This is a genomic window from Streptomyces sp. HUAS MS02 (assembly GCF_055702265.1).
Map to the genome: position 1 here is coordinate 8,890,767 of NZ_CM146747.1, position 56,090 is coordinate 8,946,856.

At 70.3% G+C, this 56,090-nt stretch carries 55 protein-coding genes and 2 pseudogenes (2 of these 57 cut by a window edge); 38 read left to right on the plus strand and 19 right to left on the minus strand.

Annotation, left to right across the window (positions count from 1 at the left end; translation table 11 throughout):
• The 7 genes from ACZ9QC_RS38380 to ACZ9QC_RS38410 form a co-directional block, all read left to right on the plus strand.
• On the plus strand, positions 1-393 hold the 3' end of the coding sequence (locus ACZ9QC_RS38380) for an aldehyde dehydrogenase (protein WP_472917310.1). 1,071 nt of this gene lie to the left of the window's left edge; only the last 393 of its 1,464 coding nucleotides appear in the window; the start codon falls outside the window, past its left edge; it ends in the stop codon at positions 391-393.
• On the plus strand, positions 386-1,321 hold the full coding sequence (locus ACZ9QC_RS38385; protein WP_472917311.1) for a 3,4-dihydroxyphenylacetate 2,3-dioxygenase: 936 nt from the start codon (positions 386-388) through the stop codon (positions 1,319-1,321). The genes ACZ9QC_RS38380 and ACZ9QC_RS38385 overlap by 8 nt, the downstream gene beginning before the upstream one ends.
• An 11-nt stretch (positions 1,322-1,332) precedes the next feature.
• The gene (locus ACZ9QC_RS38390) at positions 1,333-2,178 is read left to right on the plus strand and encodes a fumarylacetoacetate hydrolase family protein (RefSeq protein WP_472917312.1); all 846 of its coding nucleotides are present in this window, start codon (positions 1,333-1,335) and stop codon (positions 2,176-2,178) included.
• An 80-nt stretch (positions 2,179-2,258) separates the two neighbouring features.
• Positions 2,259-2,894 carry a TetR/AcrR family transcriptional regulator gene (locus ACZ9QC_RS38395; protein ID WP_472917313.1) on the plus strand — a complete coding sequence of 212 codons (636 nt, stop codon included), beginning with the start codon at positions 2,259-2,261 and terminating at the stop codon, positions 2,892-2,894.
• Between the two features lie 208 nt (positions 2,895-3,102).
• A complete protein-coding gene (locus tag ACZ9QC_RS38400) occupies positions 3,103-4,284 on the plus strand; it encodes a cytochrome P450 (protein ID WP_472917314.1) in 1,182 nt (393 codons plus the stop codon).
• 55 nt (positions 4,285-4,339) lie between these two features.
• Positions 4,340-4,552 carry a ferredoxin gene (locus ACZ9QC_RS38405; protein ID WP_472917315.1) on the plus strand — a complete coding sequence of 71 codons (213 nt, stop codon included), beginning with the start codon at positions 4,340-4,342 and terminating at the stop codon, positions 4,550-4,552.
• A 193-nt stretch (positions 4,553-4,745) separates the two neighbouring features.
• Entirely contained in the window at positions 4,746-6,203 is a 1,458-nt protein-coding gene (locus ACZ9QC_RS38410) for an APC family permease (RefSeq protein WP_472917316.1), read from the plus strand.
• Positions 6,204-6,589: 386 nt separating this feature from the next.
• Here ACZ9QC_RS38410 and ACZ9QC_RS38415 read toward each other — a convergent pair whose 3' ends face one another.
• A complete protein-coding gene (locus ACZ9QC_RS38415) occupies positions 6,590-7,300 on the minus strand; it encodes a type 1 glutamine amidotransferase (protein ID WP_472917317.1) in 711 nt (236 codons plus the stop codon).
• Between the two features lie 111 nt (positions 7,301-7,411).
• Between ACZ9QC_RS38415 and ACZ9QC_RS38420 the strand changes: the two genes are divergently transcribed.
• On the plus strand, positions 7,412-8,902 hold the full coding sequence (locus ACZ9QC_RS38420; RefSeq protein WP_472917318.1) for an aldehyde dehydrogenase: 1,491 nt from the start codon (positions 7,412-7,414) through the stop codon (positions 8,900-8,902).
• Positions 8,899-9,624, plus strand: a complete 726-nt coding sequence (locus ACZ9QC_RS38425) for a gamma-glutamyl-gamma-aminobutyrate hydrolase family protein (RefSeq protein WP_472917319.1) — start codon at positions 8,899-8,901, stop codon at positions 9,622-9,624. Before ACZ9QC_RS38420 ends, ACZ9QC_RS38425 begins: the two co-directional genes overlap by 4 nt.
• 329 nt (positions 9,625-9,953) lie before the next feature.
• On the opposite strand, the gene ACZ9QC_RS38430 is transcribed toward ACZ9QC_RS38425, so the two are convergent.
• The 3 genes from ACZ9QC_RS38430 to ACZ9QC_RS38440 are packed head-to-tail and all read right to left on the minus strand — an operon-like array spanning position 9,954 to position 12,815.
• The gene (locus ACZ9QC_RS38430) at positions 9,954-10,808 is read right to left on the minus strand and encodes a bifunctional methylenetetrahydrofolate dehydrogenase/methenyltetrahydrofolate cyclohydrolase (protein ID WP_472917320.1); all 855 of its coding nucleotides are present in this window, start codon (positions 10,806-10,808) and stop codon (positions 9,954-9,956) included.
• Positions 10,809-10,828: 20 nt separating this feature from the next.
• Positions 10,829-11,674: a formyltetrahydrofolate deformylase gene (gene purU, locus ACZ9QC_RS38435; protein ID WP_472917321.1), complete on the minus strand. Its 846-nt coding sequence runs from the start codon at positions 11,672-11,674 to the stop codon at positions 10,829-10,831.
• A 19-nt stretch (positions 11,675-11,693) separates the two neighbouring features.
• Entirely contained in the window at positions 11,694-12,815 is a 1,122-nt protein-coding gene (locus ACZ9QC_RS38440) for an aminomethyl transferase family protein (RefSeq protein ID WP_472917322.1), read from the minus strand.
• Between the two features lie 422 nt (positions 12,816-13,237).
• On the opposite strand from ACZ9QC_RS38440, the gene ACZ9QC_RS38445 reads away from it, so the two are divergent.
• Together ACZ9QC_RS38445 and ACZ9QC_RS38450 are read left to right on the plus strand one after the other, a co-directional pair.
• Entirely contained in the window at positions 13,238-13,459 is a 222-nt protein-coding gene (locus ACZ9QC_RS38445) for a hypothetical protein (protein ID WP_472917323.1), read from the plus strand.
• Between the two features lie 5 nt (positions 13,460-13,464).
• Positions 13,465-13,677 carry a hypothetical protein gene (locus tag ACZ9QC_RS38450; RefSeq protein WP_472917324.1) on the plus strand — a complete coding sequence of 71 codons (213 nt, stop codon included), beginning with the start codon at positions 13,465-13,467 and terminating at the stop codon, positions 13,675-13,677.
• 240 nt (positions 13,678-13,917) lie between these two features.
• Here the strand turns inward: ACZ9QC_RS38450 and ACZ9QC_RS38455 are convergent, their stop codons facing one another.
• From ACZ9QC_RS38455 to ACZ9QC_RS38485, 7 genes are all read right to left on the minus strand, one after another.
• A complete protein-coding gene (locus ACZ9QC_RS38455) occupies positions 13,918-14,418 on the minus strand; it encodes a hypothetical protein (protein ID WP_472917325.1) in 501 nt (166 codons plus the stop codon).
• 106 nt (positions 14,419-14,524) lie between these two features.
• Complete coding sequence (locus ACZ9QC_RS38460) at positions 14,525-14,767, minus strand: transposase family protein (protein WP_472917326.1); 243 nt, start codon at positions 14,765-14,767, stop codon at positions 14,525-14,527.
• On the minus strand, positions 14,764-15,072 hold the full coding sequence (locus ACZ9QC_RS38465; protein ID WP_472917327.1) for a helix-turn-helix domain-containing protein: 309 nt from the start codon (positions 15,070-15,072) through the stop codon (positions 14,764-14,766). Before ACZ9QC_RS38465 ends, ACZ9QC_RS38460 begins: the two co-directional genes overlap by 4 nt.
• Before the next feature lie 135 nt (positions 15,073-15,207).
• Complete coding sequence (locus ACZ9QC_RS38470; protein ID WP_472917328.1) at positions 15,208-15,987, minus strand: SDR family NAD(P)-dependent oxidoreductase; 780 nt, start codon at positions 15,985-15,987, stop codon at positions 15,208-15,210.
• Positions 15,984-17,291 (minus strand): histidinol dehydrogenase, encoded by a 1,308-nt coding sequence (gene hisD / locus ACZ9QC_RS38475; protein WP_472917329.1) that lies wholly within the window; start codon positions 17,289-17,291, stop codon positions 15,984-15,986. The genes ACZ9QC_RS38470 and hisD overlap by 4 nt, the downstream gene beginning before the upstream one ends.
• A 76-nt stretch (positions 17,292-17,367) precedes the next feature.
• Complete coding sequence (locus ACZ9QC_RS38480) at positions 17,368-18,321, minus strand: VOC family protein (RefSeq protein ID WP_472917330.1); 954 nt, start codon at positions 18,319-18,321, stop codon at positions 17,368-17,370.
• Entirely contained in the window at positions 18,318-19,295 is a 978-nt protein-coding gene (locus ACZ9QC_RS38485; protein ID WP_472917331.1) for a fumarylacetoacetate hydrolase family protein, read from the minus strand. Before ACZ9QC_RS38485 ends, ACZ9QC_RS38480 begins: the two co-directional genes overlap by 4 nt.
• 330 nt (positions 19,296-19,625) lie before the next feature.
• On the opposite strand from ACZ9QC_RS38485, the gene ACZ9QC_RS38490 reads away from it, so the two are divergent.
• From ACZ9QC_RS38490 to ACZ9QC_RS38540, 11 genes and pseudogenes are all read left to right on the plus strand, one after another.
• Positions 19,626-19,931 (plus strand): antibiotic biosynthesis monooxygenase family protein, encoded by a 306-nt coding sequence (locus tag ACZ9QC_RS38490; protein WP_472917332.1) that lies wholly within the window; start codon positions 19,626-19,628, stop codon positions 19,929-19,931.
• 60 nt (positions 19,932-19,991) lie between these two features.
• Positions 19,992-21,116 carry an FAD-dependent monooxygenase gene (locus tag ACZ9QC_RS38495; protein ID WP_472917333.1) on the plus strand — a complete coding sequence of 375 codons (1,125 nt, stop codon included), beginning with the start codon at positions 19,992-19,994 and terminating at the stop codon, positions 21,114-21,116.
• Complete coding sequence (locus ACZ9QC_RS38500) at positions 21,113-22,135, plus strand: amidohydrolase family protein (RefSeq protein ID WP_472917334.1); 1,023 nt, start codon at positions 21,113-21,115, stop codon at positions 22,133-22,135. The genes ACZ9QC_RS38495 and ACZ9QC_RS38500 overlap by 4 nt, the downstream gene beginning before the upstream one ends.
• Before the next feature lie 18 nt (positions 22,136-22,153).
• Positions 22,154-23,110: a fumarylacetoacetate hydrolase family protein gene (locus ACZ9QC_RS38505; protein WP_472917335.1), complete on the plus strand. Its 957-nt coding sequence runs from the start codon at positions 22,154-22,156 to the stop codon at positions 23,108-23,110.
• Between the two features lie 224 nt (positions 23,111-23,334).
• A complete protein-coding gene (locus ACZ9QC_RS38510) occupies positions 23,335-24,363 on the plus strand; it encodes a LysR family transcriptional regulator (protein ID WP_472917336.1) in 1,029 nt (342 codons plus the stop codon).
• Between the two features lie 66 nt (positions 24,364-24,429).
• Positions 24,430-25,212 (plus strand): annotated as a pseudogene (locus tag ACZ9QC_RS38515) (SDR family NAD(P)-dependent oxidoreductase).
• Between the two features lie 118 nt (positions 25,213-25,330).
• Positions 25,331-25,846, plus strand: a complete 516-nt coding sequence (locus ACZ9QC_RS38520; protein WP_472917337.1) for a cupin domain-containing protein — start codon at positions 25,331-25,333, stop codon at positions 25,844-25,846.
• Positions 25,847-26,013: 167 nt separating this feature from the next.
• The gene (locus tag ACZ9QC_RS38525; RefSeq protein ID WP_472917338.1) at positions 26,014-27,177 is read left to right on the plus strand and encodes a sugar ABC transporter substrate-binding protein; all 1,164 of its coding nucleotides are present in this window, start codon (positions 26,014-26,016) and stop codon (positions 27,175-27,177) included.
• A complete protein-coding gene (locus ACZ9QC_RS38530) occupies positions 27,177-28,718 on the plus strand; it encodes a sugar ABC transporter ATP-binding protein (RefSeq protein WP_472917339.1) in 1,542 nt (513 codons plus the stop codon). Before ACZ9QC_RS38525 ends, ACZ9QC_RS38530 begins: the two co-directional genes overlap by 1 nt.
• A 2-nt stretch (positions 28,719-28,720) precedes the next feature.
• Positions 28,721-29,794 carry an ABC transporter permease gene (locus ACZ9QC_RS38535; protein ID WP_472917340.1) on the plus strand — a complete coding sequence of 358 codons (1,074 nt, stop codon included), beginning with the start codon at positions 28,721-28,723 and terminating at the stop codon, positions 29,792-29,794.
• Positions 29,795-29,950: 156 nt separating this feature from the next.
• Positions 29,951-30,148, plus strand: a pseudogene (locus ACZ9QC_RS38540) (transposase); the annotation flags it as partial.
• 76 nt (positions 30,149-30,224) lie between these two features.
• Here the strand turns inward: ACZ9QC_RS38540 and ACZ9QC_RS38545 are convergent.
• Both ACZ9QC_RS38545 and ACZ9QC_RS38550 read right to left on the minus strand, forming a co-directional pair.
• Positions 30,225-31,805, minus strand: a complete 1,581-nt coding sequence (locus tag ACZ9QC_RS38545; protein ID WP_472917341.1) for an FAD-binding oxidoreductase — start codon at positions 31,803-31,805, stop codon at positions 30,225-30,227.
• 45 nt (positions 31,806-31,850) lie between these two features.
• The gene (locus ACZ9QC_RS38550) at positions 31,851-32,969 is read right to left on the minus strand and encodes an NAD(P)-dependent alcohol dehydrogenase (RefSeq protein ID WP_472917342.1); all 1,119 of its coding nucleotides are present in this window, start codon (positions 32,967-32,969) and stop codon (positions 31,851-31,853) included.
• Positions 32,970-33,238: 269 nt separating this feature from the next.
• Here ACZ9QC_RS38550 and ACZ9QC_RS38555 point away from each other — a divergent pair, with 269 nt between their 5' ends.
• Together ACZ9QC_RS38555 and ACZ9QC_RS38560 are read left to right on the plus strand one after the other, a co-directional pair.
• Positions 33,239-35,590 carry an ATP-binding protein gene (locus tag ACZ9QC_RS38555; RefSeq protein ID WP_472917343.1) on the plus strand — a complete coding sequence of 784 codons (2,352 nt, stop codon included), beginning with the start codon at positions 33,239-33,241 and terminating at the stop codon, positions 35,588-35,590.
• A gap of 136 nt (positions 35,591-35,726) precedes the next feature.
• Entirely contained in the window at positions 35,727-36,908 is a 1,182-nt protein-coding gene (locus ACZ9QC_RS38560) for a cytochrome P450 (protein ID WP_472917344.1), read from the plus strand.
• A gap of 221 nt (positions 36,909-37,129) precedes the next feature.
• On the opposite strand, the gene ACZ9QC_RS38565 is transcribed toward ACZ9QC_RS38560, so the two are convergent.
• From ACZ9QC_RS38565 to ACZ9QC_RS38580, 4 genes are all read right to left on the minus strand, one after another.
• Complete coding sequence (locus tag ACZ9QC_RS38565) at positions 37,130-38,587, minus strand: aldehyde dehydrogenase family protein (RefSeq protein ID WP_472917345.1); 1,458 nt, start codon at positions 38,585-38,587, stop codon at positions 37,130-37,132.
• Positions 38,588-38,857: 270 nt separating this feature from the next.
• On the minus strand, positions 38,858-39,769 hold the full coding sequence (locus ACZ9QC_RS38570) for an SDR family NAD(P)-dependent oxidoreductase (RefSeq protein WP_472917346.1): 912 nt from the start codon (positions 39,767-39,769) through the stop codon (positions 38,858-38,860).
• Between the two features lie 192 nt (positions 39,770-39,961).
• Positions 39,962-40,603: a response regulator gene (locus ACZ9QC_RS38575; protein WP_472917347.1), complete on the minus strand. Its 642-nt coding sequence runs from the start codon at positions 40,601-40,603 to the stop codon at positions 39,962-39,964.
• Positions 40,597-42,246, minus strand: a complete 1,650-nt coding sequence (locus tag ACZ9QC_RS38580; RefSeq protein ID WP_472917348.1) for a GAF domain-containing sensor histidine kinase — start codon at positions 42,244-42,246, stop codon at positions 40,597-40,599. Before ACZ9QC_RS38580 ends, ACZ9QC_RS38575 begins: the two co-directional genes overlap by 7 nt.
• Before the next feature lie 298 nt (positions 42,247-42,544).
• On the opposite strand from ACZ9QC_RS38580, the gene ACZ9QC_RS38585 reads away from it, so the two are divergent.
• Both ACZ9QC_RS38585 and ACZ9QC_RS38590 read left to right on the plus strand, forming a co-directional pair.
• On the plus strand, positions 42,545-44,170 hold the full coding sequence (locus ACZ9QC_RS38585; protein ID WP_472921924.1) for an AMP-binding protein: 1,626 nt from the start codon (positions 42,545-42,547) through the stop codon (positions 44,168-44,170).
• A gap of 70 nt (positions 44,171-44,240) precedes the next feature.
• A complete protein-coding gene (locus ACZ9QC_RS38590; protein ID WP_472917349.1) occupies positions 44,241-44,600 on the plus strand; it encodes a hypothetical protein in 360 nt (119 codons plus the stop codon).
• Positions 44,601-44,950: 350 nt separating this feature from the next.
• Here ACZ9QC_RS38590 and ACZ9QC_RS38595 read toward each other — a convergent pair whose 3' ends face one another.
• Complete coding sequence (locus tag ACZ9QC_RS38595) at positions 44,951-45,634, minus strand: 4-carboxy-4-hydroxy-2-oxoadipate aldolase/oxaloacetate decarboxylase (RefSeq protein ID WP_472917350.1); 684 nt, start codon at positions 45,632-45,634, stop codon at positions 44,951-44,953.
• A gap of 362 nt (positions 45,635-45,996) precedes the next feature.
• Between ACZ9QC_RS38595 and ACZ9QC_RS38600 the strand changes: the two genes are divergently transcribed.
• From ACZ9QC_RS38600 to ACZ9QC_RS38655, 12 genes are all read left to right on the plus strand, one after another.
• Complete coding sequence (locus ACZ9QC_RS38600; RefSeq protein WP_472917351.1) at positions 45,997-46,746, plus strand: PIG-L deacetylase family protein; 750 nt, start codon at positions 45,997-45,999, stop codon at positions 46,744-46,746.
• Positions 46,743-47,036, plus strand: coding sequence for a hypothetical protein (locus tag ACZ9QC_RS38605; RefSeq protein WP_472917352.1), 294 nt, complete (start codon positions 46,743-46,745; stop codon positions 47,034-47,036). Before ACZ9QC_RS38600 ends, ACZ9QC_RS38605 begins: the two co-directional genes overlap by 4 nt.
• A 122-nt stretch (positions 47,037-47,158) precedes the next feature.
• Entirely contained in the window at positions 47,159-48,190 is a 1,032-nt protein-coding gene (locus ACZ9QC_RS38610) for a PDR/VanB family oxidoreductase (RefSeq protein ID WP_472917353.1), read from the plus strand.
• 57 nt (positions 48,191-48,247) lie between these two features.
• Positions 48,248-49,276, plus strand: coding sequence for a Rieske 2Fe-2S domain-containing protein (locus tag ACZ9QC_RS38615; protein WP_472917354.1), 1,029 nt, complete (start codon positions 48,248-48,250; stop codon positions 49,274-49,276).
• Entirely contained in the window at positions 49,273-49,974 is a 702-nt protein-coding gene (locus tag ACZ9QC_RS38620; protein WP_472917355.1) for an alpha/beta fold hydrolase, read from the plus strand. Before ACZ9QC_RS38615 ends, ACZ9QC_RS38620 begins: the two co-directional genes overlap by 4 nt.
• A 25-nt stretch (positions 49,975-49,999) precedes the next feature.
• Complete coding sequence (locus ACZ9QC_RS38625) at positions 50,000-50,281, plus strand: muconolactone Delta-isomerase family protein (RefSeq protein WP_055539197.1); 282 nt, start codon at positions 50,000-50,002, stop codon at positions 50,279-50,281.
• Positions 50,278-51,024 (plus strand): SDR family NAD(P)-dependent oxidoreductase, encoded by a 747-nt coding sequence (locus tag ACZ9QC_RS38630; RefSeq protein ID WP_472917356.1) that lies wholly within the window; start codon positions 50,278-50,280, stop codon positions 51,022-51,024. The genes ACZ9QC_RS38625 and ACZ9QC_RS38630 overlap by 4 nt, the downstream gene beginning before the upstream one ends.
• A 47-nt stretch (positions 51,025-51,071) precedes the next feature.
• Positions 51,072-51,428, plus strand: a complete 357-nt coding sequence (locus ACZ9QC_RS38635; RefSeq protein WP_472917357.1) for a protocatechuate 3,4-dioxygenase — start codon at positions 51,072-51,074, stop codon at positions 51,426-51,428.
• Position 51,429: 1 nt separating this feature from the next.
• Positions 51,430-52,269, plus strand: a complete 840-nt coding sequence (locus tag ACZ9QC_RS38640) for a class III extradiol dioxygenase subunit beta (protein ID WP_472921925.1) — start codon at positions 51,430-51,432, stop codon at positions 52,267-52,269.
• Between the two features lie 240 nt (positions 52,270-52,509).
• Positions 52,510-54,228 carry an MFS transporter gene (locus ACZ9QC_RS38645; protein ID WP_472917358.1) on the plus strand — a complete coding sequence of 573 codons (1,719 nt, stop codon included), beginning with the start codon at positions 52,510-52,512 and terminating at the stop codon, positions 54,226-54,228.
• Positions 54,229-54,258: 30 nt separating this feature from the next.
• Positions 54,259-54,780: a hypothetical protein gene (locus tag ACZ9QC_RS38650; protein WP_472917359.1), complete on the plus strand. Its 522-nt coding sequence runs from the start codon at positions 54,259-54,261 to the stop codon at positions 54,778-54,780.
• Positions 54,781-54,910: 130 nt separating this feature from the next.
• Positions 54,911-55,108, plus strand: a complete 198-nt coding sequence (locus tag ACZ9QC_RS38655) for a hypothetical protein (protein ID WP_472917360.1) — start codon at positions 54,911-54,913, stop codon at positions 55,106-55,108.
• Positions 55,109-55,220: 112 nt separating this feature from the next.
• On the opposite strand, the gene ACZ9QC_RS38660 is transcribed toward ACZ9QC_RS38655, so the two are convergent.
• On the minus strand, positions 55,221-56,090 hold the 3' portion of the coding sequence (locus ACZ9QC_RS38660; protein ID WP_472917361.1) for a DUF2252 domain-containing protein. 546 nt of this gene lie beyond the right edge of the window; 870 of the gene's 1,416 nt are visible here — the last part of the coding sequence; the start codon falls outside the window, past its right edge; its stop codon occupies positions 55,221-55,223.

The following is a 56,090-nucleotide window of genomic DNA, read 5'->3' on the forward strand; positions in this document are numbered from 1 at the left end:
GGCCACCGCAAGGACGGTCAGTACTACGCGCCGACCCTCCTCACCGACGTCGCCCAGGACTCGGAGATCGTGCAGGAGGAGGTCTTCGGACCGGTCCTGACCCTGCAGACCTTCACAGACGAGGACGAGGCCGTCCGCCTGGCCAACGACACCCGCTTCGGGCTGGCCGCCACGCTCGCCACCGGTGACCCGGAGCGCGCCGAACGCGTCACCGCCCAGCTGGTCGCGGGCACGGTCTGGACCAACTGCTTCTTCGTCCGCGACCTCCAGGCGCCCTTCGGCGGCTCCCGCCACTCCGGCGTCGGCCGCGAGGGCGGCACCTGGAGCTTCGACTTCTACTGCGACGTGAAGAACACCGTAACCGCGCCGCACGGCTGGAGGAACCATGGGTGAGATCGTCGGGGCGGGCCTGCTCGCCCACGTCCCCACCATCGTGCTTCCTGAGGAGACCCGGCTGGAGCTCAACGAGGGCAAGGAGATCACCCTCGTCACCGGCCTGCACCAGCTCCGCAAGGACGTCTTCGAGCGCGATGCCGCCGACGACTACGACACCGTCGTCGTCCTGGACTCCCACTGGGCCACGACGGTCGAGTTCGTCGTCACCGCGCAAGCGCGCAGGGCCGGCCTGTTCACCTCCGAGGAACTGCCGCGCGGCATGTGCCGGATGCCGTACGACTTCCCCGGTGACCCCGAACTCGCCCACAACATCGAGAAGTTCGCCGACAGGCACGGCACCTGGATCACCGCGATCGAGGACGAGTACCTGCCGATCTACTACGCCACCATCAACCTCTGGAAGTTCCTCGGCGAGGGGCTGCCCGACAAGCGGTGGGTGACCATCGGGGTGTGCCAGACCGGCGACATGGAGGACCATTTGCGCCTCGGCCGGGCGCTGGCCGACGGCATCGCCGCCACCCCGGGCCGCCGGGTCCTGCTCATCGCCTCCGGTGCGCTGTCACACACCTTCTGGCCGCTGCGCGAACTGCGCGACCACGAGTCGAGCGACCCCGTGCACATCTTCACGCCGGAAGCGCGCGAGGCCGACTACGAGCGGATCGCCTGGTTCAAGGAGGGCCGCCACGACAAGGTCCTCGACACCATGCCGGAGTTCTCGAAGTACAAGCCCGAGGCGAAGTTCTTCCACTACCTGATGATGGCCGGCGCCCTCGGCGAGCAGGCCTGCGTCGCCAAGGCCCGCCAGTACGGGGAGTACGAGAACTCGATCGGCACCGGTCAGGTGCACCTCTGGTTCGACCGCCCGGCCGACGGCTGGACCGGCGCCGGCCTGCCCTCCCCGCACAACCCTCACAGCCGTATCTAGAAAGGCCCGTCATGCCCGAATACCGCCGCATCCTGCTGGACGGCGCCGCCGTCCAGGTCACCGTCGACGGGGACGAGCTCGTCGCCGGTGACGGCCGCCGCGTCAAGATCGAGGACGCGCAGCACCTGCCGCCGGTCGTGCCGTCCAAAGTGATCGCCGTCCACCTCAACCACCGCAGCCGCGTCGACGAGTTCCAGATCGACCTCCCTGACACCCCCACCTACTTCCACAAGCCGACTTCCTCCCTCAACTCCCACCAGGGCGCCATCGTCCGCCCCGAGGGCTGCAAGTGGCTCAACTACGAGGGCGAGGTGGCCATCGTCATCGGGAAGACCGCGCGGAACATCTCCCCGGCCGAGGCAGGGGAGTACATCGCCGGCTATACCATCGCCAACGACTACGGCCTGCACGACTTCCGTGACACCGACGCCGGGTCCATGCTCCGCGTGAAGGGCTCCGACACCCTGTGCCCGCTCGGGCCCGGTCTCGTCACCGACTGGGACTTCCACGGCAAGAGCCTGCGCACCTACGTCAACGGCGAGGTGGTGCAGGACGGTTCCACGGACGAGATGAAGTGGGACATGCACTACCTCGTCGCCGACATCGCCCGCACCATCACCCTCTACCCCGGTGACGTGCTGCTCTCCGGCACCCCCGCCAACTCCCGGCCCGTCCAGCCGGGGGACGTGGTGGAGGTGGAGGTGGAGGGGCTCGGCCGACTGACGAACCGCATCGTGACAGGCCCGACCCCCGTCCGTACCGACGTCGGCGCCCAGCCCACCGAGTCGGAGGAGGTGCTGTCCACGGCGCTCGGCGGCGACTGGGAGTTCCGCGGCATCCGCCCGCCCAGGCGCTGACAACGCCCATGAGACGGCGCCGCACCGGGCCTGCCGACCGAGGCGTCCGGTGCGGCGCCCGCCCAGGTAGTGTCGCCCCCATGACCGAGTCCACCGACGTCCCCAAGAGCCGGCCCTCACGCAAGCGCCTGCAGTACGGCGAGGGCCGCGAAGCCCTGCTGAACGCCGCCGTGCGTGTGGTGGCGCGGGGCGGCCTGCGCAGGCTCACCTACCGGGCCGTCGCGCAGGAGGCCGGGGTCACGCACGGCCTCGTGGTGCACCACTTCGGTTCGCGCGATGCCCTGATCGAGGAGACCCTCGCTCACACCATACGCACCTCGCTGAGCACCAGTGCGCTCGAACCGGGCACCGGCAGGGCCGCGGACTTCTCGGCGGGGCTGTCGGAGATGGTCACGGCGGATCCGGACCTCCAGGCGTTCCAGTACGAGCTGCTGCTGGAATCGCGTCGCCGCCCGGAGCTGCTGCCCCAGATCCGCGCACTGTACGACGAGTACTTCGAGGCCACCCGGCGCGAACTGACCCGCATGCTGCCCGCCGGCGCGGACCAGGCACTGACCCGGCTGGTCTTCGCCGCGCTCGACGGCCTCGTACTGCACCAGCTCGTCCTCGGCGAGCCCGAGGTCACGGATGCCGCACTGGAAGAGCTGCGCTCCTTGCTGCGGTTGCTCGACGCAGATGGTGAAGCTGCCGGCGACCGTACCGCCGAGGACGGCTGACAAACCCCTCTGACCTGCTTGTTCCAAGGCTCCGGACGTTCCGCGTCCGGAGCCTTCCGCTGTCCGGCGCCATGATCTCGTTTGATTCCGCACGAGTAAAGAGTTGGTTACGGCCGCCGGAAGCGTTGACGCAGCTTTCCATATGGATAATTCTCGCGTGCATGGCAGGGACCGTCCGCGGCCGCCACTGCACCCCTAGGAGATCCCCATGACCATCGAGGCTCCCGCAGCCGAGCTGCTCCCGTTCCGCGACCCCGGCTACCGCGCGAACCCCGCTCCGTACTACGCCCGGCTCCGTGCGGAGGCGCCCGTCCACCGGCATCCGATCGGTGTGTACGTGGTGTCCCGCTACGAGGACGTCGCGAAGCTGATCCGCAACCCCACCCTCAGTGTCCGCAAGCTCGATTTCGGTGTGGTCGATCCGCTGCACGACACGGTGCTCGGCCAGGACGCCCCCGAGCACACCCGGCTGCGCCGCATCACCAACCGCTGGTTCACGCCCAAGGCGGTCGGGGAGTGGTCCAAGGTGATGCAGGCGTCCGTGGACGCCGTGCTCGACAAGGCGGTCGAGGCCGGCGGCACCCTCGACGCGGTGGACGACCTCGCCCTGCGCGCCACGTTCGAAACCATCTGTCACATCTTCGGTGTCGAGCCCACGAAGATGCTGGAGATCCAGAAGGCCACCTACGACATCGGCGTCAGCCTCGGGCCGGGGTCTGACGAGGACGACTGGCGGGTCACTGGTGAAGCCTTCGAGTGGTTCGAGCAGCACATCCGCGCCCTGATCGCCCTCAAGCGCGCCCACCCCGGCAGCGGACTGATCGACCACTTCCTCGCCGAGCAGGACGCCGGGAACATGAGCGAGAACGAGGTCGTCTTCTCGATCCTGCTCTTCTTCGCCGTCGGTCACCTGGACATCAAGCACCTCATCGTGCAAGGCATCCGGCACATGGCCGAACACCCCGAGTACATCGGGATCTACCGCGACCAGCCCGACATCCGGCCCGGCTTCATCAACGAGGTGCTGCGCATCGAGACCCCCGAGCAGATGGTCTCGCGCCTCACCACCCAGGAAACGGTCATAGGCGACACGACCGTGCCCGCCGGCGAGGTCCTCGTCCTGCTCATCGGCTCCGCCAACCGTGACCCGGAAGCCTTCCCCGACCCGGACCGTTTCGACCACAACCGTCCGGCCGCCGCGAGCCAGCACCTGGCCTTCGGCTCAGGCCAGCACGGCTGCGCGGGGCAGGTGCTCGCCCGCGCACAGGCCGACGTCGTCTTCACCACGCTGGTCAACCGCTTCAGTGTGATCGAACTCGCCGGTGAGCCCACCTTCACCCACACCGAGTTCCTGCGCAGCATCGCCCACCTGCCGATCCGGCTGCGCTGACCGCGCACCGGCCGTTCCCCCAGCACACAGCACAGCACCACACCCAGGAGTCATCATGCGCGTCGAAGTCGACCTCAAGAAGTGCCAGGACCACGGCCAGTGCGTCTACGCCGCCCCCGAACTCTTCGCTCTGGACGAGCGGGGGCGCCTGTCCCTGCGGAACGAGGCCACCGAGCTGTACACGGCGGAGCTGGACGCGGCGAACGTCGAGGAGGTGCAGGAAGCCGCGGACGTGTGTCCGCTGCAGGCCATCGCGGTCCACGAGTAGCCGGGCATCGCTGCCGCCCAGGCGCCGCGGCAGCGGCGCCTGGGCCTGTGGGGATGCCCTCCCGGGCGGGAGCGCTGGCGGAAAAACATTGCCCCAACCCCTTGTCATGTGGATAGTTCCGCCTCATTATGAGGCAACTCGTTTGGCTCCAAAATAAACCTCTGTCGCTCCGCTCCCCTGGCAGGTGATCCCCGTGGACAGTCAAACGGTCCAGAAAAACCCGACCGTGCAGGACGAGCCCACCGCTGGTCGACTCAAGCCCAACTCCCTCGGTGTCCTCGGCATCCTCTTCTTCGTCCTCTCCGCACAGGCCCCCCTGACCGGCATCGCCGGGGCTGTACCCATAGCCGTCGCCATCGGCAACGGCGCGGGTACGCCCGCCGCCTATGCCGGGGCCGGCATTGTCATCCTGCTGTTCTCCGTGGGCTTCGTCGCCATGGGACGCCATGTCGTGGATGCCGGCGCCTTCTACACGTACATCGGCAAAGGGCTCGGCCGTCCGACCGGCTCCGGCAGCGCGGGTGTCGCGCTGTTCGCCTACTGTGCGGTCCAGGCGGCCATGTACGGGCTGTACGGATCGATCGTCAGCGCCCTGGTGGAGCAGTACACCGGTCTGAATGCCCCGTGGTGGGTCTGGGCCCTGGTCACCATGGCGATCGTCCAGGTCCTTGGCGCGGCCGGCATCGAGATGGGTGCCAAGGTGCTGGCTGTGTTCGTCCTGGCGGAGTTCAGCATCCTGCTCGTCTTCGCCCTGGTCACCCTTTTCAAGGGCGGCGGCCCTGAGGGGCTGGGTTTCGTCGACAGCTTCTCGCCGCACGCTGCGCTCCAGGGTGCTCCCGGTGTGGCCCTGATGTTCGCCGTCGCGTCGATGTTCGGCTTCGAGGCCACCGCCATCTACGGCGAGGAGGCGCGCGAGCCCCGAAGGACTGTGCCTCGGGCCACGTACCTCTCCGTCGCCGTGATCACCGGCTTCTTCGCCTTCACCTCGTGGATGCTGGTCTCCGCCCACGGCGCCTCCCGTGCCACCGCCGAGGCCGGCAAGGCGCTGGCGAACGGTGACGCCACGGCATGGGTCTTCGCACCGATCACCGCGCAGTTCGGCGCATGGGTGGGCGACGTCCTGCCGATCCTCCTGGCGACCTCCCTCTTCGCCGGCATCCTGGCCTTCCACAACTCCGCCAACCGCTACCTCTTCTCCCTCGGCCGCGACGGCCTGCTGCCCCACGGGTTGACCGCGACAAACCGGCGTCACTCCCCGTGGGTGGCGGGCACCGTGCAGACCGTGCTCTCCCTGCTGCTCGTCATGCCCTTCGCGCTGCTGGGCAAGGATCCGGTGCTGACCCTCTTCTCGTGGTTCAGTGGGGTCGCCGTGCTGGGGATCATGCTCCTGTACTTGCTGACCTCCGTGTCCGTGGTGGTGTTCTTCCGGCGCGAGCGGCTGGACGCCCGCCCCTGGAACACGCTGATCGCCCCCATCCTGGGCGCGCTCGGTATTGCCGGTGCGATCTGGCTGATCCTGGCCAACTTCACGACCCTCATCGGCGGCGACTCGACCACGGCGACCTGGCTCGAACTCGCCGTCCCGGCGGTCCTGGTCCTCGGCGTCGTCGCCGCCCGCGTGACGCGTGACCGGGCGCCGGACCAGGTCTGAGGACGCTGCTTCTCCAGGTGTGGCCGGTCCGTTTCCCGCTCTGCCTCAAGCGGATCGGCCACCATGTGGCCCACGCCGACACCAAGCGGCGGCTGCACGAGCTCGTCGCCGTGGCCGGCCCTGATCGACCATCCGGAACGAGCCCGATGTCCCAGGCCGTAGCCGAGGTCTGCGACGGTAGGGGTGGCCATCGTGTGGGAGGGCGGCCGCACCCCTTCTCTGCGCTGTTCTGCGGGCACGCCGTCATCGAGAGCCTGGCCGGAGTGAAGGGTGCTGGACGGCGCGTTGTTCCCGGTGGTCGGCGGGATGACGGCACACGACCTCGCGCCGCACCAGAAGGCGCTGGTCGACGAGGTCGCCGCGCTGGTGCTGCCCGCATGACACGGTCAGTCGGCCGAGCCCGCCACCCGGTCGAGGAACCCGTCGACCAGGCGGCGGGCGTTCGCGCGGGCCGTCGCCTCCAGGTCCCTTGTCCGGATGAGCAGCTCCCCGGGGTCAACGCCGTGCCGCAGGCACTGCTCGGCGCCGCCGAGCTCCATGTACCGGCGCACGGTGGTGGGCGTGATCTCCGGATGGAACTGCACCCCCAGGCTCCGCCCGAGCCGGAACGCCTGGGTGCACACGGAGTTGCGGGCCACCTCCTCGGCTCCGGGCGGCAGGAGGCAGCGGTCGTAGTGCCACTGGAACCACGGGCCCGGGACGATCAGTTCGGGATCGTCGGTGTCGACCCCGACCCAGCCGATCTCCGGGCGCGGCGACGCCGAGACCGAACCCCCGAGCGCGGTGGTCAGCGCCTGCGCGCCGAAACAGACCCCGAGCACCGGGACACCGAGGTGGTGGGCCTTGCGCAACAGCGCCAGCTCTCCGCCGATCCAGGAACCCACGCCCGTCTCGTCGTACACCGACCAGGGCGCGCCGAGCGACACGATCAGGTCCCAGCCGTCGGCCGCCGGGAAGTCGAAGGCCACGTCCGGCACGTGGTGGCGGTGTTCGGGTACGACGGTCACGACGCTCAGGTCGTATCCGCGCTGTACGAGCCGGGCCCCGACCGGGCCTGGGTCGGTTACGTGGTCGTGCTGGATGACGAGTGCGCGCACTGTGGGCTCCCTCCCCGGATTCACGGATCCCTCGGATCGACCGTGAACTCTTGTGACTGCCGAGCCCACACCATATCGTTTGGACTCAAATAAGGTATCCGGAGGTTCCGCATGGTGGACATCACCCACGAGGAATGGCTGCGCCGGGCCAAGGCACTGGACTTGGCTGGCGCGCATCACATCGACGGTGTCGACGAGGGCGGGGGAGGGGCGACCTTCGCCGCCGTCTCGCCCCGCGACGGTCAGGTGCTGACCCAGGTCGCCGACGGGGGCACGGAAGAGGTGGACGCGGCCGTGGCCGCCGCCCGCCGGGCCTTCGACCGCGGCCCCTGGCCCCGCCTCGCACCGGCCGACCGCGGCCGGATCCTGCTGCGCATCGCCGACCTGCTCGAAGAGCACCGCGAGGAACTGGCGTTGACCATCAGCCTGGAGATGGGCAAGCCGATCACGGACGCGTACAAGATCGAGCTGCGCGCCGTCATCAACACGTTCCGCTGGTACGGGCAGCTGGCCGACAAACTCACCGACGAGTCGCCCCACACCGCCTCCGATGCCCTGGCGCTGGTCACCCGGGAACCGGCCGGTGTCGTGGGCGCCGTGGTGCCGTGGAACTTTCCCCTGACACTGGCCGGTTGGAAGGTGGCTCCCGCACTCGCGGCGGGCTGCACCGTCGTACTGAAGCCGTCGGAGAACTCCCCGCTCTCCGCCCTGCTGCTCGGCCGGCTCGCCACCGAGGCCGGCCTGCCGCCGGGTGCGCTCAACGTGGTGGGCGGCAAGGGCCCTGTCGCCGGGCGCGCTCTCGGTCTCCACCCCGACGTCGACGTCCTGGCCTTCACCGGCTCGACCGCCGTGGGCCGTCACTTCCTGCACTACGCGGCCGACTCCAACCTCAAGCGGGTCTGGCTCGAACTCGGCGGCAAGTCCCCCAACATCATCTTCCCGGATGCGCCCGACCTGAAGAAGGCGGCGGCGACCGCAGCCTGGGGCATCTTCTTCAACCAGGGCGAGATGTGCACCGCCCCCTCCCGGCTGCTGGTGCACTCCTCCATCGCCGAACAGGTCACCGACGCGATCGTGGCGCGGGCCCGGGAACTGGTCGTCGGGGACCCGCTCGACCCGGCGACCGAGATGGGCCCGATGGCCGGCGAGAGCCACCTCGAACGGGTCCTCGGCCACATCGGGACCGGCCTCGAGGCAGGCGCCCGCCTGCGCGTCGGCGGCGGCCGCACCCTGACCGAGACCGGCGGCAGTTTCATGCGCCCCACCGTCTTCGACCAGGTGCGCCCCGGCATGCAACTGGCCCGCGAGGAGATCTTCGGCCCCGTCCTGTCCGTCCTCACCTTCGAGGACCTCGACGAGGCGGTCCAGCTGGCCAACGACACCGAGTACGGCCTCGCCGCGGGCCTGTGGACCTCCGACCTGTCCACCGCCCACCAGGTCTCCCGCGCGCTCAGGGCCGGAACCGTCTGGGTCAACTGCTACGAGGAGGGCGACCTGACCGTCCCCTTCGGCGGCATGAAGCAGTCCGGCAACGGCCGCGACAAGTCCGCCCACGCCATCGACAAGTACACCGAACTGAAGACCACCTGGATCCAGCTGTGACCCGTACGCACCCGCGACCCCTGATCGCGATCCCCGCCCGCTTCTCCGCGACGACCTCCGCGCTGCGCTACGCCGCCGAGGTCAACGCCCGCACGCTGATCGAGGCGGTGTGGCGGGCGGGCGGCGAACCGGCGAGCATCCACCCCGCCTCCGAAGACGTGGCCGGGCGTCTCGCTCGCTTCGACGGTGTCCTGCTCCCCGGCGGCGGAGACCTCGCCCCGCACCGCTACGGCGCAGCGGACTTGCACGAGAGCGTCTACGACGTGGACGACCTCCAGGACGAATTCGACATCGAGGTAGCCCGCCAGGCCATCGACGCGGGCCTGCCGCTGCTGGCGGTCTGCCGAGGACTCCAGGTCGTCAATGTCGCCCTCGGCGGCACCCTGGAGCAGGACATGGGCGGCCCGGAACGCGAGCACCGGCATGTCGTCCACCCCGTGGCGATCCAGCGCGACACCTTGCTGGAGCAGGCCACCGGCGCGCAGAAGGTCGAGGCGTCCTGCTACCACCACCAGCGCGTCCACCGCGCCGGCGTGGGACTCGCGGTCAGCGCACGCGCGGCCGACGGCACCGTGGAGGGGCTCGAATTCCCAGGTGTGCACGGATGGTTCACCGCCGTCCAGTGGCACCCGGAGGACACCGCCCACGAGGACCCCGCCCAGCAGGGACTGTTCGATGCCCTGGTCCGAGCCGCCCACGACAGCCGCTCACATCGCAGGTGACATTTCTTCGGCAGCGCGAAGCGGCCAAAGCCCCGGCCGGCCCAGGAACTCGATGATGCGGCCCTGGGCCGGGCGCTCAGGGGTATCGCCTCTCTGCGGGGCCCGGGCCCGCAGGACCTCGCCATCGCCCGGATCGAGCAGCTCCCGCGGGACACCGGGCCCGACTGCGACCGCCGTTGCCACCGGATCTCCGTGCTCGCCTGTGGGCTGGGGCGGACGGCGAGCATGCGCGCGTACTGCCTGCCCGGCCCCGCCGCCTCCGGTGCCCGGCTGACGCGCACACGGCTGTGGGGCCGAGCCCGAACAGGCTCGGCCCCACAGCTTTCCCGTCAGGGTCGGCCGCGCTCGGCGGCTTCGACGATGTTGGTCAGCAGCATGGCCCGGGTCATCGGCCCCACTCCGCCGACCGGCGGTGCGAGGGAGCCGGCGACCTGGTCGACGTCCGGGTGGACGTCTCCGAGGATGCCCTCGACGGTCCGGGTGATGCCCACGGACAGGACGGTGGCGCCCGGCTTGATCCAGTCGGGCCCGACGAGGTGGGCCACGCCGGCCGCGGCCACCACCACGTCGGCGACGCGGGCGTGGGCGCCGGTGTCCTGGGTGGCCTCGTGGCACAGGGTCACCGTGGCGTGCTCGGTGCTGCGGGTCAGCATCAGGCCGAGCGGGCGGCCCACCGTGATGCCGCAGCCGATCACGCAGAACTGTCGGCCGGTGATGGACACCTGGTTGCGGCGGAGCAGGTCGATGATGCCGCGGGGCGTGCAGGGCAGCGGCCCGGGAATGCCGAGCACGAGGCGCCCGAGGTTCGCCGGGTGGAGCCCGTCGGCGTCCTTGGCCGGGTCGATGAGCTCCAGTACGGCGTGGGTGTCGATGTGGGCCGGCAGCGGCAGTTGGACGATGAAGCCGGTGCAGGCCGGGTCCGCGTTGAGCCGGAGCACGGCGGCCTCGACGTCGGCCTGGGAGGCGGTGGCGGGCAGCTCCACCCGGATCGACGCGATGCCGACCTGGGCGCAGTCGCGGTGCTTGCCGCCGACGTAGGAATGGCTGGCCGGGTCGTCGCCGACCAGGATGGTCCCCAGGCCCGGGGTGATGCCCCGTGCCTTCAACGCCTCGACCCGGACGGCGAGTTCGGCTTTGATCTCGGCTGCCGCGGCCTTGCCGTCGAGCAGCGTCGCGGTGGTCATGGTTGTACGAACCTCTCGGGTCAGGAGAACACGACGGTGCGGGAGCCGGTCAGCACGACCCGGTCCTCGGCGTGCAGGCGCACCGCCCGCGCCAGGACGATGCGTTCGACGTCCCGGCCGATGGCGACCAGCTCCGACGCGGTGTGCCGGTGTCCGACGCGCACGACGTCCTGCTCGATGATCGGGCCCTCGTCCAGGTCGGCGGTGACGAAGTGGGCGGTGGCGCCGATGAGTTTGACGCCTCGGTCGTGGGCCTGGTGGTAGGGCTTGGCGCCCTTGAAGCCCGGCAGGAACGAGTGGTGGATGTTGATGACCCGCCCCGACAGCTTGCGGCACAGGTCGTCGGAGAGGACCTGCATGTAGCGGGCGAGCACCACGAAGTCGACCTGGTGCTCGGCCACCAGCCGCACCAGCTCGGCCTCCGCCTCCGGCTTGGTGTCACGGGTGACAGGGAGGTGGACGAACGGGATGCCGTAGCTCTGCGCGACGGGCGCCAGGTCGGGGTGGTTGGAGACGATGAGCGGGATGTCGACGGGTAGTTCGCCCAGACGCCAGCGGTAGAGGAGATCGACCAGGCAGTGGTCGAACTTCGACACCATCAGCAGAACCCGGCGCCGCTGCTGCTCCGACCGCAGGGACAGCACGGGGTCGAAGCGCGCCAGGCGCAGGGACAGCTCGTCCCGCAGGCTCTCGACGTCGGCCTGCGGGGTCTCCAGGAGCACCCGGATGGTGAACGTGCCGGTGCAGGGATCGGAGAACTGGGCGCTCTCCACAATGTTGCCCTTGGCCTCGGTGATGCCACCGGACAGGGCGTGCACGATGCCCGGCTGGTCGGGGCAGCTGACGGTCAGGATGTAGCGCTGCATGGCTGCGGTGCCTTCCGGCTCAGGCCCGGACGCGGGCGCGCTCGGGGTCGTACACGGGGGTGGGCTTCACCGTGGCGTCGGCCTTGGAACCGTCGGCGGCGACCGCGGTCAGCGCGGTCCCCGACTTCACCGCGTCGCGGTGCACACGGGCGAGCCCCAGGGTGGCGCCGTCGAGTACCGGCGAGGGCACGGCCATCGTCACGTAGCCGACGTCCCGTCCGTCCAGCTCCAGCCGCGCGCCCTCGGCCGCCTCGGGGGCGGCGTCCACGACGACGCTGACCACACGCCCCGGCGCGGTGCCCTTCTTGGCGAGCAGCGCGTCGCGGCCCTGGAAGGGGCCCTTGTCGAAGTCGATCGCCCAGCCCATCCGGCACTCGAACGGGGTGACGGTGTGGTCGTACTCCAACTCGCCCATGATCATCCCGGCCTCGGTGCGGCACGTCAGCAGGGCGAGCGCGCCGGCGGCCTTCACCCCGAGGCCGGCCCCCGCGTCGAGGACCGCGTCCCACAGGTCCAGCGCATGCTCGCGCGGCACCTGGATCTCGTAACCGAGTTCGGCGGTGAACCCGATCCGGCTGACCTGCGCACCGATACCCGCGACCAGGACGTCTCGGACGAACGTGTAATAGGGGAAGGCGGAGTTGGACACGTCGACGTGCGTGAGCCGCTGGAGAACCTCGCGGCTGCGCGGTCCCTGCAGGGTCAGCACGGCGAACTCGTCGCGCCGCTCGATGACCGTGGTGCCGTCGGGGGCGTGCGCGGTCAGCGACTGCTGGGTGGCGGGGTTGCCGCCGGTGACGACCACGTGGCCGGGCGCGAGGACGGCCACGGTCACGTCGTCGATCATGAACCCGTCCGCGTCGGCGACCACGCCGTAGGCGATGCGGCCCTCGCCGAGCCCGCGGACGCTCCGCGAGAAGACGGCGTCGACAGTGGCGAGCGCGTCCTCGCCCTCGACGTGCCACTTGTAGAGCATCGAGTAGTCCAGCGCACCGGCGGCGGTGCGGAATGCCTCGTACTCCTCGGCCGGGTCCGTGATGAACAGGGGCACGGCATGGCCGTAGACGTCGATCCACTCCTCGACGCGGTCGTCGTACCGCGGGGAGAACGGGGTGCTGCGCAGTCCTTCGGGCAGGGCCATGGGAACTCCAGTGAGGCGGAGGAAGTGAGGGCATCGCCGAGAATCTATCCATTCGGATAACTTGTCAATAGGATAGATTTGCTTGTCAGGGTGTGCAGGGGGAGAGAAAAAGGGGGTGCATGACCGAGACGGTTGTCGATGAGGGGGCCGGCGGCCAGGACGATCGGCCCGGATGCGGTCAGGGACGGGAAGCCTTGACGGCCGCGGCCGTCAAGGTCGTCGCGCGAGGGGCCCGCGGAAGCCGACGTATCTGGGCGGTCTGGTCTTCCACCAGGTCACGTCCGGTGCACCGGAGCGTACCGAGGAGGGTGTCGATGCCTTGCGTCGGCTCCTGGCGGCCCATCGCGCGGAGGCGTCGTCGAGGGCGTCCGGCGGTACATTGATTGAGCCGAATCTCTCCTGCACCCACTTCGGGAGCGGCGATGACGAGCATTTTCGGAGGGCGTGAGCAGCCGGTCCGGCCGCACGGCAGGTCTTCCTCGGCCTCACCGGCGCCCGTCGGCGCGACCGCGGTGCTGGGCCGGCACATGCGGTTCACCGGGTGGAGCCGGGAGGCCGAGGTGCTGTTCGGCCTGGCGTCCGAAGAAGTCCTCGGCCGGTCCGCCGACGAAGTCCTGGCCGATGCCGAGACGGGTGGCTGCTGACGGCCATGGACGCCGAGATGGGGCACCGGGAGGCCATCGGCCGGGCCATGCTTGACGGACTCGACCGGGAGGCGCCCGTCCAGTTGGTGGTCTACGACACGGACGCCCGCGTGCACTGGATCAACGCTGCGATCGAGAAACAGTTCGGAATCCCGCTGGAGGACGCTGCCGACAGGGGTCGAACCAGCTCCGCCGTCCGAACAGATCGGCAACCCTGAAGTCACCCACGCGTGGAGGAGGGCCCGGACGTCATCACCTGCGAGATATTCGCCAACAGGCCCAACCACAGCGGCGGAAATATCTTTTCAGGCTTACATTGAGCCTCCGCCAACTTGAAGTACCAGGTCAAGGGGCTGGTGTGACCGGTTCCAGGGATGCTCACACTGGTCGTCGGCGGCAGTCTACGCAGTAGATCATCCGTCAGGCTGTGTTGCCGGTGGCAATCGGAGCGGGTGTGCTTACAGCGGCAGGTGGGCCTCGTCCGCCTTGCTGAAGATGTCTCCGCAGGTGGGGGACGGCACCGACTCGCGGGCGGCGAGGACGGTCAGCGTATGGCGCACTTCGGTGCTCAGCCGAAAGAGCTGGTGACTGGTCTGGCCGCCTTCATAGGCGTACAAGCGGAAGACCTTGACCACAACGTCGTCGCGGTCGTCGGCAAAGGTTTCTGGGAGCCCGGCGAGTAGTTCGAAGTCTTGCTTGCCGGTCACCGCGTCGGCCACGGCGCCGATGGGCAGGGTCTCGAACTCTGAAGCGGACAAGGAAGTGTCCACCGCGAGAGCGTGAGCGGCCAAGAACGCGACGACCTCCATGAGTCGTTCCCCCACCGTCACGTCAATGCCCCAAGAGTGCAGCCGCTCTCGGCGGCGATTCTGACGCCATGGCTCCTGATCCAGCAGTGGCAGCAGGACGCGCCCCAGGTACCCGCAGCGACTCCACAGCATGTCGTGGTCCGAGGTCATGATCCATCCTCTCTGCAGCAGTTGGAGGGCGTGCCGCCTGAACGGCGCAGGCCCTCCAACCTCCCACTACGCGCAGGCTGGGTACAGGACGGAAGTGGACGTTGTCTCAGCGGTTGACTTCGAGGTTCGTCTGGACGAGCAGGGCGCACAGGAGGTGGATGGCGCGGGCGGGGTCGGTGCGGAGCTTGGTGAGGATCCGCCAGGTCTTGAGGTGGGCGAAGCCGTGTTCGACCGGTGCGCGTCCGACGGCGAGGACACGATTGGCAGTCTTCTGACGGGGGTGAGCTTGTGGGTGCGGCTGGCGGGCCGGCGCGGCCGAGGCCCGTTCGTCGGCGAGCTGTTCGCTCATCCGCTCGAGGACCCGCTCGGCGACGGCGGTTCGTCCTGCTCGGCCCGCACCTCCGCCAGATGCTTGGCCAGCTGTTCTTTGTGTTCGTCCAGCTCCGCGCGCCGCGCGGTGATAGCACACCGGTGGCCTGCAACAGCGAGGTGGATGTCCAGATCCACCTGTCCGGTCCTGGCTGGACCACTGCCGCTGCCGGCTCGCGCCGGCACAGGTGCCCGGACCTTCACCCAGCCAGTGACGGCTTCGTCGTTGCGCTCCAGCGCCCAGCGGGCCGAGACCTGATGGCTGAAGCCGTGCCGGTGGAGCATCTGCGCGATGGCGGAGTGGGCAGGGCGAAGGGGTGGCCGGTGGTCACTGCGTAGGCGCGCGGTGCAGGTTGAGGACGATGCGTTCCGCGTCGGGCAGGACGAGGCCGTGCACGTACGCGGGGCCGGAGCCGTGGGTCACGAGGGGGCGATCATGCCGGCCGAGAGGTCGATGTCCGCGCCGCAGAGTCCGGGCATGGCGAGCATCGCCACCAGGGCCTTCGCCACTTCGTCCTCCTCCACCAGTCTGCCCAGGGCCGCCCGGGACGCGAACGCCCGCTCGGCCTCTTCCGGTGTGCTGCCCGTCAGTTCGGCCTCCAGCTTGAAGTTGCGGTCCATGCGCGGGCCTCGAACCGGGCCGGGGGAGAGGGAGTTGACGGCGACACCCTGGGGTCCGACCTCAGCGGCGAGGGTGCGGGTCAGGCCCAGCAGGGCCATCTTGGAGGCGGTGTAGGGGGTGCGGTTGAGGAGGGGGCGTTTGCCGCTGACCGAGGCGATGTTGACGATGTCACCGCGGCCGGCCGCGATCATCGGGGGAAGAAAGGCCCGGCACATCAGGTAGACGCCGCGTACGTTCGCGGAGAAAACCCCGTCCCACTCGTCGGGTTCGACCTCGGTGAGAGGCTTCACCGGGCCCGCGACGCCCGCGTTGTTGACCAGGACGGAGATGTCCTCCTCGGCGAGCGTGGCCGTGAGTGCCGTGACCGACGCCGGGTCCGACACGTCGCACACCGCGGTGCGGGCCGTGCCACCCTCCACGGACACGCGGCGAGCCGCCCCGGAGAGGGCCTGCGCGTTGCGGCCGACGAGGATCACCCGGGCCCCGGCCTGTGCGAGCGCGAGGGAGAAGGCCCGCCCGAGCGGGCCCCCTCCGCCGGTGACCAGGGCCGTACGGTCCCGCAGGGGCAGAGTGGTCATGCCCGCACCGCCCAGGGCAGTTCGTCTCCCGCGGCCTTGGCGGCTCGTACGTCGCCGGACCGGGCGTGTCCCTCGAACAGCTCGATCCGGGCGGCCCGGCCGCAGAGCCGGCCCAGCAGGGCTTGCGACCCGGTGTCCGTGACCTCCTGGTAGGTCACCGTCTTGAGGTACTTGCCGACCCACAGACCGCCGGTGTAGCGGGCGGCGCCGCGCGTGGGCAGCACGTGGTTGGTGCCGATGACCTTGTCGCCGAAGGACACACAGGTGCCCTCGCCGAGGAACAGCGCACCGTACTGGGTCATTCGCTCCAGTGCCTCGCGCGGGTCGGCGGTGAGCACCTCCACGTGCTCGTACGCGAACTCGTCGGCCAGCGTGTACAGCTCGTCCATGGAGTCCACCACGATCACCTGGCCGTGGTCCCGCCACGCCGGCTCCGCGAAGTCCTTCGTCGCCAGGCCGGGCAGCAGCCGCTCCACCTCGGCGATGGTCCGCTCGCCCACCTCGCGGGAGGTGGTGATCAGCACGGCGGGGGAGTCGGGGCCGTGCTCGGCCTGGGAGAGCAGGTCGACGGCGCAGACGAACGGGTCGGCATCGGCGTCGGCCAGCACCAGGATCTCGGTGGGGCCGGCGAACAGGTCGATGCCGATCTCGCCGAACAACTGCCGCTTGGCCTCGGCGACGTACGCGTTGCCCGGCCCGGCGATCAGGTCCACCGGTCGCATGGTGTCGGTACCGGCGGCCATCGCGGCGACGGCCTGGACACCGCCGAGCAGCCAGATCTCGTCGGCGCCCGCCAGGTGCGCGGCGGCGACGGTCGCGGCGGGGACCTCGCCGCGGATCGGCGGGGTGCAGGCGACGACCCGGGGCACGCCCGCGACCTTCGCCGTGACGATGGTCATGTGGGCGGAGGCGGTCAGCGGGTAGCGGCCCCCGGGGATGTAGGCGCCCGCGGCCTGGACGGGAATGTGCTTCTGGCCGAGCTTCACGCCGGGCAGGGTCTCCACCTCGAACTCGCCCATGGAGTCGAGTTGGTGGCGGGCGAACGTGCGCACCTGCTCCTGCACGAAGCGGATGTCCTCGATGACCTGGGCGGGCACCGAGGAGACGATCTCCTCGATCTGCTCCGTCGACAGCCGGAAGGACTCCGGGCTCCATCCGTCGAACTTCTCGGAGTACTCGCGCACCGCCGTGTCGCCGCGTTCGCGGATGTCCGCGATGACGTCGGTGACCGTGGCACGCACGGCGTTCAGGTCGACGGCGACCTGTTCCTTGGAAACGGCGGTCTTCAGGAATGTCTTCGCCACGGTGGCGCCTTTCTCGGATGCTTCGGGGGCGTTTCGACAGAAGGGGAGGGAGCGGTGGGTGCTGATCACATCCCGGTCACACGGGAGGGGCCTCGAACAGCACGTCGGGGTCGTTGAACTGTTCCTTGGCCACCGACTCGCTCATCGGGTCGGCGGTGCCCCACTGGTCCTGCGTCAGCAGATCGTCCACGTCATGCCGTCCGGGGTGCCACAGGTCCTCCTCCAGGACGGCGAGTTCCGTGGTGTACTCGACGGTGTTGCCGTGCGGGTCGTGGAAGTAGGCGAAGGTGTTGTCGCCCGCCAGGTGGCGGCCGGGCCCCCAGGTCAGCCGTGTCCCGGCGCGCAGCGCCCGTCCGGTGCCGCGCATGTACTCCTCCACTCCGCGCATCTCGAACGACGCGTGGTGCAGGGAGACATGGGGGCCGCGCGCGATGGCGAAGGAGTGGTGCAGCGGGTTGCACCGCATGAAGTACATGAGGTCACCCATGTGCTGCGAGAACAGGGTGTCGGAGAGTCGGAAGCCCAGGTGCCGCGTGTAGAAGTCCCGAAGTCCCGCCGGATCGGTGGAGTTCACCACGCAGTGCGACAGCCGGACCGGGACCGCCTCCCTCTCCTCGATCTTGCGGTGGACCCTGTTCTCCACGTCCGCGGAGACCTCGACGACCCTCCCGTCGGGGTCGAAGAACCGAAACCCGTAGCCGCCTCCCGGAGTGTCCATGGCGCCCGGTTCGCTGACCAGCGGGACGTCCGCGGTGCCCAGCCGTGCGGCGAGCTCGTCGACATCGGCCACCGAGGCGGCGCCGAAGGCGACCAGGTCCATGCGCTTGCGCGGGTCCTCGCGGATGCGGACGACGTACTGCTCGGGGCTCCCCTCGGCCGCGAAGAACGCGATGCCGCTGTCGTTCGCGATCTCGGTCAGTCCCCACACCTCGGTGTAGAAGGTGCGCTGCTGGTCGAAGTCGGGCACGGCCAGGTCGAAGTGACGCAGATGGGTGATGGGCTGGAAGGCGTCGGAAGAGGTCGAGGTCATCGGATGCTCCTGACGGTGTTGCGCTGGTGGCCGAGGCCGGTGATCTCGGCCTCAAGGACGTCGCCGGGCGACAGGAACACGCCCCAGTGGGCGCCGTTGCCGGCGGGTGAGCCGGTGAGCAGCAGGTCACCGGGGCGCAGTGTGCTGGTGGTCGAGGCGTACGCGATGAGCCGGGGGATGTCGAAGATCATGTCCTTCGTCGACTCGTCCTGTCGTACGACCCCGTTGTGGCGCAGGGTGATCCGCAGGTCGGACGGGTCGCCGACGAAGGCGGCCGGCACCAGGAACGGCCCGGTCGGCAGGAAGGTGTCGGCGTTCTTGGCGGTGAACCAGTCGGTGCCGATGGCCTTCAGATCCGGGCGGTAGAGCCGGTCACGGGTCGTGATGTCGTTGCAGATCGTGTACCCGGCGACGTACGACCACGCGTCCTCCGGAGCGATGTGCCGCCCTTCCCGGCCGATGACGAGTGCGAGCTCCAGCTCCCAGTCGTGCTGCTCGCCGAGCTCCGGCAGCACCACCTGGTCGTAGGGGCCGCACATCGCGCGCGGCGAGCCGAGGAAGATGTACGGCACGCCGTTGCGGGCGCGTTCGTCCATCATCTTCTCGGCGTCGGCCCGTGCCTCCTCCGGGGTGGCCCCGTGCACGCTCACCTTCTCGGCCGCGACCAGATCCAGCACGTGACGGTGGTAGTTGGCACCCGACTGGAGGATCTGGCCGGGCTCGATCGGGGCGTGCACGCGCAGGTCGGCCAGGTCGTGCCAGGCGCCGTCCGGTGCCTGCGGTTCCTCGGCGAGAGCGGCCAGCCGCGGCAGCACCCCGTCCCAGTCCTCGACCAGCGCACGCACCGACGCCGTCACATGCGACAGATCGCGCACCCGGGCGGCGGTGACCAGTCCCGGGAACGGATCGCCGCCCTCGCGGCTGAAGGTGCCGAGCGCGAACGGCCCGGCGTGCAGGGGTAGACGATCAGGCACGAGCGACTCCTCGTCCATGGGTGACAGGGGAAGTGACAGGAAACGGGATGCGGACAGGGCATCCACCGGGAACGCTAGGCAGCGGCGCGGGCCCGGCGGAAATGGTCATCGGCGATGCCAGCCATCACGTTCGGCCACTACGGCCCGTCACTCCAGATCGCGCGTGGTCTCCCACTGGTCCATCGCCGTAGGGGATGGATGACGTGCTGATTCGCGATGCCCGAATCCGTTGACCGCGCGGTAGCCGCTCACGGAGGGTCATGCAACGCAGACCCGACGGCGGGCGTCGGGTGTGCTGGACCGTCGCACCCGGAACGTCAGGAGAATCTGGTGATCGTCGAGCACGCGGAGCTGACCGTGTCGGCCGGCCAGGAGCAGCAGTTCGAGGCGGCCTTCGCCGAGGGGCGCAAGGTGCTGGCCGAGGCCGACGGCTTCCGCTGGGCCGAGCTGCTGCGCTGCGAGGAGCGGACGCAGACCTACCTGCTGCTCGTGGGCTGGGACAGCGTCGAGGCGCACACCGTCGGTTTCCGCAGCTCCGAGCGGTTCCAGCGCTGGCGTTCCCTGGTGGGCCCGTACTTCGACAAGGCCCCGGTCGTCGAGCACTACCACGAACTCGGGGACCGCTTCACCGGCTGACGGGCCGGCCTTCCCCTCCCTCTCATACCGCCCTCTCCTCTCACACGGCAAGGAATGCCCATGGCAGTGGACAAGGTGCTCGTCGTCGGCGGCGGCATCACCGGAAGCGTGTTGTCGCTCGCGCTGACGCAGCGAGGCGTCGACGTCGACCTGGTCGAGATCTCACCTCAGTGGTTCGGTGTCGGCCACGGCATCACCCTCCAGGGCAACGCGCTGAAGGCGCTGCGCTCGGTGGGCGTCCTGGACAAGGTGCTCGCCCGGGCGGTGCCCTTCGACGGTCTGCGACTGCGCCAGGCGGACGGCGAGCTGATCACCGATCTCGCGGTCGCCCACACCGGCGGACCCGACCTTCCCGCGACGGCCGGCGCGCTCCGCTCCGACCTCCAGAACGCCCTGTGCGACGCGGTGTACGCCCAAGGGGTGCACGTCCGGCTGGGCCTCACCGTCGAGCGGTTGGAACAGTCGACCGGCCGTGTGGACGTGACCTTCACCGACGGCACCACGGGGAGCTACGACCTGGTCGTCGGCGCGGACGGCATCAAGTCGCACATGCGCTCACTGATCGGCATCACGGTCGAGCCGCGCCCGGTCGGCATGTCCATCTTCCGGGTGGTCGCCGACCGCCCGGCCGAGATGGACGGCCCCGAGGTCTACTACGGCGGCCCCGGCTACAAGGCCGGGTACAGCCCCATCTCCCCGGACAAGTGCTACGCCTACCTGCTGGACGAGAACCTGGACGCCTCTCTGGTGGGCCCGTCCGCCCCGGTGTCCCTGCTGCGTGAACGCGGCGAGGGATACGGCGGCACCTGGGGCAGGCTCATCGCCGCGCTGCCCGACGACACGGCGGTCGACTACCGCTGGATCGAGACCGTGATGATCGACGAACCGTGGTACCGGGGGCGGACGATCGTGATCGGTGACGCGGCGCACGCGTGCCCGCCCCTGGTCGCGCAGGGCGCGGCGATGTGCGCCGAGGACGCCGTGGTCCTCGCGGAGCTGGTCGTCGGTGACGACCCGGTCGAGATCGCACTCAAGGCGTTCATGGCGCGGCGGATGCCCCGTGTGCGGATGGTGCTGGAGAACTCCCTGAAGCTGGCCGAGTGGGAGATCGCCCCGGAGACGCCGGGGGCCCACCCGGCCCGGCTGATGACCGAGACCCTCGATGCGCTGCGGGCCCCGGCATGACCATGCCTGTCGTGGACTTCCACGGCCACCTGGCCGTCCCCGCGGCGGACGAGCTGTGCGCCGGTACGGACGGACTCGCGGCCGAGTTCGCAGCCGAGCAACGGGCGCACGCGCCCGAGTCGCTGGCGGCCAACCGCGCCCAGTTGTCCCGGCTGCGGCCCAAGCTGACCGACGTAGGGGCAAGGCTGGCGGACCTCGACGCGATGGGCGTCGACATCCAGGTGGTCGGGCCGATGCCGATGCACCACTACTGGGCCGGCGAGGACCTCGCGCAGCGCCTGGCCCGTACGACCAATGAGGCGGTCGCCGCGCACTGCGCGCAGGCTCCGGAGCGGCTGTACGGCCTGGGCACCGTGCCGCTGCAGCACCCGCACCTCGCGGTGGAGCTGCTTCAGGAGGCGGTCACCGGACTCGGGCTGTACGGGATCAGCGTCTCCACCTCCGTCGACGGCCGTGAGCTGGCCGACCCCGCCCACGACCCGGTGTGGGCCAAGGCCGAGGAACTGGGCGCGGTGGTGTTCGTCCACCCGTGGGGCTGTTCCCTCGGGGAACGGCTCGCCGTCCACTACCTCGGCAACACCGTCGGCCAGCCCGTGGAGACCACCGTCGCGCTGTCCCGGCTGATCTTCGGCGGCACACTCGACCGTTTCCCGGGGCTGAAGCTGGTCGCCGCGCACGGCGGCGGCTACCTGCCCACGTACATCGGCCGGTCCGACCACGCCTGGCAGGTACGCCAGGACACACGGGGCTGCGCCCACCCGCCGAGCACCTACCTGCGGCGCATGTGGTTCGACGCCTTGGTCTACACGCCCCGGGGACTGCGCCACCTGGTCGAGGAGGCCGGTGCGGACCGTGTCGTTCTCGGCACCGACCATCCCTTCGACATGGGCGTCGAGGACCCGGTGGCGCGCCTGGACGCCGCAGGGCTGGACCCGGCGGCCCGGGCCGCGATCGCCGGCGGCAACGCCATGGACCTGCTGGGGACGGTCCGGCGGGCACCCACCCCCACCCACCACTGAGCACGGGAGAGACACACGATGCGTTTCGCGACATACGAGCACGAAGACGCCGTGCGCGCGGGGGTCGTCCGGGACGGGGCGATCCACCCGTTGCCGGACGGCACCACGGTGCTCTCGCTCCTGGAGAACGGGACGTTGCGGGAGGCGGGCGAGCGGGCCCTGGCCGGGGACGGCGGTCCGCGGGTCGAGGACGTCCGGTTGCTGCCTCCGCTGAAGCCGCCGTCGATCCGTGACTTCGTCGGCTTCGAGGCGCACATCGAGGGCGTCTCGAAGGCCCTGGACGGTCTGGAGCACGTCCCCGAGGAGTGGTACAGGGCGCCGAACTTCTACTTCACCAACCCGCACGCCGCCTACGGCGCCCACGACGAGGTGCCGGTCCCGGCCGGGTGCTCGGTCCTCGACTGCGAGCTGGAGGTGGCCGCCGTGATCGGTCGGCCCGGGCGGGACCTCACGCCCGAGCAGGCCGGGGACCACATCGTCGGCTACCTGGTGTTCAACGACTGGTCCGCCCGTGACCTGCAGAAACCCGAGAAGAACCTCGGGCTGGGTTTCTCCAAGGGCAAGGACTTCGCCAACACCCTCGGCCCGTTCCTGGTGACCGCGGACGAGGTGGAGGACCGCACGGACCCCGACGGGTTCCTCGACCTGGAGATGACCCTCACCGTCAACGGAGAGCTCGTCGGCCGCGACACCCTCGCCAACTGCTCGTGGACCTTCGCGGAGATGACCGCCTACGCCAGCCGCGACACCTGGGTGCGCCCGGGAGACCTGCTGGGCTCGGGCACCTGCGGCTGGGGCGCCCTGGCGGAGCACTGGGGCCGCAACGGCGAGCGGACCCCGCCCCCGCTCACCCCGGGTGACGTGGTGACGCTGACCGTGGAACGGCTCGGCAGCGTGTCCAACCGGATCGTGCCCGGCCGCCAGGACGCCTACCTGCCCCGGGCCCGCAAGCGCGGGCGTACCCCGCGGCCCTGAGCGCGGGGACCGTGGAACCGCACGTCCGCGGGCCGCTGCGGCGGACCGCACCAGCACCACGGGTGGCGTCGCGACTGTCATCCGTCGCACCGATGGCTGGTATGGATCTCGGTGACGGCCGCACGCCACCCCTTCCGTGTCTGATTGCTCCCGGTTAAGCTCGCCGCCCTGGTTAATCCCGCGTTTCGGCGCTCGTTCGGCGACGTTGCCGGAAGGGGAGTCTGATGGGGCTCGGAACGATCGACCTCAACCTGTTGGTTGCGCTCGAAGCGCTGTTGCAGCAGAAGAACGTCACCCGGGCGGGTGAACGTCTGAACACCAGCCAGTCCGCGATGAGCGGCTCGCTGGCGCGGCTGCGCCGACACTTCGACGACGACCTGCTGGTGCGGGTGGGCCGGGAGTACGAGCTGACGCCGCTCGCGGAGCGCCTCCTGCCCGTCGTACAGGCGTCGCTGCAGAAGGCCGAGGAGGCCCTGTCCCTGACTCGTCGGTTCGATCCGGCCACCAGCGACCAACGGTTCTCCGCCGTCATGTCCGACTACATGATGATGGTGATGCTGGAGCCGCTCCTGCGGGTCATCGGGCAGGAAGCGCCGGGCGTGCGCATCGACTTCCACCCCACGCCCGGACAGCTGGCGAGCGAGAGGCATCTGGCCTGCCACGACCTGCTGATCGCACCGCTCGGCTACGGGGTGCCCGGGGTCAACGAGGCGGTGCTGCGCGACCGGTTCGTGTGCATCGTCGACCCGGACAACCCACGGCTGGTGGACGGCCGACTGAGCCTTCGGGACCTGGCGGAGATGCCGCACGCCGCGGCCGGATTCGTCAAGAGCCCCACCCCGTCGGACCGTCAGCTGGAGGTGCTCGGGATCACTCCGAGGATCCAGGTCAGCACCCCGGGTTTCAGTGTCCTGCCGTTCGTGGTGAGTGGCACCGATCTGGTGGCGGTGGTGCCGGAGCGGCTGGCCCGCCGGTACGCGGGCTTCGCGCGCTGTGCCGTCGTACCGGCGCCGTTCCCCGACGAGCTGCCGCTGGTCGAGGCGATGTACTGGCATCACAAGCGCCATACGGACCCCGGGCACACGTGGCTGCGCGGCGTGGTCCGTCGCGTCTGCGCGGAACTGGCCGAACCCGGCATGCCGGCTCCCGCCGCCGGGGATTCGACGGCCGGCGTTGCCGCCGTTCAAGGCATGGCGGCTCCGGATGCCAGCCATCGGCAACAACCGTTTCCGCATCTCGTCTCCGCTTCCTAGCGTGAGTCCCGTACCGGGTACGGCCCGGTGCCCGGACGGGACACAGCGGGAAAACAGGAGGAAGCCGTGAGCCGAAGGCGTCTGGAAGGCCGAAGCGTTGTCGTCACCGGTGCCGCCCGGGGGCAGGGTGCCGCCGAGGCGGAGGCCGCGGCCCGCGAGGGCGCCACCGTCTTCGCCACCGACGTCCTCGGCGAGGACGGTGAGGCCCTCGCCGCCTCCCTGACCGCCCAGGGCCTGGACGTCCACTACCGGCACCTCGACGTCTCCTCACCCGACGACTGGGCCGCTCTCGCCGACTGGCTGGAGGCACTCGGCCGTCCCCTGCACGGCCTGGTCAACAACGCCGGCGTGCCGGTCCGTGCGCGGCTCGGCGAGGTCGACGTCGCCGACTGGAACAGGGCCTTCGCGGTCAACACCACCGGCGCCCTGCTGGGCATGCAGGCCATGGCCCCGCTGATGCGCGAAGGAGGCTAGATCGTCAACGTCGGTTCGGTCGCCGGCCTCGTCGCCCACCACGCGGTCGCCTACACCGCCAGCAAGTGGGCACTGCGCGGACTGTCGAAGGTCGCGGCGTTGGAGCTGGCTCCCCGTGGGATCCGTACGAACATCATCCACCCCGGATACATCGACACACCGATCATGGCCAACGCCAACCCCGTGTTCGTGAAGGCGCATCTGTCGATGACGCCCATGAACCGGGCCGGGGTCCCCGAGGAGGTGGCACCGCTGGTGGTGTACCTCCTCTCCGACGAGTCGGCGTACGTCAACGGCGCCGAGATCACCGTCGACGGGGGATTCTCGGCACACGGCGGCACCAAGGCGTTCACCGACGCGCTCGACGCCGTGTAAAGCCCTTCGCATTCTTTTCCTTTGACGCCCTGCGGTGTTTTCCGCAACCGCAGGGCGTCCCGCCTGTGCCCTTTTCCGGCACACGCTGATTCATTCGTCACGCTGAAAGGTGAGCTGTATGAGCTGGATCTCTCGACGGGTCGTCACCGGTCACGACGACAACGGAAAGTCCGTGTTCCTCTCGGACGGACCGCCGCCCGTGGTGCGGACCGCACCGGACGGCGCGGTCTTCCACGAGGTGTGGAACACCCGCGAAACGCCGGCCCGTATAGACCCTGACGAACCGGAGCCGACGCAGATCTCCCTGACCGTGCCGCCCGACCCGAACGGGACGAAGATCAGGATCAACGAGTTCCCGCCGGGTGCCGTGTCACCGATGCACCGTACGCAGACCGTCGACTACGGCATCGTGCTGCAGGGGGAGGTCGTCCTGGTGCTCGACGACACGGAGACCGTGCTGCGGCCAGGGGACGTGGTCGTACAGCGGGGCACCGACCACCGCTGGGAGAACCGCTCCGGAGCAGTCGCCCGGATGGCGTTCGTACTTGTCGACGGCGAATTCTCCGACCGGCTCACGAAGCGGCTTCCCGAAGGAGCCATGGAAAGCCTGCTGACGGATCCCAATCACCCCTGATATCGCTGCCCGAAGCGGCTGCGGATCAACAGGATCAAACGCATCGCGCTCCGCGATGACTTTCATGCGGATCGGCAATTTCCCTCACAGCCGCCCGCTGTGTTCAATTCCAGCCATCACCGACTCCGGAATGGCGACGTTTCCGCCACCGCTCCCCAAGGAGAATCGTGTCCGAACAAAGGCGTTCACTCCGCAGACTCGCCCTCCCCCTGATCGTCGCGGCGGTCACCGCCGTCACCGCCGCCTGCGGCGCCTCCGAAAGCACCTCGGCCGGCGGATCCTCCGACTCCGGCACCTCCAAGGAGGCGCGGGCCGCCCTGGAGACGGCCTTCAAGGGCACCACCGGGGACTTGCCGGAGGTCACCGCGAAGCCGAAGGCAGGGGTGAACCTGTGGGTCATCTCCTGCGGCCAGCAGCAGCCCGGATGTGTGGAGCCCAGCGTGGCCGCCATGGCGGCCGGCAAGGCCGCGGGCTGGAAGACCAAGCTCTGTGACGGCAAGCTCAACCCCGGCGGCTGGGGGGCGTGCATCCGGCAGGCGATCAGCGCCAAGGCCGACGTGATCGTGCCCGTGGGTATCGACTGCCCGGCCGTCCAGGGCCCCCTCGGCGAGGCCAAGAAGGCCAAGATCATCACCATCGGCAACGGCGGCATGGACTGCGACGTGGTCGGCGGCAAGAAGTTGTACTCCGCGGTCACCACCCCCCTGAAGAGCATGACCCTCGCGGACCACCGCGCTCGGATGGGCGCGCTCCAGGCCGACTACGTCATCGGCAAGACCAACGGCAAGGCGAAGGTGCTCCTGGTCAACTTCACCGGCCCGATCTGGGGCCCGATGATCACCGAGGGCTTCCGTGACGAGCTCAAGAAGTGCTCCGGCTGCGAGGTCGTCAAGCAGCTCGACATCGGCCTCCAGGACCTCGTCAACAACACGCTCGGCTCCAAGTTCTCCTCCGCCCTCCTCAAGGCGCCGACCGTGAACGCGGTCGCCTTCCCGATCGACGGCTGGCTGCAGGCGGGTATCGGCCAGGCCATAACGTCCTCCGGACGGAGTGCCCAGCTCACGGTGGTCGGCAACTTCGGCGACGCGGCCAACGCCGACGTCATCCGCACCGACGGCGCGCAGGACGGTGACGTCGGCTACTCCGCGAAGCAGCTGTCGTGGGCCGCCATCGACGACGCCGTCCGGCTGCTGGCGGGCCAGAAGCCCGCGGAGTCGGCGGGCGTCGGCCTCGTCGGCATCGACGCCGACCACAACCTGCCCGAGAAGGGCAGCTCCTACGAGCCGCCCGTCGACTACGTCAAGCACTACACCACCGGGTGGGGGAAGTAGTGAGCCGCCCGCCCGGCACGGCACTGCGGATCACCGGGCTGACGAAGCAGTTCGGCGGGACCACGGTGCTCCACGGCACGGACCTCCGGGTCCGTGCCGGCACGGTCCACGCACTGCTCGGCGGCAACGGCTCCGGCAAGTCCACCACCATCAAGATCCTCGCCGGTGCACACGGTGCCGACGGCGGCACGATCGAGGTCGGTGAGCAGAGCTGGGAAGCCCGGCACTTCTCGGCCGCCACCGCACAGGCGGCCGGGCTCCGCTTCGTCCACCAGGACCTCGGGGTCTTCGACGACCTCACCGTGGCGGAGAACATCGCGCTCGCCTCCGGCTGGCCCACCCGGGCAGGCGCCCGGATCAGCTGGAAGGCGCTGCACGACCGGGTCACCGCACTCCTGGAGCGGTTCGAGATCGACGCCGACCCCCGCGCCCCCCTCGGCACACTGCGTCCTGCCGCCCGCACCATGGTCGCCATCGCCCGGGCACTGCAGGAGACGGACCGGGACGATCTCATCCTGGTCCTCGACGAACCCACGGCGAGTCTGCCCGAGCACGAGGCGAGCTTCCTTCTGGAGTCCGTACGCCGACGTGCCGACCAGGGCCAGACGGTGATCCTCGTCAGCCACCGCCTCAGCGAGGTCATCGCCGTCACCGACGACTACACCGTGCTGCGGGACGGCCGGGTCGCCGGCACCCTCGTGGACCACCGCCCCACGGAGTCCGAACTGGTGGAGCTCATCGCCGGGCGCGCACTGGACGAGGCCGTGCGTCCGACCGCGAGCACGAGCCGGCCCCGCCCGGTGCTCACCGTCACCGACCTGACCGGCGGCCCGCTCAGCGGCGTCGACCTCGAGGTCGGCGCAGGTGAGATCGTGGGCGTCGCGGGTCTGCTCGGCTCCGGCCGCACCTCACTGCTGCGCACCCTCTTCGGCGCCCACCGGCCGACCGGCGGCACCATCGAACTCGACGGCGCCACAGTGTCCTTCACCGGCCCCGGCGATGCGATGCGCGCCCGCGTCGCCTACGTCCCCGAAGACCGCGGCGCTGACGCCGCGTTCGCGGACCTCCCGCTGCGGGCCAACCTGTCGATGTCGGTGCTGAGCCACTACTGGCGGCGCTGGCGCCTGGACCACGCGGGCGAACGCAGCGACAGCCAGGACCTCGTGAGCCGCTACGGGGTGAAGGCACCTTCCGTCGAGGCGGCGTTCAGCACCCTGTCCGGCGGCAACCAGCAGAAGGCCGTACTGGGCCGCTGGCTGCGCCGCGACCCCCAGCTGCTGCTCCTCGACGAGCCCACCCAGGGCGTGGACGTGATGTCCCGCGCCGACATCTACACGGTGGTCCGCCGCACCGCCGCCTCCGGATGCGCGGTCCTGGTCGCCTCCTCCGACCTGGAGGAACTGGCAGCCCTGTGCGACCGGGTCCTCGTGCTGCACCAAGGCCGCGTCGTCACCGAGGCCGACGGTGAAGGGCTCAGTGCCGACCGCCTCGTCCACCTCGTCCAGCGTTCACCGTCCCTCACCTCCGGAGCCAGGACATGACCATGAGCGGTGTCACTTCCTCCGCGCCCTCGCCCCCGCCGCCCCCGTCCCCACCGACGTCCGAGACGTCCGAGGAGACGGAACCCACCCGGCGCCCCCGGCGGTCCGCGCTGTCGCCGGGGCGGCTCGCCGAGCGGTACACCCTTCCCGCCCTGGCCATCGCGGTGGCGGTGTTCTTCAGCCTCTACCCGCCGAGTGCCGCGGTCTTCCCGACCTCCGCCAACCTCAGCGTGGTGACCGGCAACCAGTCGGTCATCGCCCTGCTGGCACTGGCCGCCCTCGCGCCGCTGGCCGCCGGCTACTTCGACTTCTCCCTCGGGGCGAACGCCGCGACCAGTTCCCTGGTGTGCGCGGCGCTCATGGCCCGCCACGACGTGGGTGTCGTGCCCGCGATACTCGCCGCGGTGGCAACGGGCGTGCTCATCGGACTGGTCAACGGCGTCATGGTGGCCCGGTTCCAGATGAGCTCGTTCATCACCACCCTGGGCAGTGCCACTCTCCTCGGCGGGGTCATCCAGTGGTATTCGGGCGGCCAGACCATCAGCACGGGCGTCTCGCCCGCCCTGCTCGCCTTCGGCTCCCAGCAGTGGCTGGGTCTACCCCGCGTGGTGTCCGCCGTCGTCGTTCTCGGTGCCCTGATGTGGTACCTGCTGGGCCACACTCCCTACGGGCGGGCCCTGTACGCGATGGGTTCCAACCCCAAGGCGGCGAATCTGGTCGGCATCCCCGTCCGGCGCAACCTGCTGCTGACCTTTGTCATCGCCGGAGCGCTCGCGGGGATCGCCGGCGTCGTGCAGACCGCCCGTGTCGGCGGAGCCACCGCGGACAGCGGCACCAACCTGCTCTTCCCCGCCTTGGCCGCGGTGTTCCTGGGCGCGACCGCGATCGAGCCGGGCCGGTTCAACGTGCTCGGCACGATGATCGGCGTGGTGTTCGTCTCCGAGACCGTCAGCGGCCTCACGCTGGCCGGTGCCAGCGACTGGGTCGACCCGGTCTTCAACGGCACCGCGCTCCTGCTGGCCGTGGGCCTGTCCACCTACTTCGGCCGCAGGCGAGCCGCCGGAGCCGCCGGGTAGCGAGGGCTCCGGCGGCGGGCCGGCAACGGAGGGCGTCAGCCGCGGTGCCAGGGCGGAGCCGCCGGACAGGCGTCCTCCTCGTCGGCCTGCTCGAGGGAGCCGATGATGGTGGCACTCCGGCCGCAAGAGGCATCCGGACCGGCTGGTTTCCAGAGCATCCTGTGCGTGCTGCACACCGGGATCGCCTGGGAACACCTGCCGCAGGAACTCGGATTCGGCTGGGGCGTGACCTGCCGGCGCCGCCTGGCCGAGTGGCGAGGCCGGAGTCTTGCCCCGACTGCACGAGGTCCTTCTCGCCAAGCTCCGCAGCGCGAACGCCCTGGACTTGTCCCGGGCGTGCCGTCGACGGCTCCCACCTTCCTTCCTGTGGCGGACGGTGCTCGTCGCCGTCCGGATGTCCTCTGCCGGGTGCTCCGGCCGGGGCGAGGAATCACAGACCCCTGCCGCGGTAACGCGCCGGCCAGACGCCGGACTTGCCGGGGGCGATGATGCCGTTCGGATCCAGGGCGTCCTTGACGGCTTCGTGGAACTTCAGCAAGGCACCGTCGTTCCAGCTGTAGGTGCCCATGACCTGGTCCATGAGGGCGTTGTGGGTGCGGTACTCGCCGTACCCCTCGGCGGCGGCCTCGTCGATGAGCAACTGGGTAAGGGCGAGGGTCTCGTTCCGCTCCGCGGCGTCCCGGGTGTCGAACAGCAGCAGTGCGATGTGGTGCATCTCCCGCAGGCCGACGACGAACTGGGCGGCGTAGTCCTTGGCGTACTCGTCCGCGCGCGAGCGCACCATACGGAACTGCTTCATGGCGTCGCGGCCCACCGGCGGGGAGATCGGGGAGAAGCCCACGTGGCCCGCGCCCGGGATCCAGTCCAGCAGTTTCATCTCGCTGAGGCTGGGGACACCGTTGTTGATCTTGTGCCGGTCCTGCAGGACGTGGGCGCCGCGGTCGTGGCGCTCCTCGTGGGTGTGGAAGCGGGAGCCGGGAATTCGGCCGAAGGCCTCCTTGATGACGCTGTAGTTCGTCTCGATCAGCTGGGGCGGGCCGTAGAGGGTGCCGTAGAGGTTCCAGTAGCCGAGGCCGAGCTCCTTCTTCATGCGTTCGATCGCCTCGGGCGGCAGCGGACCGTCACCGTCGTACCAGTCGGCTCGCTGGGAGACCACTGCCGCGTCGAGGATGATGTTGCGCAGCACGGTGACGTTCTGCAGCGGCGCCATGTTGATGCGCAGCGGCAGCATGATGTCCACGATCTGTTCGAGGTCGCTGTCGTTGTCGAAGGTGATCTGGAAGGTCATGGACGCGGGGGGCTTCTGCATCAGCGCGATGCCCATCTTGGTCACGATGCCCAGGTTGGACTGGGTGAACATGCCGTCCGGGTAGGGGCCGAAGCCGTACGGGATCAGCTGCCAGGTGGTGCTTCCCGGCAGCGCGCCCATCCCGGTGCGCAGGATGTCACCCTGCGGCAGCACGACCTCCATGCCGGTCTGCCACGCGAAGTGGTCGCCGTACGGGGTGTAGCCGGCGCCGCGGTCGAGGGCGTTGCCCACGACGCTGCCCCAGCCGAGGTCGGGGCAGTCGATCATGAGGCTCGGCGCGTGAGCCTCCAGGTACTCGTGGAGGTCGAAGTACGTGACACCGGGTTCGAGCAGGGCGTAACCGAGCCGCTCGTCGACTTCGAGGACGCGGTTCATCCGCTCCCCGGTGTTGACCACCACGGCGCCCGACAGGCGCGGGGCCGAGCCGCCGTAGCCGTTGTTCCTGCCCGTGGAGATGACCGAGAGCGGTACGCCGTGGCGGTTGGCGATGCGGACGACCTCCTGCACCTGCTCGGTGTCCCGCGGGGAGACCACCGCCGAGGCCAGGTGTGCGTCGGCGTCGCCGACCGGGTAGGGGTCGCGGAAGCGGGCCAGTTCGGCCTCGTCCGTGCGGACGAACTCGCCGCCGACGGCTTCGCGGAACGCTGTGAGGGCCGAGGTGAAGTCCTCGTCGCTGACGCCGGGGGGAAGGGTGCGGCTCATGTCACTCCTAGAGGTGCCTTTGGGTGTGATGGGCTCGGGAAGCGGTCAGTCGGCGTCGAACAGGAGGACGGGCTTGATCGTGGAGCCGTCGCGGGCGTCCGCGACCGCCTGGTTGATCTCGCTGAACGGATAGGTCTTGACGATCTTGTCGAGGGGCAGCTGGCCCTGCCGGTGGAGTCCGGCGAGCAGCGGGATCAGAGACTCGGGATCCGCGTCGCCCTCTGTGACGCCGACGACCGAGCGTCCGACGAGCAGGCCCTGGTAGTCGAGCGCGAGTTCGGTGCCGGGCGCTGTCGCGCCGACGGCGGCGGCGCGTCCCAGGGTGCCGAGGGCGTCGACCGCAGTACGTAGGACGCGCATGTCGGCGGTGGTGTCGACGGCGTGGTCGAGCCCGCTGCCGCCGGTGATCCCGTCCAGTGCCTTGGCGACGTCCTCGGTCGCCGGGTTGATCCGGTGCGTCGCGCCCAGTTCGAGTGCCACGTCGAGGCGGTGGTCGACCAGGTCGATCGCGACGACGGCGGACAGTGGGCTCAGCGCCGCCGCGGCGATCGCGGCGAGGCCGACGGCGCCCGTGCCGAACACGGCCAGGGTGCTGCCCGGTTCCGGCCGAAGCACGTTCAGCACGGTTCCGGCACCGGTCTGGATGCCGCAGCCCAGGGGCGCCATCAGGTGCGCGGGGAGGTCGCTGTCGACCTTGACGACACTGCGTTCGTCGACGACGGCCTTCGCGCTGAGCGAGGACTGCCCGAAGAAGCGCCCGCCGAGGACGGTTCCGCCGCGGCGGAGGGTGGCGGTGCCGTCGGCGCGGGCCCCGTTGTTGAAGATGTTGGCGGACAGCCAGGTCGCGCAGTAAGCGGGGTGCCCGCCACGGCACCGGCGGCACCGCCCGCACGAGGTGAAGGACAGGGCGACCGCATCACCGGGCGCGACACGGGTGACCGCCGAGCCGACCGCTTCGACGACACCGGCGCCCTCGTGGCCGATCACGCCCGGCAGGGCGAAGGGGATGTGGCCGGCCTGTACACCGAGGTCGGTGTGGCACAGACCCGCGGCGACCATGCGGACGAGCACCTCGTCCGCTCGGAGGTCGTCGAGCTCGACCTGTTCGAGAGTGAACGGCCGACCGGGCCCTTCCAGAACGGCGGCGGTGGTTGTCGTGAGCATCGTTGCCCCTCTGAGCTCGTGGTACGCGTCACAGTGACGGCGCACTGCGACGGTGGCAGGGGGGCCACACGAACCGCAGGGGTGGATTACCCGGTGCGCTACCCGATTGCCGGGCCCCGCCGCCGGGCACGTGCGCGTGGCCCACCCGCGCACGCGGCAGGAGTCCCAGGGGACGTACGTCATTCGTCGCGAGTGGGGCCGATCGGCACCGAATCCCGCCGCCGACGTCTCGATTCATTCCGGTGAGCGGTGCCAAGCTGACTTGCGTCATGGACGAGACCCACATGCAGAGGGCGGCGCGGCCCCTCGGCGACCTGCCGGTCATCGCGAGCAGCTTCGTGGGCCGCCGCCGTGAACTGGCCGAGGTCAGGCAGCGGATGGAGGCATCCCGACTGGTGACGCTGGCCGGCCCCGGAGGCGTGGGCAAGACCCGCCTCGCCCTGCGGGCCGCCGAACTCACCCGGAGAGCGTTTCCGCACGGGGTGTGGTTCGCCGACCTCGCGGCCGTCGACGACCCCGACAGGCTCGCCGACGCCCTCGCCGCCGCCCTGGACGTCAAGGACCAGTCCCACCGGTCGGCGAAGGAACAGGTGACCGACCACCTGGCGGATCGCCGACTCCTGGTGGTGCTGGACAACTGCGAGCACCTCGTCGTCGCCTGCGCGGGCCTCGTCGACCACCTGCTGCGACGTGCGCCGGGGCTGCGCGTGCTGGCCACCAGCCGCCAGCCCCTCGGCATCCCGGCTGAGCACGTCCTCATGGTGGATCCTCTGCCCGTGCCCGCCGGGGAAACCGCTCCGGCGGCCGAGGTGCTCACCACCTACGCGTCCGTCGCACTGCTCGTCGACCGGGTCACCGCCGTCCGGCCCGACTTCAGCGTGCGCGAGGACAACCGCGAAGCGGTGGCCCGTCTGTGCGCCCGCCTCGACGGCCTTCCGCTCGCCATCGAACTGGCCGCCACCCGGCTGCGGTCCCTGTCCGTCGAGCAGGTCGCCGACCGGCTCGACGACCGCTTCCGCCTGCTCACCCTGGGCAGTCCGGCCGCCGTCTCCCGCCAGCAGACGCTCCGCGCGCTGATGGAGTGGAGCTACGACCTCTGCTCGGAGCAGGAACGACTGCTGTGGGCCGGCCTGTCCGTCTTCCCCGCCGAGTTCGACCTGGACGCCGTCGAGGGCATCTGCGCCGGCCCGGGCACAGGAATCGACACCGCCGATGTCCTCGACCTGGTCGACGGTCTGGTGGCCAAGTCGGTGCTGTCGGTACGCCCCGACCTGGCGCGAGCGCGGTACCGCATGCTGGAGACCATCCGGCAGTACGGTCGCGGCATCCTCGCCGACAGCGGCATCGAACACGACCTCCGCCGTCGACACCGCGACCACTACCTGCGTCTGGCCGTCCACTCCTGTGAGACCTGGTGCGGTCCCGGCCAGGCCGAGAACCTGGCCCGCCTGCACACCGAGCGGGACAACCTGGAATCCGCCATCGACTGGTCGCTGTCCGAGCCGGGTGAGTCCCGGTCGGCGCTGGTCCTGGTGTCGGCACTGCGCTACGAGTGGACGGTCGGCGAGCGGCTCGCGCCGGGCCGACGCCGACTCGACCAGACCCTGAAGGCCGCGCCCGAACCCACACCCGAACGCGGTCACGCCCTGTGGACCGCCGTCTGGATCGCGCTGCTGCAAGGAGACCGCGACGCCGCAGCGACGTGGCTGGAGGAATGCGCCCGGATCGCCGAGAAGTACGACGACGACCACCTTCGTGGCTACGCGCTGCTGCTGTCCGGCAGCGCCTCCCTGTTCGCCGGCGATCCCGCCGGCGCCGCCCGGCGCTACGCGGAAGGCATCGCGATCATGCGGCGGTTGGCGGATGTCGCCGCCGTGCTGTGGGGGCTGTTCCAGCACACCATCGCCTTGTCCCTCAGCGGTGACAGCGCCTCGGCCCGGGCGGCCGGTGCCGAGGCGATCCGCATCGCGGGGGAGAGGGGCGAGACCTGGGCCCGGTCGGAGGCGATGTGGGCGTGCGCCCTCGACCGCTGGGCCACGGACGATCAGGACACCGACGTGGCCGAGCTGGTGCGGGAGGCACTCGACCTGACACCGAACGGCAATCAACTCGGCATGGTGCTGGACATCGAACTCCTCGCGTGGATCGCCGAGTCACGCTCCCGCCATGACGAGGCCGCACGGCTGCTGGGTGCCGCGACGGCCCTGTGGGAGTCCCTGGGCACCGGGATCGAGGCCTTCGGTCCGGCCTTCGCCCGTCATTCGGCCCACTGCCGCGCCGACGCGAAGTCCGCCCTGGGGCGATCCCGGTTCGACGCCCTGGTCCAGCAGGGCCGCGCCCGCCCGATGGACATGCTCCGCCCGCCCGGCGCACCGGCCCGCTCCGGTGCGCCCGACCGGGCGGGCGTACCGGAACTCACCCGCCGGGAACACGAGGTGGCCCGGCTGATCGCCCGGGGTCTGACGAACAAGGCCATCGCCGGTGAACTCGTGCTGTCCCCGCGGACGGTGGACGGGCACGTGGAGCGGCTCTTCGACAAGATCGGCGTCAACTCGCGCGCCCAGGTGGCCGTCTGGCTGGCCCGGCAGCGTCAGGGGGCCCGTCCTGCGAACGATCCGTGAGACCGGGCCGACCCAGTCGGACGGTGGTACGCGAATCGGGTACCCACCCCGTAGAACACCCCTGCCCCGCCGTGTACCGGGCATCGACGATCGGCGTCAGCGTGCACCGCAGCCGACCTGATCGAAGGAGATCACGATGACCACGGCCGCACATCCCGCCTCCGACGTCGACCTGTTCGCCGACGAGGCGCTCGCCGATCCCTATCCGCACTACAAGGCGCTGCGCGACCTGGGACCCGCTGTCCACCTCACCCGTCACGCCCTGTGGTTCGTCTGCCGCTACGAGCAGGTCCGAGCGGCCCTCGGCGACTGGCAGACGTTCTCCTCCGCGCGCGGTATCGGCCTCAACGACGACTTCAACGGCGCGTGGGACGGTGCCCTGATCCATCAGGACCCGCCCTCACAGACCCAGCAGCGCAAGCTGTTCACCGAACGGCTGTCGCCGCGTGCGCTGCGGTCGGTGGCCGAGAACATCGACCGGCGTGCCGGGGAACTCGCCGCCGGCCTCGTCGAGCGCGGCGACTTCGACGCCGTCACCGACCTCGCCCAGGACCTCCCCATCCACGTGATCATGGACTTGATCGGCTGGCCGCAGAAGGGACGCGACGAGCTCTTGGACATGGCGGCCGGATGGTTCGACTCCGGCGGCCCGGCAGGAGCCCGCACCTCGGCCGCCGAGCCGAAGGTGCAGGCACTCATGGCGTATCTCAGTGAGGTCGTCGCCAAGGAGGACCTCGTTCCGGGCGGGTTCGGCTGGAGTGTGTTGGCGGCCCACAAACGGGGCGAGATCCCCGTCGAGGGCGCGACCGGGCTGCTCGCCGGTTACGTCGTCGCCGCGTTCGACACCACCGTCTCCGTGATCTCCAGCGGTGTCTGGCTGTTCGCCCGCCACCCCGAGCAGTGGGAGGCGCTGCGCGGTGAACCCGCTCTGGTCCCGGCCGCGTTCAACGAGATCGTGCGGATGGAGAGCCCGATCCAGGTCTTCTCCCGGGTCACCACCCGCGACGTCGACCTCGGCGAGGGCGTCGTGATTCCGGCGGGCGCCCGGGTGATGCACAGCTACGGCTCCGCCAACCGCGACGAGCGCCACTACACCGACCCCGACCGCTTCGACATCCGCCGCAACCCCCTGGACCACCTCGGCTTCGGCTTCGGCAACCACGCCTGCGCGGGCCAGGGCCTCGCCAAGCTGGAAGCCCACGCCGTCTTCAAGGCCCTCGCCACCCGTGTCGAACGGATCGAGCTGACCGGGGAACCCGTCCGCGCGCTCAACAACGTCACCCGAGGCTTCAGCAGCCTGCCCGTACGAGTCCGCTGACATCACCGGCCACGATCCGGCCGCCGGCACGGTCGCCGGCTCCGGCCGGACAGCCGAGCGCCGCACGGCCCGATGGTCGGCCGACGCCGTCGCACGACGCGCCCATCGGGCATCGGCCTACGTCACCCCGGAGCACATCGCGTACGCCGCCCAGGCTGACGGACACACGACCACCTGTGGCCCTTGCCTCGTACGGGGCAAGGGCCACACGGCTCTCCGGCTCAGGCCAGGGATATGACGACCGACTTGGTCTTCGTGTACTCCTGGAGTCCCTCCGGGCCCGATTCGCGTCCGTAGCCGGACTGCTTGACGCCGCCGAACGGCATGGAGGGGTCGAGCATGGCCCAGTCGTTGACCCAGACGATCCCGGCCTGCAGACGCGCGGCGACACGGTGGGCGCGGACCAGGTCGGACGTGTGCAGACCGGCGGCAAGCCCGTACGGCGTGCTGTTCGCCATCGCCACGGCCTCGTCCTCCGTGTCGAAGCTCTGGACGGTCAGGACCGGGCCGAAGATCTCCTCCTGCACGGTGCGGGCGTCGTTGTCCAGTCCGGTGATGACGGTGGGCCTGTAGTAGTAGCCCCCGCCGAGTTCCAGTCGTTCCCCACCGACGACGACCTGACCGCCGTCCTTCCTGGCGAGTTCGACGTACTTCTCGACGTTCTCCAGCTGTCGCTCGCCCGCCATCGGGCCGACCACGGTGGCCGGGTCGAACGGGTCGCCGACGGGTACGTCGGGTACGGCCTGCGTGAGGATGCCGACGATCGTGTCGTGCAGGGACCTGTGGACGAGCAGCCGGGGGGCGCCCATGCAGAACTGCCCGGTGTTGAAGACGAACCCTTTGATGACCGCACCGACAGCCTTCTCCACATCGGCGTCCTCGAAGAGGATGTGCGGGGCGTTGCCGCCCAGTTCCACGGTCACGGGCTTGAGCTGTTCGCCCGCGGTGCCCGCCACGAGACGTCCGATCCTGGTGGAACCCGTGAAGGCGATTTTGTCCACGGAGGGGTGGCACAGCAGGGCCCCGCCCATGGTGCCGCCGCCGGTCACCACGTTCACGACACCGGCGGGCACACCGGCGTCGGTGAGGATGTCCGCCATCAGCAGCGCGCTCAGCGGTGTGTCCTCGGCCGGCTTGTGCACGACAGTGTTGCCGGCGGCCAGCGCGGGGGCCAGCTTGGACGAGCTGAGGATCAGCGGGAAGTTGAACGGGGTGATCAGCCCGCACACGCCGACAGGGTCCCGCCGGGTGTAGGCGTGGGCGGGGATCGGGATCTGCCGGGCGGCCCCGTCCAGGCTCTGCGCCAGCGCCGAGTAGTACTCGTAGGTCTCCGCCGCGGTCTCGACGTCCACCGCCCGGCACAGCGTGACTGGCTTGCCGACGTCCAGGCTCTCGACAGCGGCGATCTCGTCCGCCCGCTCACGGATCAGGTCGGCCACCCGGTGCAGCACACGAGCGCGCTCGCGGGCCGGCGTCCGCGACCACGGCCCCTCGTCGAACGCCTCGCGGGCGGCGGCCACCGCGGCGTCCAGATCGGCCTGCTCGGCCTCCGCGACCGTGGTGACGACCTTGCCGGTGGACGGGTCGACGACATCACGCCGCCCCCCGGCCTCCGGCGCCCGCCACTCTCCGGCGATGAACAACTCACCCGGCTCGATGTGCGGCCGCTGCACGCTCATGATCCGCTCGCCTCCTCGGTGCGGCCCGCGACCGTCACCGTGCCGAGCCGGCCGCACCACTGCGACCGGCAGGTTTTCGGATGATGACCGCGCACTGCCGCCGAACAAAGGGGGAACGAACGACATCTGGGCAAGTGGAGACAGATGACGTACGCCGTTCACGACATCCGACATTCATGGGGCCTGCTGTTCAGGAGTTGTTGCTTCCACTGACCGGCACAGCCCCGGCGGGCGCCGAGGGTCCCGGAGCCCTGGTCGCCACCGGAACCGTCAGATGCTTCCGATGGCTTCGAGATCGAGCGGCGTGGCCGTGAAGTCCTGCAGTTGGTTCGCGTAGGCGTCGGCGAAGAGCTCGTTCACGGCATCGGGGGACCAGCCGCCCGGCCGGAGGCGGGTCGCGACCTCGGTGGGGTGCGTCCACAGGGCGATCCGGTCTCCTCCGGCGGCGATGGCCTGACCGGTCACGCGGGCCGACTCCTTCGACGCCAGGTACACGATCAGCGGGGCGACGTCGTCCGGGGAGCCCAGTCCCTGGCGGCGGGCTCCCACGGGAACCGGTTCACCCGCGTCCACCTTCGCCACGAGGTCACCGACACGAGGCATGGTCGCGACCATACGGGTCAGGGCGGTCGGTACGACGGCGTTGACGGTGACGTCGTTCTTCGCGAGTTCGAGAGCCCATGTGCGGGTCATCGCGACGATCGCGCCCTTGGAGGCCGAATAGGCCGTCTGGCCGAAGCTGGCACGCTGCCCCGCGGGCGAACCCACGAGGATGAGCCGGCCGCCGTCGCCCTGCTCACGGAAGCGGGCCGCCGCGGCACGTCCACAGGTGAACGTGCCGCGCAGATGGCTGGTGACGACGAGGTCGAAGTCCTCGTCGGTGGTGTTGCGCAGGGTCCTGTCCCGCAGGGCGCCGGCGTTGGTGATCATCACGTCGAGGCGACCGAACTCGGCGACGGCCCGCTCGACCAGCGCGTCGGCGAACTCGGAGCTGCCGACCGCGCCGACATGGGCGACGGCCGAGCCTCCCACCGCGGTGATCGCGCCTACGGCCTCCGCGGCCACGTCGGCGTCGAGGTCGTTCACGACGACAGCGGCGCCCGCTGCCGCCAGCGCACGGGCGTAGGCCCGCCCCAGGCCGCGGCCCGCACCCGTGACGATCGCGACTCGGCCGTCGAGCATGTTGTCCTCCTGAGCAGGCAGTCGGTGTGGCGCTCCCCCGAGCGTAGGGAGGGCCCGGCTCCTGGAGGATCTGCCCGATGACGGTTTCGGCGGCCGTCCTGTGTCCCGGCGGAACCGGGACATGTGTCGCGCTCGGAGGTGCCGCTCACCGCGGTGATCTGCCTGCGGGAGCGGACGCTCACCGCGCCGCAGTCAGCCGCGCGGCGGTACCAGTCCCTGCCGTACGGCGAAGAGCGCCGCCTGGGTCCGTGACGTGAGACGGAGTTTGCGCAGCACATTGCTGACGTGCGTACGGGCCGTGCGCTCGCTGATCACCAGCTCGTCGGCGATCTGCTGGTTGGACTGCCCCTCGGCGACGAGGACGAGGACATCTCGTTCCCGGCTGGTGAGTGAGCCGAGCCCGGTCGGCGGCGAGACGATCTCCTGGGTGAGCCCTCGGGCCACCGCGGGGTCGAGAAAGACCTCTCCGCGTGCCGCCGCGCGGATCGCGGAGACCACCTCGCCGGCCTCCGCGTCCTTGAGCAGATATCCGGCGGCCCCCTGCATGAGGGCGGCGTGGACACGTTCCATCTCGCCGAAGCTGGTGAGCACCACGACGCGCACCCCGGGGTGACGTTCCTTGATCAGGCCGATCGCCGTGGAACCGTCCATCCGGGGCATGAGCAGATCGATCAGCACCACGTCCGGCAGCTCGCCGTGGGCCGCCATCGCGTCCAGCCGGGTGAGTGCCTCCTGCCCGTCGGCTGCTTCCGCCGCGACCTCCATGTCGTCCAGGACCTCAAGGTAGGCGCGGATGCCACGGCGTACGACGGCGTGGTCGTCCACGATCAGCACCCGGGTCGGCCGGGGTCGCCCGCTGCTCGGAGCGGCACCGTCAACGCCGTGTTCGCGGAGCTGTCCGGGTCCTCGGGGGACAGGTCCGGAACCCGCACGGGCAGGGGTATGACCACGCGCACGGTCGTACCCTTCTTCGCGCGCGACCTGATCCTCATGCTGCCACCCCATCGTTCCGCCCTTTCCCGCATGGTCGTCAGTCCGTAGCCCTCCGTGCCTTGCCCTGAGCCGGCGCCCCGATCGCCCTCCGGGGAAATCGGGTGCCCGCTCGGGTCCCGCAGGCCACGACCGTTGTCGGAGACGCTCGCGGTCAGTGTGTGACCGTGGACGCCGAGGCGGACGACGGCGAGGGTGGCCTCCGCGTGTTTGACCACGTTGTGGATGGCCTCCGCGACGATCCGGTAGGCATCCTCGGCGAGTTCGAGATCGATCGTGTCCAGCCCTCGTCCGAACCGGAGGTGGAAGTCCAGACCTGTCCGGTTCTCGGTGCTCTTGACGAGTGTGCTCACCGTTTCCTCCAGCCCGAGGTCGGCGGTGGAGGACGGGCGCAGCTCGTGCACCATCGCCCTCAGGTCGGCAAGGACGGTCCGCGCCAGTGTTCCGATCTCGTCCGCGAAGTGCTGGACGGCCTCGGCCGGTACCGGCACACCGCGTGTCCCGAGCACTCCGACCGCGTTGGCCTGCATGCCGATCGAGAACACCTGCTGGACGATCGAGTCGTGCAGATCCCGGGCGAGGCGCTGGCGTTCGTCCTGGCGCGCTCCGTCGCGCTCCCGCTGCAGCAGAGTGGCGTAGTCGACGGCGAGGGCGGCTTGCTCGGCCATCGCGGCGAGGAACTCCAACGTCCGGGGGCCGACCTCCTGTCCCGGTGCGAAGTACGCGTTCAGCACGCCTTCGGCACGGCCGCGCACCGTCAGCGGCACACTGACGAAGGAGTCCCATGTCAGTTCGCCGAGGTAGTCGTGCAGCGGTTCCCAGGCCGGGTCCTCGCGGATCTGGTCCCATCGGTGGGGGACGACGATCGGTTTGCGTTCCCTCAAAACGTCCAGCATGCACAGCCGGGCGCCTCGGTCCCGGCACTCCAGCAGGCGGTCGAGGAACACGTCCGAGCGTCGTATCCCCGCGGAGCCCATCAGCCGCAGTTCCCGGCCGGTGCTGTCCAGGGTCAGGATCTGCACCCCGGCCACGCCGTCGGTCTGGACGATCTGCCGGGCGACGGCGTCCAGGGTGGAACCCAGTGATCCCTCGGAGGCCAGGGCGACGGAGGTCCGTGCGATGGCCGCGACCCTGCGGTAACGGTGTCCCTCGTCGGTCACGTCGCGAAAGGAGACGACCTGGAGACTCGGGTCTCTCAGCAGGCCGCGGGCCCGGTAGGCGAACGCGCGCCGTTCCCCGGAGCCGGTCACCCAGTAAGCCACCTGCTCGTCCGGCTCGTCCTCCAGCAGCCCCGGGCACGCGGTGGGCTTCCTCGTCAGAGCGAACGGGGCGGGTACACCGATGAGGTCTGCTTCCCTGCGCTCGCCGCACAGCGCGACGGCTGCGGGATTCAGTTGGACGAAGCGGCAGGCACTGTCGACCACGGCGAGGCCGTCCATCGCGGCGGCCGCGACGTCCCCCCACTCGACGAGCGGTGGATCCGGCATGACCTGCCTCCTCATCTGCGCAACGCCCCCACGGGGTGAGGTGCGCTCGCGAGGGGAGGGGTCGGGGCACGGCCGACGGCAGCATCGTAGCCCGGCGCGCCTGGGGCGGTGCTACGTCATTTGACCTGTTCATCACCCGCCGAAGCGCCGAGCGGGTTGAGTCATTGCTCGCGTTCCCTGCCGGGCCGAACCTCCCTAGCCTATGGCTCCCACCCTGGGTGAACTCGGCCGCATGGTCTGTCGAGTTGGCGCTGCCGGGTGTCCGAACCCGCACGATGAGGAGGTCCGAGCATTGGACGTGTCCATCGGCACCATCTGGGAGGCGGTCTCCCGCGCCCTGCCCGATGCCGTCGCCATCGTCGAGCCCGGCCGCGAACTGACCTACCGGGAGTTCGACCAGCGCGCGTCACGGCTGGCCGCCGCGCTGGAGGATGCCGGAGTGCGGGCGGGCGACACAGTGGCCTGCTACCTGTACAACGGCGCCGCGTATCTGGAGACGGTCTACGCCGCGTTCAAGGTCGGCGCCGTCCCCGCGAACGCCAACTACCGTTACACCGGCGAGGAGTTGTCCGAGCTGCTCACGGACGCCGACGCGGCGGCACTTGTCTTCAGCGGCGCCCTGGCCGACCGGGTGACGCACGCCGCCGGACACGTCCGCACGTTGAAGCTGCTTGTGAGGGCGGGAGGCCCGCCCGCCGAAGGCCCGGCCGGACCCGCGGTGCCCGAGCTGGAAGAACTGCTCGCGGCGCACCCGCCCCGCGAGGCCCGGCCCCGGCCCGGAACGGATCGGCTCTTCATGTACACCGGCGGCACCACGGGCAAGCCCAAGGGTGTGATGTGGCAGCTCGGCGACCTGCTCCACTCCATCCCGATCCTCCGGCAGGCCGGCGTCACCGAGCTGCCGAGAACACTCGACGAAGCCGCGTCGGTCGCGGTCGCCGCCCGCCACGAAGGCAGAGCGCCCACCACGATGCCGGTCGTCCCGCTGATGCACGCCACCGGTCTGTTCAACACCATGGGCACCCTCCTCGTGGGCGGCCGGGCGGTCATGGGACGGCAAGGGGGACTGGATCCGGTCCACGTCTGGCGGACGCTCGCCGAGCGCGAGATCGACACACTGCTGGTCGCGGGCAACGCCGTCTGCCGGCCGCTCGTCGACGAACTGGTGCGCGCCGAAGCCGCCGGCACACCGTACGACCTGGGTTCCCTGCGCACGATCCTCAGCTCCGGCACCGCACTCGACGACCGGCTGAAGACGGCACTGCACGAACGCTCCGCCGTCACGGTCGTCGATGCCATCGCCTCCAGTGAGGGCGGCCCCTTCGCCCTGGCGATCACCTCGTCGGTGCGGGAGCTGCCGGCCAGGTTCCATCCGCTGCCCGCGACCAGGGTGATCGGCGCGGGGGACCGTTTCGTCGAGCCCGGCAGCGGTGAGACGGGGATGCTCGCCTATTCCGGGCCGATGCCGCTCGGCTACTACAAAGACACCGGGAAGAGCGCGCGGACCTTCCGCGTCATCGACGGTGTCCGGTACTCCATACCCGGCGATCTCGCCCAGATCGAGACCGATGGCGCGATCAGATTCCTCGGACGCGGTTCGGGCGTGATCAACACCGGCGGGGAGAAGGTGCACCCGCAGGAGGTGGAGAACGTGCTGCTGACGCACCCCGATGTGACGGACTGCGTGGTCGTGGGCGTGCCCGACGAGACGTGGGGCGAGCGGGTGGCCGCCGTGGTCGCGGTCGCACCCGGCGCCGCCGCCACCGGTGAGGAACTCTCCGACTGGGTCCGGCGGAGCCTCGCCGGTTACAAGGTCCCACGGTCCGTCGTGCTGACGGGCACCCTGCCCCGTACACCGACGGGCAAGCTCGAAGTCGCCTGGGCCAGAACCATGGCCCAGAAAGCCGGATCCTCGGGAAGCTGACGGTCGCTCCGGGGCGGGGTCCCGCTCCAGGGCCGCCCTTCGCCCACATACATGAAGAAGAGCGGTTGGCATGCTCAGGCGTCCCCAACGCCTGCTGATCGCAGGTGTGGTGACGGCCGCCGCCCTGGCCGTCGGCGGCCCGCACGTGTCCATCGACTACATCCAGGACGACGCCCCGGCGGCTCTCTCTCGACTGCCCGCAGGCCGGACCCTCCGTCGGCGCTTCCGGCGAGGAGGCCGGAGCCGGGGTCGACGGCTCGGGGCGGGTGAGATCAGTGGCTCACAGGCTGGCTGCCGGGTCGACGAGGTGCTCGTCGGGCAGGACACCACGGCCGTGGGCCGTACCGAGGAGGCCACCGGGGAACTGGAGATCGGGGGCACCCGGGCTACCAGCGGCGCCTTCACCGCCGACCTCGCCTCACCTAGGTGAAGAGCGACTGCCGACCAGCGCGACGGCCCCGGCAGCCGCGGTCGCGGACGCCCGGTTCAAGGGATCCCGCTCGGACACCGAACCGTTCGCAGAAGTCCGTCTCGACCAGGCGCTGGCGCGGCACGTACTCGCCGCGCAGCAGCGCGTCCCTGGTCCCTTCGGTGACATCGATTCCGAGGGAAGGGCCGGGGCGCCGGAACCACTGGGAGTGCTCATTGTGCGTCGGCACCATCCACCGTGGGGCCATGGGGGAAAGACCAGCTCATTCCGGGTGTCGCCCGCCCTTCTGACGGTCGGCGCCCGCATCCGGAGGTGCCGCTCTCCCGTGTCCGGCCGGCGATCGGCGAGGGTCAGTCCTGGTAGGTGACGCCGAGTTCGGCGAGCCGGGCGCGCAGCCCGTAGTGGTCGACGCCCAGCGTCCCGGAACGCATGACCTCCCGGGTGACGGCTTCCTTTGCGAGCCGCTTCTCCGCGAGCTCGGCCGCCTTCTCCGCCTCCGAGAGCGGTACGACGACCACGCCGTCGTCGTCGGCGACCACGACGTCACCGGGCCGGACGGACACCCCGCCGAGCGTCACGGGCACGTTCACGGAACCGGGGGACGCCTTCACCGTGCCCTGGGCGGACACGGCCCGCGACCAGACGTGGAAGCCCATCTCCCGCAGTTCGGCCGTGTCGCGTACCCCGGCCGCCGTGACCAGGCCGATGACACCACGGGCGGCCAGGGACGTCGCCAGCAGTTCGCCGAACATGCCGTCCGTGGACGGGGAGGTGGTGGTCACCACGAGGACGTCCCCGGGACGGCACACTTCGACGGCCGCATGGATCATCAGGTTGTCCCCGGGGTGCGAGCTGACGGTCACCGCAGGGCCCGCCATCCGCACGCTCCGCTGGTTCGGCCTCAGGTCGGTGCCCGCGAAGCCACGACGGCCGATGGCCTCGTGAACCGTGGACACCCCTGCCTCGGCGAGCCGGGCGACCACGTCCGGGGCCGGTCGGCCGATGTTCCTCACGACTACGTGACGACTGGGCACGTCTCCTCCGAGCTGCTCCAGAAATGGTGCCAGGAGATTGCTTGAAGTCAACACTATTGTCAACAAAAACTTCCGCGATATGGTGACCCGGCGGTCGGCCGGTGCCGACCTGCTCTCTTCGCGCCAACGCCGTTCCACAGGGCCGGAGTTCGTAGGGTGCGCGCCCTCACACACGGCATCACTTCAGAGCCGCATTCCTCGCCGGGCCCGCTTCCGCCAGGTCTGCCGGCACGCGCCTCGGCACCCCCGCCCGGCACACGACCTCGTCCACGTGGACTCGTCGCATCCCCCACGACCCGACCGTCCGGCCGGCACACGAGCCCGAATCCCGTCCGGCCCCCGTCCGATCCCAAGGAGTCCCGATGACCCCCACCACGTCCCAACCCTCCGACGGCGCCCTGCTGGTGATCAGCGCCCACGCGGGCGACTTCGTCTGGCGGGCCGGCGGCGCCATCGCCCTGGCCGCCGAACGCGGGCAGCACGCCAAGGTGCTGTGCCTGAGCTTCGGCGAACGCGGCGAGTCCGCCAAGGCCTGGCGGGAGGGCCTCCGCCTCGACGAGATCAAGGAACTCCGCCGTACGGAGGCCGCCAACGCCGCCGCCGCGCTGGGCGCGGAGATCGAGTTCCTGGACGCCGGGGACTACCCCCTGCCGGAGACACCGGAGTTGGTGGACCGCATCGTGCGCGTGTACCGCGAGGTGAACCCCGCCGTCGTCCTCACGCACACCCTCACCGACCCCTACAACGGCGACCACCCCGCAGCCGCCCGTATGGCGCTGCAGGCCCGTGTGCTGGCCCAGGCGATCGGCTACGACGCGCCCGGTGAACCGCTCGGCGCTCCCCCCGTGTTCTTCTTCGAGCCGCACCAGCCCGAGCAGTGCGACTTCAAGCCGAACGTCCTGCTGGACATCACGACCGTCTTCGACAAGAAGCGCAAGGCCATGGAGTGCCTGGCCGCTCAGCAGCACATGTGGGACTACTACACCGACCTCGCCAAGCGCCGTGGCGTCCAGTTGAAGCGGAACGCCGGCCCCAACCTGGGCCTTGCGCACGGGACCATGGGCGAGGCGTACGTGCGCCTGTACCCCGAGACGACGGGGGTACTGGCATGACGTCGGCGACGCACATCTGGGTGCCCTTCCGCGAAAAGAACCTGTTCGTGGCGTTCGCGCCAGGGGCGGACGGCCCGGACCGCGCCCCCGGTCACCAGGAGTTGTTGGCCACCGTCGTCCCGTCGGACGGCGTCACGCGGGACGACCGCTACGGCGAACCTCTGTGGCGGGTCGACGCCGAGCATCTGCACGCCGTGGTGGAGGCGCTCTGGACCGCGGACCGCCCGCTGCGCATCCACCTCGACCAAACCCCACGGCACGGCCGGGAGCACGGCGGGCACGACGAATGACGTAGGCGGATCGTGACCTTTCGCCGTCCGGGTCCGGTCATTAGCGCGACGACCTGCGCGTACTCCACGACTAGCGTCGAACGTGCCACCGCACCACCGACCGTGCCGAGGAGATGACGCACATGACGAGCCCGTCGCCCGCCGCCCTGGACGCGCTCCCGCTCGGGACGGCAACGGCCTCGACCACCCCGGCGCCGCGCGAGACCGAGTACGACGGCACCGTCACCGTACTGGCCCGGCAGACGGTGGCGGATGGTGTCACATCCCTGGCGCTCGCACCGCAGGGCGGCGAATCGCTGCCGCGCTGGCAGCCGGGCGCGCACATCGACGTAGTCCTCCCCACGGGCGCGGTACGCCAGTACTCGCTGTGCGGCCCGACGGCCGTCACCGACTGCTGGCGCATCGCGGTGCTGCGGGAACCCGACGGACGCGGCGGGTCGCGGTGGATCCACGACAACGTCCGCGAGGGAAGCGAGCTGCGGATACGCGGCCCGCGCAACAACTTCCCGCTGCGGCAGGCCAGGCGGTACCTGTTCGTCGCCGGTGGCATCGGCATCACCCCCTTGCTACCGATGATCGCCGAGGCCGACGCGACAGGGGCCGACTGGTCCCTGCTCTACGGGGGCCGCAGCCGAACCTCCATGGCGTTCCTGTCCGAACTGGAGCGCTACGGCGAGCGCGTGACCGTACGGCCGCAGGACGAGTACGGTCTGCTCGACCTCGCCGGCCACCTCAAAGAACCCGCCCCCTCCACCCTGGTGTACTGCTGCGGACCGGCCGGGCTGATCGTCGCGGTCGAGGCCCAGTGCGCCACCTGGCCGGCGGGATCGCTCAACGTGGAGCGGTTCGCCGCGGCCCCGGGGCAGCACTCCGGTGAGGGCGCGGGCGACGAACCGTTCGAGGTGGAACTGCGCTCGACCGGGGTGACGCTCACCGTGCAGCCCGGACAGTCCGTGCTCAGGGCGGTGGAAGCGGCGGGCGCACCGGTCATGTCCTCCTGCGAGGAGGGCATCTGCGGCTCCTGCGAGACCAGCGTCCTGGCGGGCGAGATCGACCACCGGGACTCCCTGCTCACCGATGACGAGCGGGCCGTCGGCGACACGATGCTGATCTGTGTCTCCCGCGCCCGCGGACGCCTCGTCCTGGACCTCTGACTCCCGGGCGTCAGCCCGACCTCAAGGAAAGTCTTCGAAGAGAAAGGCGTCGCCGTCATGCTCTCCTCACACGTGCGCAACGGCTGGTACCTGGGAGCCTGGTCCGACGAGATCGGCCGGACGCTCACCCGCCGCTGGATCGCGGACATCCCGGTTTGCTTCTACCGGCTGTCCGACGGCACCGCGACCGCCGTCGAGGACCGCTGCCCCCACCGCAAGTACCCGCTGTCGCTCGGCCATCTCGACAACGACGACATCCTTCAGTGCGACTACCACGGCTACCGCTTCGACGGTGAGGGCCTGTGCGTCGGTGTCGCCGAGCAGGCCGACCGGCCCAAGGCCGCGCTGCGCCGCTACCCCCTGGTCGAGAAGGACGGCGCCATCTGGATCTGGCCCGGCGACCCCGAACCGGCCGACACGGGCCTGCTGCCGGACACTTCGTGGCTGACCGACCCGAACTGGACCCATGTGCACGGCGTCGTCCCGTTGAAGGCACGGCACCTGCTGCTGGTGGAGAACCTGCTGGACCTCACCCACGAGACGTTCCTGCACCCGACGAGCATCGGCAACGCGGCCGTCGCCGCCACCCCGATCGACGTCACCGTCGACGGGGACCGGGTCGCCTTCAGCCGCCGCATGACCGGTATCGAGGCTCCACCGTTCTACGAGAAGTCCTGTGGTCTGACCTCTCCGGTGGACCGCTGGCAGGACGGGGAGTTCCACCCGCCCGGCATCTTCATCCTCCACATCCGCGTCGCGGCCACCGGCACCGAGGAACCCGAGGGCTTCCACATGAAGGTGCTGTACGGCATGACGCCCGGCCTGGGCAACGAGACCCACGACTTCTACGCCCTGGCCCGGGACTACCTCATCGACGACGAGGAGCTCAGCGAGTTCCAGCACAAACAGCAGCTCGCGGTGATGCAGGAGGACGTCGACGCCCTGGAGGCCCAGGAGCTGATGTACGCCACGGACCCGGGCGGCACCGTCGAGTCCAGCATCCGCTCCGATCTGGCCGCTCTGCGCGGACGCCGAGCGCTGGCGAAGATGCTCGCCCGCGAGCAGCGGGGAGACGTGTCGGCATGAAGGTCTTCGTCCTCCTGCACGGGGCCTGGCACGGCGGCTGGGTGTGGCAGCGCCTGACACCGGCGCTGCGCACCGCCGGGCACGAGGTGCACACCCCCACGCTCACCGGGGTGAGTGACCGCGCCCACCTGCTCGGTCCCCATGTGGGCCTGACGACGCACATCCAGGACGTCGTGGCCCTGATCGAGGCCCATGACCTGCGGGATGTGGTGCTCGTCGGGCACAGCTACGCCGGCCAGGTCGTCACCGGGGTCGCGGACCGCGTCCCCGAGCGGCTGGCGAAGCGGGTCTACCTGGATGCCTTCGTCGGCGACGACGGGGACGCGGCGATCGACCTGCAGCCCGCCACCATCGCGGGCCACTACCGGGAGTCCGTGGCAGGACCCGGCTTCGGCTGGCTCATTCCGGTGCGCTCACTGAGCGTCCTGGGAGTGGAGGAACAGGCCGATCTGGACTGGCTCGGCCCCCGGCTGACCCCCCACCCGTGGCTGACGTACACCGAACCGCTCCGGCTGACCGGCAAGGCCGACCAGGTGCCCGGAGCCTTCGTCGAGTGCACCGACTGGATGCGGGTGTTCACCCCGCACGCCCAGCGGGCCGCCGCCCGGGGCTGGCCGCTCCACGAGATCGCCACTGGCCACGAGGCCATGGTGACCGCCCCCGGCGAACTGGCGGACCTGCTGCTGGATCTGGCCTGAAGCCCTGAAAGGCAGGACACCACGCATGGAATTCCTGGTCCGCACCGAGAACACCCTTCCCCCCGACACCCCTGACGACGTCCGCGAAAGCCTGCGCAAGGGCGAGCGCGCACGGGCGCAGGAACTCCGCGAGGCCGGCATCCTCAAACGGCTGTGGCGGGTGCCGGGCCGCAACGCGACCATCGGTCTGTACGAGGCGGCCGATCCGGCGGAACTGCACGACGCCCTGATGTCCCTGCCCATGTGGAAGTGGATGGACATCACCGTCGAGGCCCTGGCCACTCACCCGCAGGAGAAGGCACCGTGACCGCTCGGGGCCCGCGCGTCGCGGTGGTCACGGGAGCGGCGGGCGGACTCGGCGGGGCCATCGTCCGCCGACTGAGCGCCGACGGGTTCACCGTCGCCGCCCTGGACATCACCGAACCGGACGACGAGGCGGACGACGAGGCGGGCATCGCCGGTGTACGAGCCTGGCGTTGCGATGTCAGCGACCCGGACGCCACGCGCCGCGCCGTCGAGGAGATCGCGGAGACCTACGGCGGCCTTGACGTCCTGGTCAACAACGCGGGCCTGCTGTCCGGTCGGCACAGTCTGCTGGAGACCACCCCGCAGGAGCTGCACCGCTTCTTCGACGTCAACGCCGTCGGCCCCCTGCTGATGGTGCAGGCGTGCGTGCCGTGGCTGGTCAAGAGCGCACACGGCGGACGGGTGATCAACGTCGCCTCCCGCACCTTCTTCACCGGCTCACCGGGCCAGCTCGCCTACGTCGCCAGCAAGGGCGCACTGATCGGCATGACCCGGGTGATGGCGCGCGAACTGGGCGAGCACCGGATCACCGTCAACGCGGTGGCCCCCGCTCAGGTCGCCACCCCCGGCACGCGGGCCCACTCCGGCGACGAGACCTTCGCCGCGACCATGCGGCAGCAGGCAATTCAGGAGTACGTCACCCCGGAGCACTTCGCGGGGCTCGTCTCGTATCTGGCCTCGCCGGACGCGGCCATGGTCACCGGCCAGACGCTCGTCTGCGACGGCGGAGGGCTGCTCCACTGAACGGCCGTGGCACGGCAGCGGAAGAAGAGGAAGGGAGAAGAAGAGCCATGTCCACCAGCACACCCCGGATTCCGGGCACCTACGTCTTCGACACCGCCGACAACCGTCGCGGCCGGGCACTGAACCGGCTCTGCGGGTCGTTGAAGGACGCCGGCAACCGGGCGAGGTTCAGCGCCGACGAGGAGGCGTACTGCGAGGCGTACGGACTCACGGCCGAGCAGCGCGAGGCGGTCCTGAGCCGGGACTGGACACGGATGCTGGAGCTGGGCGGCTCCATCTTCTACGTCTTCAAACTCGCGGTCCTGGACCAGAAGTCCATGCAGTACCTCGGTGGCGTGTTCACCGGCATGACCACCGAGGAGTTCACTCAGGCGCTGAAAGCGGGAGGGCGGAGCTTTGGCTGAGGTGATATGGGGTCTGGCCACCTCGCACGTACCGTCGATCGGCGCGGCGATGGACCACCAGAAGACCGACGACCCCTATTGGAAGCCGCTGTTCGACGGTTACGCCCCCGCCCGGGAGTGGATGGCCCGGCACACTCCGGACGTGGCGGTGGTCGTCTACAACGACCATGCCAACGCCGTCGACATGTCGGTCACACCGACGTTCGCGATCGGCGCGGCGGCCTCGTACTTGGTGGCGGACGAAGGATGGGGCAGCCGTCCCGTCCCCACCGTCGTCGGCGCCCCGGAGTTCTCCGACCACCTCGTGGAGAGCCTGGTCGACTCCTCCTTCGACATCACGGTGTTCCAGGACCTCGCCGTCGACCACGGTCTGACCGTGCCGCTGTCGGTGTACTGCCCCGACCCGGGGGAGAGCTGGCCGTGCACGGTCGTTCCCGTCCTGGTCAACGTCATCCAGTACCCGCAACCCACGGCGGCGCGCTGCCTCGCACTCGGGAAGGCCCTCGGCGAGGCGATCCGTTCCTTCCCCGAGGACCTCAAGGTCGCCGTCTTCGGTACCGGCGGCATGTCCCACCAGCTCGCGGGCGCCCGCGCCGGACTGATCAACCAGGACTTCGACCGGATGTACCTCGACGCCATCGAGCACGACCCGGAGAAGCTGGCCGCGCTGACCCGTGAGGACTACATCCGCGAGGCCGGCTCCGAGGGCATCGAGCTCATCATGTGGCTGATCATGCGCGGCGCCCTTGGGCCACGGATCCGCCGCGTGTGCGACGTCTACCACGTTCCCGCATCCAACACGGCCGCCGGGATGGTGCTGTTCGAGAACCTGGAGACGTGAAGCGCGGCGCGGATCGTGCCCTCTTTGCTCTGGCATCAGTGGTGCGCCGGGCGCGCCGGGTGCCGGTCTCAGGTGCTACCCGCAGCCCCGGTGGATCGTGGTCGTCGGCCGTGTGATGGCTGCCTCGCCCGTGGCGGGTGAGGCGTCGGCACGGATTCTGAGCTGCGATGGAGACGGTGGAACAGCCGTCGTCCGGGTGGCGGCGGTGGCGTTCCCTGTCCGATCGGCGAGGAGGACACCGTGAAGCAGTGGCGGGCTCTGATCGTCCTCGGGACGGCACAGTTCCTGATGGTGCTGGACACGTCCGTCATGAACGTCTCGATCAGTCAACTGGTCGAGGACTTCGACACCGAGGTCACCGCCATCCAGGCCGTCATCACGCTGTACGCCCTGGTCATGGCCGCCTTCATGATCATCGGGGGCAGGTTCGGCGACATCCTCGGCCGCCGTCGGCTCTTCTTCGTCGGCCTGATGGTCTACGGCACCGGCTCGGCCCTGACCGCCGTAGCGCCCACCCTGTGGGTCCTCGCCCTCGGCTGGTCGGTCATCGAGGGCCTCGGCGCCGCGATGGTGCTGCCGGCCATGGCCGCCCTCGTCGCCGAGTCCTACCGGGGCCGGGACCGGGCCGTCGCCTACGGCGTCATCGGCGGGCTGGCCGGGGCCGGTATCGCCGTCGGCCCGCTGCTCGGCGGCTGGGTCACGACGTACCTCACCTGGCGGCTGGTCTTCGCCGGTGAGGTCGTGGTCGTCCTGGGCATCCTGTGCTTCCGCCGGGCGATCAGCGAAGCACCCCGGACCGGGCCCCGGCCCTCGATGGACGGGGTCGGCGCCGCGCTGTCGGCGGCGGGCCTCGGTCTCGGCGTGCTCGGTGTGCTGCAGAGCAGCACCTGGGGCTGGGTGCAGCCCCGCAATCCGCCGTTCACCGTCATGGGCTTCGCCCCCACCCTCTTCGTCGTCGGTGCGGGGGCGCTGGTCCTGGCCGTCTTCGCGCGCTGGGAGCATCGACGCACGGCCCGTGGCGCCGAACCCCTGGTCCACCTGCCCCTCCTGCACCGGCCCCCGCTGCGCTCGGGTCTGCTGGCCCTGCTCAGCCAGAACCTGATCCTGCTCGGGCTGTTCTTCACCATCCCGCTCTACCTCCAGGTCGTGCAGGGCTTCGACGCCTTCCAGACCGGACTCCGGCTGCTCCCCGTGTCCGTCACCATGCTCGCCGCCTCCCTGGTCGCCTCCCGGCTGGGCCGGCGGGCCGGGCCGCGCCGGGTGGTACGGCTGGCGCTGCTGACCCTGGCCGGGGCCATCGTGTGGCTGCTGGCCACCATCGATCCCGTCATCGACGACACCCAGTTCGCTCTCGCCATGGCACTGCTCGGCATCGGCATGGGGCTGCTCGCCTCGCAACTGGGCAACGTGGTGCAGTCCAGCGCGGGCGAGGAGGAACGCAGCGAGGTCGGCGGTCTGCAGTTCACGGCCCAGAACCTGGGGTCCGCCCTCGGCACCGCGCTCATCGGATCGCTGCTCATCGGCGCCCTGGCCCAGGCCATCACCTCCCAGGTCGAGGACGACCCGGCACTGTCGCAGGAGGCCAAGCAACAGACGAGTGTCGCGCTCGAGGCCGGGATCAGCTTCGTCTCCACCGAGCAGGTGCGTACGGCGGCCGAGCGTGCCGGGCTGCCTCCGACCGAGGCCGACGCCCTCGCCGACTCCTACGCCTCGGCCCAGCTGGACGGCCTGAAGGCGGCGATCCTCGCCACCGGAGGCATCACCCTCGCCGCGTTCCTGGTCACCCCAGGACTGCCGGGCGGGCGGTCGGGCCGTCCGGCAGCACCGGGAACCGGCCGTCCGGTACCGCCGGGAACGGACCGGGAGACACCACCGGTGCCGGACCGGTTCCATCGGCCGCAGCCGCGTGGCGGCGGCGCCCGGGGCGACCCGGCCGCCCCGCGCCGCTCGGAACACTGAATCGGCCGGTGCAGAGAGGAGGTGGGGACGATGTCCACGACAGGGCGAGCTGCGTCCCGGGGCGAGCGCCACGCGGAGCGACGGGCCCGGGCCGACTACACCGGCGGCGTCTACGGATCGATGCTCGCCTCCTCCGTGATCATCGGCGCCGGGACCCTGGGGGACTACCCCCGCCTCGAACTCGTCCTTCTGCTGCTGCTCACCGGCCTGGCGTTCTGGATCGCGCACGTGCACGCCCAACTGTTCGGAGCGCGGCTCGCGCAACGGCACCCGGACCGCCGGATCGTGCTGGAGGTGTGCCGCGACGAGTGGCCGATCGTCAAGGCATCGGTCCCGCCGGCCGCCGCCGTCGCGGTCAGCCCGCTCCTCGGCCTCGATGTGCCGGGCGCTCTCTGGCTGGCGCTCGCGGTGGCCGTGCTCGGACAGGTGGGCTGGTCGGTGGCGGCGGCCCGCCGCGTCCACGCCCCGTGGGGCCTGGTCGCCGTCACGGCCTCGGTGAACCTGCTGCTCGGCCTCCTGATCATCGCGTTCAAGCTCTATCTGACCCATTGACTCCTCGACCCGTCGACTCACCTCCCCGGGGTGAGGCCGGGCCGGTGCCGCAGGACCGACGATCGAAGAGAAGACCAACATCGAAGAGAAGACGAACATCGAAGAGAAGACGAATGGGGGTGCACCGCTCATGCGCTACGAGATCCGCGTCGACGGAAAGCTGTCGAAGGCGCTGACCGGTGCCTTCCCCGAACTGGACCACGTGGTCATGTCCGGCCACACCATCCTGTTCGGGCACGTCGTGGACGAGGCGCATCTGTACGGGCTGCTGGCCCGTTGCCAGTCCCTGGGGCTGCGCGTCCTGGAGATGCGTCAGCTGCCGGAGTGAGCCCCGAAGTGAAGAAGTGAAGCAGCGAAACCCGGAGTGAACCGGGGCACCCCCGGCTGCCGGAATGCGCCGGGGGTGAGGTGGGGGGCGAGGGGGATGGGCAGCCGGTACGTCAGAGGCTTTCCGCGCGGACCCGGCCCGTGTGCGCGGCCACGCCCAGCGCCTCGAAGTCCCGGTCGTTGCGGTCGGCGTAGGACTGCGCGAACTCGGCGAGCGCCCGGTCGAAGCGGTCGCTCCCACCCAGGTAGGCGGCGATGGCGACGGGGTCGCCGGAGCGGGCATGGGCCCGCGCGAGGCTGGCGCCGCACACCCGGGCGAAGAGCCGCAGCAGTCCCGGGTCCCAGGTCTCCGGGCGCGCTATGCCCTTCCAGTCACGCAACTGCCGTACGTAGAAGTCCCGTTCGCGTCCGTCGAGGCCGAGGACATGGGTCCAGCCGAGGAAGATGTCGCTGGTCGTCTGCATCAGGCGCTGCCCCGACACCACCCGGCGGCCCTGGTTGTCGAAGTTGTCGCCGCCGAGCTGGGCGGAGAGCACGGACTCCTGTGCCTCCTTGGCCTGGAGCAGCAGCGGGTCGGTGTCGTCGCGGCCGAGCAGCAGCACGATCCAGCAACGCGTTCCGACGCTGCCGACACCCACCACCTTCCGGGCCATGTCGACCACGTGGTAGCGGCGCAGCAGATGCCGGCGCTCGGACGACAGGGTGCGTGCGTACTGGTCCAGCACGTTCCCCAGCTCCTTCTCCTGGCCCTCCACGGCGGAGTCCGCGAGCAGGTCCCGGAGCGGGGTGATCAGCGGGGGGTCGGGGGCGATCAGCCGGCCCTCGGCGGTGACCCGGGTCAGCTTCTCGAAGGCCTGGAGGTGGGTGCGCGTACGGGCCTTCGCGGTCGCCTCGGCCGTACGGCGTCGGCTCTTCTCGTCCATGGACGACGCCAGCAGTTCCCGCAGCCGGTCGGCGTCGTCCTGGGCGTACCAGATGTCCAG

Excerpts from the sequence above, each read along its gene's own strand:
- ACZ9QC_RS38520 (WP_472917337.1), top strand. The coding sequence starts at position 25,331 with ATGAGCTGGATCTCTCGACGGGTCGTCACCGGTCACGACGACAACGGA.
- ACZ9QC_RS38505 (WP_472917335.1), top strand. The coding sequence starts at position 22,154 with ATGCGTTTCGCGACATACGAGCACGAAGACGCCGTGCGCGCGGGGGTC.
- ACZ9QC_RS38430 (WP_472917320.1), bottom strand. The coding sequence starts at position 10,808 with ATGACCACCGCGACGCTGCTCGACGGCAAGGCCGCGGCAGCCGAGATC.
- ACZ9QC_RS38390 (WP_472917312.1), top strand. The coding sequence starts at position 1,333 with ATGCCCGAATACCGCCGCATCCTGCTGGACGGCGCCGCCGTCCAGGTC.
- ACZ9QC_RS38470 (WP_472917328.1), bottom strand. The coding sequence starts at position 15,987 with ATGACCACTCTGCCCCTGCGGGACCGTACGGCCCTGGTCACCGGCGGA.
- ACZ9QC_RS38650 (WP_472917359.1), top strand. The coding sequence starts at position 54,259 with ATGTCCACGACAGGGCGAGCTGCGTCCCGGGGCGAGCGCCACGCGGAG.
- ACZ9QC_RS38605 (WP_472917352.1), top strand. The coding sequence starts at position 46,743 with ATGACGTCGGCGACGCACATCTGGGTGCCCTTCCGCGAAAAGAACCTG.
- ACZ9QC_RS38450 (WP_472917324.1), top strand. The coding sequence starts at position 13,465 with ATGGACGCCGAGATGGGGCACCGGGAGGCCATCGGCCGGGCCATGCTT.
- ACZ9QC_RS38495 (WP_472917333.1), top strand. The coding sequence starts at position 19,992 with ATGGCAGTGGACAAGGTGCTCGTCGTCGGCGGCGGCATCACCGGAAGC.
- ACZ9QC_RS38445 (WP_472917323.1), top strand. The coding sequence starts at position 13,238 with ATGACGAGCATTTTCGGAGGGCGTGAGCAGCCGGTCCGGCCGCACGGC.
- ACZ9QC_RS38610 (WP_472917353.1), top strand. The coding sequence starts at position 47,159 with ATGACGAGCCCGTCGCCCGCCGCCCTGGACGCGCTCCCGCTCGGGACG.
- ACZ9QC_RS38570 (WP_472917346.1), bottom strand. The coding sequence starts at position 39,769 with ATGCTCGACGGCCGAGTCGCGATCGTCACGGGTGCGGGCCGCGGCCTG.
- ACZ9QC_RS38615 (WP_472917354.1), top strand. The coding sequence starts at position 48,248 with ATGCTCTCCTCACACGTGCGCAACGGCTGGTACCTGGGAGCCTGGTCC.
- ACZ9QC_RS38465 (WP_472917327.1), bottom strand. The coding sequence starts at position 15,072 with ATGCTCCACCGGCACGGCTTCAGCCATCAGGTCTCGGCCCGCTGGGCG.
- ACZ9QC_RS38405 (WP_472917315.1), top strand. The coding sequence starts at position 4,340 with ATGCGCGTCGAAGTCGACCTCAAGAAGTGCCAGGACCACGGCCAGTGC.
- ACZ9QC_RS38620 (WP_472917355.1), top strand. The coding sequence starts at position 49,273 with ATGAAGGTCTTCGTCCTCCTGCACGGGGCCTGGCACGGCGGCTGGGTG.
- ACZ9QC_RS38635 (WP_472917357.1), top strand. The coding sequence starts at position 51,072 with ATGTCCACCAGCACACCCCGGATTCCGGGCACCTACGTCTTCGACACC.
- ACZ9QC_RS38400 (WP_472917314.1), top strand. The coding sequence starts at position 3,103 with ATGACCATCGAGGCTCCCGCAGCCGAGCTGCTCCCGTTCCGCGACCCC.
- ACZ9QC_RS38385 (WP_472917311.1), top strand. The coding sequence starts at position 386 with ATGGGTGAGATCGTCGGGGCGGGCCTGCTCGCCCACGTCCCCACCATC.
- ACZ9QC_RS38550 (WP_472917342.1), bottom strand. The coding sequence starts at position 32,969 with ATGCTCACGACAACCACCGCCGCCGTTCTGGAAGGGCCCGGTCGGCCG.
- ACZ9QC_RS38440 (WP_472917322.1), bottom strand. The coding sequence starts at position 12,815 with ATGGCCCTGCCCGAAGGACTGCGCAGCACCCCGTTCTCCCCGCGGTAC.
- ACZ9QC_RS38395 (WP_472917313.1), top strand. The coding sequence starts at position 2,259 with ATGACCGAGTCCACCGACGTCCCCAAGAGCCGGCCCTCACGCAAGCGC.
- ACZ9QC_RS38455 (WP_472917325.1), bottom strand. The coding sequence starts at position 14,418 with ATGACCTCGGACCACGACATGCTGTGGAGTCGCTGCGGGTACCTGGGG.
- ACZ9QC_RS38510 (WP_472917336.1), top strand. The coding sequence starts at position 23,335 with ATGGGGCTCGGAACGATCGACCTCAACCTGTTGGTTGCGCTCGAAGCG.
- ACZ9QC_RS38500 (WP_472917334.1), top strand. The coding sequence starts at position 21,113 with ATGACCATGCCTGTCGTGGACTTCCACGGCCACCTGGCCGTCCCCGCG.
- purU (WP_472917321.1), bottom strand. The coding sequence starts at position 11,674 with ATGCAGCGCTACATCCTGACCGTCAGCTGCCCCGACCAGCCGGGCATC.
- ACZ9QC_RS38545 (WP_472917341.1), bottom strand. The coding sequence starts at position 31,805 with ATGAGCCGCACCCTTCCCCCCGGCGTCAGCGACGAGGACTTCACCTCG.
- ACZ9QC_RS38460 (WP_472917326.1), bottom strand. The coding sequence starts at position 14,767 with ATGAGCGAACAGCTCGCCGACGAACGGGCCTCGGCCGCGCCGGCCCGC.
- ACZ9QC_RS38580 (WP_472917348.1), bottom strand. The coding sequence starts at position 42,246 with ATGCCGGATCCACCGCTCGTCGAGTGGGGGGACGTCGCGGCCGCCGCG.
- ACZ9QC_RS38535 (WP_472917340.1), top strand. The coding sequence starts at position 28,721 with ATGAGCGGTGTCACTTCCTCCGCGCCCTCGCCCCCGCCGCCCCCGTCC.
- ACZ9QC_RS38655 (WP_472917360.1), top strand. The coding sequence starts at position 54,911 with ATGCGCTACGAGATCCGCGTCGACGGAAAGCTGTCGAAGGCGCTGACC.
- ACZ9QC_RS38600 (WP_472917351.1), top strand. The coding sequence starts at position 45,997 with ATGACCCCCACCACGTCCCAACCCTCCGACGGCGCCCTGCTGGTGATC.
- ACZ9QC_RS38590 (WP_472917349.1), top strand. The coding sequence starts at position 44,241 with ATGCTCAGGCGTCCCCAACGCCTGCTGATCGCAGGTGTGGTGACGGCC.
- ACZ9QC_RS38565 (WP_472917345.1), bottom strand. The coding sequence starts at position 38,587 with ATGAGCGTGCAGCGGCCGCACATCGAGCCGGGTGAGTTGTTCATCGCC.
- ACZ9QC_RS38420 (WP_472917318.1), top strand. The coding sequence starts at position 7,412 with ATGGTGGACATCACCCACGAGGAATGGCTGCGCCGGGCCAAGGCACTG.
- ACZ9QC_RS38625 (WP_055539197.1), top strand. The coding sequence starts at position 50,000 with ATGGAATTCCTGGTCCGCACCGAGAACACCCTTCCCCCCGACACCCCT.
- ACZ9QC_RS38480 (WP_472917330.1), bottom strand. The coding sequence starts at position 18,321 with ATGACCTCGACCTCTTCCGACGCCTTCCAGCCCATCACCCATCTGCGT.
- ACZ9QC_RS38555 (WP_472917343.1), top strand. The coding sequence starts at position 33,239 with ATGGACGAGACCCACATGCAGAGGGCGGCGCGGCCCCTCGGCGACCTG.
- ACZ9QC_RS38560 (WP_472917344.1), top strand. The coding sequence starts at position 35,727 with ATGACCACGGCCGCACATCCCGCCTCCGACGTCGACCTGTTCGCCGAC.